The organism is Sneathiella chinensis (assembly GCF_012720115.1).
GTDB lineage: Bacteria > Pseudomonadota > Alphaproteobacteria > Sneathiellales > Sneathiellaceae > Sneathiella > Sneathiella chinensis.
In genome coordinates, this window is the sequence record NZ_VNWN01000004.1 from 1 (window position 1) to 57,671 (window position 57,671).

Here is a 57,671-nt window from a genome sequence, read left to right on the forward strand (position 1 = left end):
ACCCCCGCAACCAAGAATATCAACGGCTTAGCGTGCAACCGCTAAGCCGTTTTTGCGTTCAGGGCTACCAAAGGGCTACCTTGAGGGCTACAGGGGAACGGGGGAACGTAGGCCGGAATAGTGATGGATGTCGTCATCTTGGGCTTTGAGAGAGCTACAAAATGAGGATTGTCACTAATGGTAATTATACTTTTTTGCTTGATGCATTACTTCTAAGCGTTAGTAACGGTCTATAATCTGAAGCATTCATTGCGCAGTGGGGCGAAAATAATATCATCAAAACTTAGGCTTTTAGAACAAAGTCGTTGCAGAAGAACTGCAATTTCTTTTTCTGTCAGAAAAGATAAAACTTTGTTTGCAAATATCCCTCAATATACCAACATCCTTTTTCAGGTATTTCAACCTCCTGTATAATTGGAGACCAGTCTTTCGGAGTGTTCTTTATCTACTTGCTCTTAAATTCGGAGCCAAGTTGTTTTGCTGTCCACTTGGCAATTGCCAATTTCTCGCTAGGCATAGCTAGGTCGAATAATGTTTTTATCTGATTGACTAGCAATTCGCCTTTCATTGATGTATCGATATTGGCGATATCTTTTCTAATGTTTGTGAAGTCTTCTTCTAATGCATTGTAATCTAAAGTTTTCAAATGCCCTAATTGGTCGTTTATTTTATCATAAATATTTAACAACGTAGCACCAGTTTCACTTAGTTTGTCTGCTGATTCGTGATAGAATCCAGATAATAAGGTGTTTCTGAGTCTACTTTTAAAGTATAAATATGGAATTGATTCATATAAATTATCTATATTTTTGTATTTATTATATATATTGTTTATTTCGTCAAATGATTTTGAATCATTTAAGCTGGTTATTACTTGATTTGAAATTGATTTTAGTACGTAATTATAATTTTTTCTTTCAGAGTATATTTTTTTCAAATCCTCTGATTCAGAATACGCCGTATCATCCACATGCATTTTATCGGAAATTCTCTTTATGCTAGCTTGAAGTTCATTCCTAATTTTCTCAAAATCAGGTTCTTTCCCATCTAAGGGGACATCTCCAAGTTTTGTAATTCGACCATCATAATTCGCCTGCCAAAGGTCTATGAGCCCCCTAAGTCTTATGATTGATTGTCCTCCTAGCTCTTCATCTTTTGATGCAAAGTCATTATACGTCTTTCCTCCTATTTTTATTATTTTCAAAAGATAAGGGTCTTTGAATGCTTTTCGGTATTCCTCAGAACAAACAAATTCAACTAAGCTAATGCCAGTTGTTGACAAAATAAAATCATCAACTTCATTTACAATCTGAGAAAACTCCGTATTAGATTTGCCTGATGATTGGCAATAGCAATCAATAAACCCGTACGTAAAAAGAAGAACCTTAATACGGAGCTCTTTATTTAACGATATAATTGGAATTGGCTGAAAAAAAGTTCCTGCAGAAGGTGAAAAATATAAAATCTCCAACAAGCCACGGATCACTTCACTATCCGCCTTTGGTTTTGATTTTTTGAAGAATGAAAACATTTTGACACTCCCTCGAATAAGCAGTCTATGTTTACTGCTTAGAAGTGGTTCTGCTTTTTTGACTTGTTAGCAGGACCACCTCTTTGTGAAAGACACGGAGCACCTCTGCTAACCTGTCATCAATCGCCGACATTTTGTTTTTATCATATTATCAACGACGATTTCCGCTGCCAACCATCGACGGCTCATTAACCTTGTCTATCCTCGAACATAGAAATACTTCTTTTTGTTAGGCGAAGCAGGTAGCCATACTTCAGCGCGCAATTGCCCAATTTTTCCGCCCTCTACAAGGGGCTCGCCCCCACCACAAATACTTTCTGCGGCTTTCTGTTCATTCAGCGCTTCAATGTTGCGAGGAGCGGCTTTATCCCAGAGGCCACCTTCATAGCACTTTACTTTATAGCATGGCATTAGGCGTCCTCCACGTCCGAGCCTGAATCATATGATGAACTGGCCCCGTAAATCGCTGGCAATCCTGTCCAACCATTGGGGAATAGCTCAGTATATTTGCTGCGTTTCATGAGTGCCTCCGTAAAAAAGAACGAAAACACCAACTTCAAACCGGACCTAGATTCAGGGTGGTAGCAATCAATCAGGGTTTGACGAATTTTTTGGTAAGCGCTTACTCTTGTGACAAATCAAAAAAGCTATCGTACCGGAAGCGGCAATAGAAGTAGTTGTTATTATGCTACCAACTAATGGGTTCGTAATTTGTCCAGTAAAAATCATTACCCACTCAAGCGCCCATACAGAACCTCCAAAAACTGGCCCTAGAAAAACGGCAACGATACGTCTGGAAGTTTGTGTTCGATACCATATAGCTATTTGAGAAGGAACAAACAGTGCCAAAATTAGTGATTTGGCAATATAAGTTCTGTGGAACACTACTTGCGACAACGGAATCCCAACAAATCCCGAAACAATAAGTGCAATTACACGGTAATCCCCCCATTTTTATTGCGGTTGGCATTTATCAACCCTCGCAGCAGCTAAAAAACTGATCTTACCCGTTTACGGTAATTTAGGGTGACGGAATGCATATTCCAGTTTTACGCGCTATTTTGAATAATTAGTGGAAAAGAGTTTCCGCAATTTTTAAGAATCCGGAGGACAGGATGAAAGCGGTCATCATAGCGTGCCTTTGTAGCTTAATCTGTGTCACAGCTTCGGCTGCGACCATGACATTCACGGGAGGCTCTTTAAGTGCAGGAGGGGAAATCTATTCAGAGGATGGAATAACAGTAACATCAGTTAGTGGGTTGCCTTTTTTTGGCTTTGATAACGGTGATCTCGGTATTTATGCGAACGGAACGACAGCCTATGCAGGTGATGTAAGTTTCTCAATGGCAAAAAGGTTTAATGTTCTTGGGTTTGATATTGATCCGTTTGTACGGGCAAGCTGCCTCGGGGTGTGCGATGCGCTGATATATGAGACTGTTAGTATTACTGGCTATCGTGATGGCTCTATTGTTGCCTCAAGTGAGATTACGGGTTTTGGTGACTATGTAAGTTTTCACCCCGGTGTAGGTTTTATGAACTTGGATTTTCTAATAATAGGTTTGAATAGGGTGCCTATTTCTTGTCCGGTTCCTTGTGTGCAGGCGAATTTGGATAATGTGCGCTTATCTGTTATCCCTTTACCTGCTGCTGTCCCGTTGTTTGGTACAGGAATATTCCTGTTGGGCTGGTTTGTCCATTGGTGGGGAAGGAGAAGAGGTAGAGATGAAAAAGAGATCCTCTAGTGAAGTGACCTACCCAGATTTTGTTGTCGAGTTAGATAGCTGATGAATAATCGTAATGGATAAAAAGGGCCTACTGATGATCAGAGAGTGCTTGATAGAGCCTGCATCCGTGAAAGATATTTCAATTTTTCCATGGCGGTTATTCCAGTGGGGGGTGAATTATTTTTTGCAGGATACCCTTGAAGTAATCTGAACGGGGATTGATATTTACTCTGTTGAGTTTGAGGGAGAACGGAGTAGTCTGTCCGCCTCTGTGCTTAAGGTTTTCCATGATATGGGCTATGACTGGAAAGCCATGCCGGGGAGGGCCTTTTGGCAATTTGACGGAGAAACGCTGGATGAGAGGCGTCAATAGATGGACGCGGGTGAGTAGGAGCTGAACAGAGGGCGGCGTTTGGAAAAGATGGTAGTTCGTAAGGGAATTGAGTTGTGAGGGGCCGTTTCACCGTTTCGGGGCCTAGCCCCCGAAACGGTGAAACGGTGCGTATGGAAGGCCCGGCCCTGCTGAAACCTGCCTTTGAACCTTACCTTTCCATGTCGTACGTACATACGAACATCCGGTTTCTCGTACGTATGTAGGGGGCTTGTTATAGCAGCCCCTCGGCTTGCGCCTTTTGCTTCATACGAGTGATGGTGGGTTTCGATACGTTTAGCTCCTCGGCTATTTCCCCGTACGGTAGGTTCTCTTTCAAAAGCTCAATGCACCTTACGTAGGTGGGATCACCCGCCGCGTACGTCCAAACGAGGGAGCCCTCTTCGTTACGTAACGTAGCTTCCATATCTCTTGTGTCCTTGGCTTCCAGATGCCGTGCCTTCGTATACCTGACGAGCATCCGGGTGGCGTCCTCCCCGGCCAGATAGTCATCGGGCCGTTTTAGCTGGATCACAATGTCCATGACATCCTCTTTCTTGTGACTGCCCCGCTGCTTGCCTTCCTTGTTGGCATGATGAACAAACACAATGGCAATGCCACGTTTTCGAAGCTGGACAGCCCATTCCTGCACCGGGGCCCAGCTATCCCCCTCATTCTCGTTACCAGTCCGTACGAAGGTCGAGATGTTGTCGATAAACACCACCCGGGGATTGACCAGGGCAATCAGTTGGTCGATTGCCTGCCGTCCCGTATCGAGACCGATATCCGGCGTGCCGCTATCCTGATCCTGAATGTCCGGGGTATAGATATGGAGGGGAGCCTTCGTGTCATCTCCATTCGAAAGTGCCCTGAACCGCTCCTGCATGGCCGTGGCCTGCATCTCCCCATCCAGATAGAGGACAGGGGCCGGGGCAGGGGCCTCAAAGCTTAGGAAGGTGCCTCCATTGGCCACGGCAAGGGCCGCTGACAGGCAGAAGAAGGTTTTGCCAATCCCACGGTCGGCAAACACCATATTGATCGATCCCTCGGCCAGCCATGGCCCAAGCAGCAGTTTCCTCTCGGGGAGCTTGAGCTGCCTGAAGTCATTGGCGGCAATCAGCCGGTGTTTGTTCGGCGTGACAATGAATTTCCAGTGAGCCGGAACGGGCTCCCTGTTCTGCTCAATATAGCTGTTGAGATGGCTCCGGACTTGGTATCGATCTGGATGATCGGCTAGATCATCCAGTTCGTTCCAGTCGGCAAGCTCAGGCAGGGAATTGAGGTAATCGCAAATATCCGCTTTGTCCCGAAGCGGGAAGCGAAGCACATATAGTGCTACGGAGTCCACCAAAGGCCGGAGGGCTTCATAGACCTTCCGGGCATACTGATCCCCGGCCTCATCGGTATCGGGGAGAATGTATATCTCACTCATGCCGTTGAGGATCGACCAGTCAGCAAGCTGGACCTGATTGCTGCCCCCCAAGCTGGTCACGGCCTGATAGCCCAGCCCGTGCAAGGCCGCACTACATTTCTCCCCCTCAGGGATAAAGACCGGTGCAAACTGGTCTGACAGGGTTTCAACCCCGAATAACCGGTTGCATCCGGGAAGATCGCTGGGAATGCCCGGTTTTCCGTCCGGTCTAAAGTAAGGGATAATCTGCTTTTTAACCGGATCAATCTGTTTGCTTCCGGTTTCGTCCAGTCGAATAACATGGCCGATACTGGTTCCATCTGGTTTGCGATATATCCACCGCTTCACTTCCGTCATGGATAGACCTCCTGCAAATGCCGCAGGGCTTGCCTGAAAGAAAGCTGGCTGGCCTGCATATGAAAGGACAGGATATCGCCGCCTTGTGCCCCGCAAGCGAAGCACTTAAACGCCCCGCTTTCCCGGTTCACGACAAACGAGCCGGGTTTCCGGTCGGGGTGGAACGGGCAAAGCCCGTTCCAGTGATACCAGTTGTGGCCCGTATGGCGGCCAAAATGGCCTTTCAGGTGCCGGCTGTAATAATGGTCCGGTGATATCCGGTTTTTTATTTCTGTCGCTGTGACCGTCATCAGGAAGCCTCCCCGTTCAGGCGGGAGAGGATGAAGGCATGGACGTCCTGCTCCCTGTAGCGCACCAGCCGCCCGGATTTGACATAAGGCAGGTCATAGCGTTTCGTCGCCCGCCAGACGGCCAGCGTACCCGTGGTGACGCCAAGGATGTTGGAGACTTCGCCCGCAGTCAGAAGATTTATGCTCATTTATTGGTTCCAGAATAATCAAACACACCGAACACAACGCCCGGTGCTTCTGGATTATTAAAAAGCAATTTTCTTTAACGGTTTTTAGGTTGAAAAAAGTGGTGAAAAAATCACCCTTAAAAATTCACCTAAATTGAAGGAGGATATGCGGGGGAGCTGTTTGATACGTGTCTGCCGCAGTTTTTATGAGGGTTAGCAGGTCTTCCGGTATGTAAATAGTGATGCGGCCATAGTTAGTTTTCCCGTTACAGGCATTCAGGAATTCCCTTAAGCATTGTCCAAAATGGCCATCCCTGTATTTGGTGATCCGGATTTGCTTTCTTGCCAGTTCTCTAGCTAATTCCGTGGCAATCTCCTGCCGCGTATCAGTGAAAGTCTGTCTGTTGGATTTCTTTCTTGCGCTCAGCTTTTCTTTTGCAAATTCGCCGCCCTCAATCAGGAGATTGATATGTTCCAAAATATCCACAAGCTGCGGGCCGTCTTGGGGAAAGGCGGTTTGAAAAGCATCAATCATTGTATAGCCAGATGTTTCAACAATTAGCTTGTGCAGTTTCTCAGCATATTTTTGGACCCTTTCAATATCGCTCCGGATTTTTTTGTTGTCGGGTATGCTTTGCTCAACGAAATATTTTTTTCGGAGTATTCCGATAAGGTTGTTGATTGTATCTGCAGATTTTTCATCAAACTCCACCCCTGTGATCGTTTCAAATTTAGCAACGAGTTCCTGCAACTTATTTTCAGAAAGCTCCAGTGGCTTCCTTTGATCTCGCATATACATCTTGTGTCTTTCTTATTTTTTGAATTGCAGCATGGCTTCGGTGGCCTTGTCGATAGAGGCCCGAACCGGGTCATTGTGGAGCCTTGCATAGACACGGGTGGCCTGACTGGACTTGTGGCCTAGGGACTTGCCGATAATCGCCTCGCTGGCCCCGGTAATCGCCTGATAGCTGCCAAAGGTGCGGCGGATATCATGGATACGGATATCCATCAGTCCGGTCGGTAACCGAATATCCTTGTCCTTGGCGGCCTGTTCAATGGCCTTGAATACCTGTCCGATATCCTCATCGGGATCGCGCCCTTCCTGCACCTTGCTAATCAGGGGAAGCAGGATGTCATCCTGTTTCCAGAGGGCAAGGGTGGCTCGTTGGCGAATGCGTGTCCAAGCCTTCTTGGGATCATTCAGATGCCCCGCCTTGCTCTTGTCGCTGGGAAACACCCATGGGGAGCCCTGAGAAGCCTTCAGGCGGCTTTCCAAGAGCTGCTCGGCTGGAATGGAGAGCGGAACGATGACAGGGTCCCCGTTCTTGGTTTCCGGGATGCGCCATGTCCTGTTATGCCAGTCTATCTGCTCCCACCGCATTTGCAGCACATTGGTTTTTCTGGCCCCGGTATAGAGGGACACATAAAGATAGTCCCGCGCCACCTCGTTCAGTTCCTCATCCAAGGCGGCAAAGAGCAGGGGCAGTTCATTGGGCTGGGCATAGCGGTCCCGCGCTTCTTCCCGGAACTTCTTGATCCCGTTGGTCGGGTTGTCGCCGTTCCATCCCCATTCGATGGCCTTGTTATACATGGAGCGAATGCGCTCCAATATCCGGTTGGCCTGATAAAGCCCGTTCCTCTCCTTGGTCTTGAGATGCAGGGTCTTGATGTCATACTTGCTGATGCTGGAGATTTTACGGTTGAACCAGTGGGACAGGAACTTGTTGATTTCCCGCTCATCATAGCGCCAGCTTTTCTTCTCAACCTTGCTGTAGCGGTCCATATAGAGATCAAACAACTCCTTGAGGGTGATTTCCTTGCGAAGGCGGTTTTTCTCGACGTTGGGGTTAGTGCCGCTGGCAAGCTCGCCCTTGGCCTGTGTGGCGGCGTTACGGGCCTTCTCAATGGTCATGTCGGGGAACTTGCCCAAGGTTACCCGGATCGGCCGCCCCTGAAGCTTCTGATAGAGCTGGAAGCTTTTCAGGCCGCTCGGCATGACCCGGATAATCAGGCCGGGCACCCGGCTATCCTTGAAGGAATACCGCTTGCCTTCCGGTGGCAGGGGAAGGGCGGTGAGCGCCGCCTTGGTAAAATTGATTTTCTCGTTGGGGGCTACCATAGGGCTACCTATTTCCGTAAAATTGACCGCATTGAGTTTATCTCTATTAAACGAATGTGGCGGAAATATGTATAGAAAATAACAGGTTATATCTATTCAGTAACCCCGGTTAAACACTCCCCTGTTTGGCTCATAACCTGAAGGTCGCAGGTTCAAATCCTGCCCCCGCAACCAAAACAAAAAGCCTCGCTACAAAGCGGGGCTTTTTTTATGCCCAAAGAACATCCCAAAACATTACAGAAAACGTAAAGATTTACGCTGACAGTTAGAAAAGCACTGCTGCTTGCCATAATAATAACGAATATAGTTAAAATTTACGGGTTTTTACGATTTGAGGCCGGCGGTGCGAGCATGATCTGTCGAGGGAATGCTCAGGCTCGTTTCAGTTTTTGCAGGGTGTTCTTTCTCTGGTCATGTCAGGGCCACGCCGCAAATGTTTTGGGGGGGAGTTGCTCCTGCTTTTTGGTTCTGAATTGACCGGGGGAAAGGCCCATATGCTTTCGAAAGAAGCGGTGAACGACTCCGCGTCAGCGGCAAAACCGGAGCGCGTGCAGAAATCAAGCTTTTGCACGTGCATTCGGCTGTCATGCCTAGGCCTTCTCGGATGGCTCGAAGGTCAGAGCGAACTCGGGATCACCAATTAGGCTTACAAGATCATCCTCATCTTTGATATAGCTGAAACCCCATGGGCTCAGAGTCAATAAGCCTTCATTTTTCGTGTCGGCTTCTCTTTGGTCCCACAAGCCTCGCGCTTCGACGTCATTTAGCAGCTCGGCAAACTTGTTTTTAGAAAGATCAATTTCGGATGGCTCAAAGCCGTGTTCAAAAAAGTCTACATTCGGAATATCGTCGCATCCCTCAGCTCTGAACACAGCCATGACGTAACCACCAAGATATTCGTTGATCGCCTCCTGCGCCAAATACTCTGGTGATGTTACAGAGCCGGGCGAAGAGCCACTGATTGAAAACGCTCCTGTTTCGGAGTCATAGCTAACTGTCCAGGGCATCGGAAGGTTTGCGCTAAAGCGCCCGATGATCTCTCGCGGTGGATCGAAAGACTGAACCGCAAATGTGCGCAGTGCCTGAAGCGTTTGGAAGAACGCCAAACCGATGCCAACTAAATCAGACACTTCTGCATACTCAATGCGAGTCACATTCCCACCATTTCGACGGCGCAGTCGTAGTCCATCGTTCCAGAGGATGTAATCGGAGTGATACATCCCGTTGCGTACATCGTCACGGAACACATTCTCGAATGCTGACGACAGCCCTGTCATTCCGATCTTTTGGGCTTGGATCGCCAAGTCTCGGAATGTTGCATTCGCGTTTGGCCCAATAACACGATTGGGATTTTGCTTGACCCGTACCAAATCTCGGAACGGCCAAAGATTGTAGGGAGCATTCTCAACGATACCCATCATGTTCTTTAGGCTCTCATACACGCCTCCAGCCTCTGAAAGCTGGCAGTATAGAAGCAAGATTATTCGCATTTCGGCGAGAGTTTCCACAGGACTTGCTGCCATCCGCTCGTTTAGCTCTTCGAACACTTGTTGCGCAGTGATTGTGGTGGACCAACCTGCATCTTGCATGCCCCTGAATTCTCCACTCAACGATCCTGCGAAATCTAACTCGTTCATTTGGCGAGCAAATTTAAAGAGAAGTCCAAGTTGTCGGGCTGTTTCGTTGACAAAGGTCGTTGGTGAGTTCAAAGGACTAAACCGCATGTTATTTTTTATATCACTGGGTAACACCATATCACGTTACCCGCAACGTATACCTCTCTACGTCGCAGAGTTGGCACTGATCGAATGCCTCAAAAGTCAATATAGCTACCTATTAATTTTTCAAATTAATAGTCTTTGATCGAACGTTCGCTTCCGGGAATATACATGCTAGATCGCTACTAGTAGATGAAGGTCGGCTATGGGCCCGCTGGACGGCAAAATATTTTAACGTTAAGTTCCGCTACGCTTGGTAGCGTAGCGGAACAATGGATGGGATGATGCCACCAAGGAAACCCGCTCCGAACGACACTGCGATTTCATGAATAGCTTCGTGGACGGACTTAGACAGGTTGATGTAGGCATTAACGTTAGACTTTTTTTCCATAGAGGATCTCCTTTCATTGCTGGTGCCCTTACGTAGCCAATGTTTCGAGGCGATTATTAGAGCCAGAAAAATCAGAGCGAGTCCTGATAACACCAGGGGAGTCGAACCCCCCACCATCCCCAGAGACACAACGGTCTCCAACTGAATGACTGTTAAAATATGAGCTTGCGAGAGCAATTCGTCAAGTCAACCCGATGCACCAACGGACATTTTCGAGGTAAGTGGTTAGTCTAAACTTGGGCAGTACTGCATTGTGAACGACCGCTTTGGTGATGCTACATTGGGCGTCTTAGGATGTATTTAACGGCAGGAATGGGCCGTTCGTGACCAATGGTGAATCAAGTATTGTTAGACATTACGGGCACAGCGCAGATGTGACAGCAGTTTACCTAGCTGTTTTGGCAGGTATTTTTATAGACTGTCGTTGCTTGCGTGCCCCCGCAACCAAAACAAAAAGCCTCGCTACAAAGCGGGGCTTTTTTTATGCCCAAAGCACATCCTCAAACCTTACAGAAAACGTAAAGATTTACGCTGACAGTCAGAAAAGAACTGCCGATTGCCACAAGAATAACGAATAACGTTAAAAATTACGGGTTTTTACGATTTGAGGCAGGCGGTGCCGGGCGTGATCTGTCGCGGGAGTGCTCAGGCTCGTTTCAGTTTTTGCAGGGTGTTCTCGAGCACGTTGAGGAAATTGCTGCGATCTTTTTTGGAGAAGGATGCGTTGAAGCCGAAAATCTCTCCCATATCCCGCAAATGGGCGTTGAGGTCTCGCATAGCGAGTTTCATGCCAATGGAGTTGTGGGTGAAGAGAGAACCGGTTGGGCCCAAGACAACGCTCCCGGCCTTCAGGCATCGGTCCGCCAGGGGAATGTCCGCGGTGACCACCACATCCTTCGGGCCGCAGTTGTCCGCAATCCAGTCATCCGCAGCATCAAACCCGGCATCGACCACAACCTGTTCAATCAGCGGGCTTTGGGGCAGGCGGAGCCAGTTATTGCTTACCACATAGCTTAATAGCTTATGTCGTCCTGCGACCCGGTAAATCTCATCCTTTACCGGACAGGCATCTGCATCAATAAAAATACGTGTCATCTGGTCCCTGTATCTGTCTGCCGCGCTGTCACTGGTTCCCCCTATCCCGAGGGAATGGGGGCTGTCTATAGGCTGCCAGTATCGGGCATTATAAGTCTGTATTGATTGGTGAGGGTAGCATCATTGACGCTAGAGGGCACGGAAACCCTTTCTTGCGACACCGTATACCGGACTTTTCAGGGGCAGGGCTTAGCGGAGAAGGGCAGGGCCGAGCAGATCAGGGTAGGGCATCGCATTGTGGGGCACGGGGTGTGATGCTGGAGGTTTGCTGAAAGAGAAAGGTTTCACACGCCGCAAGACCGGGGTCCGACGGCGTGTGAGTGTTAAAGGCCAAGGGCCGGAGCCTTTCGCCGGGTTAGCTGAACAGGTAATTGGGCAACCAGAGCGCAATGGTTGGGAAAATCACGATGATCAGCAAGCCGGACAGTTCGACCAGTGTATAGGGGCCAACGGACCAGTAGATATCCTTCATGGTGACCTCGGGCGGGGCAACAGACCGCAAATAGAAGAGGTTGAAACCAAAGGGCGGGGTCATGTAGCCGATCTCCATCATGATGACAAAGAGAATGCCGAACCAGACGGGGTCAAAGCCGTGTGCAGCCACCAGTGGCAGGAACACAGGCAGGGTGATCAGCATGATGCCCACCGGGTCCAGAACCATGCCAAGCATCAGTAGAACCAGCATCATGAAGGCGAGCGCCCCCCATTTTCCGCCGGGGATTTGGGCGGTCAGATGGGTGATGAATTCCTCGGCCCCCATGGCGGTGTAGGCCATGGAATAGGCATGGGCGGCAAACACAATCCATGTGATGACAGTGGTCAGACGGAAGGTACGCAAGGAGGCTTCGGAGATCACTTTCCAGCTCAGTTTCCGGTTCACGGCACTGGCAACCAGAGCCCCGAAGACGCCAACCGCTGCCGCCTCGGTAACCGTGGCAAAACCGCCAAAGATAGCGCCGAGCACGATGAAGATAATGAAGACCGGCAGAAAGATCGCCTTGAGCGCATTGATCTTTTCCGCCCAGTCGGCCCGTTCTTCTTCGGGAAGGGACGGACCGAGATGGGGCTGGAACCAGCACCGAATGCCGATATAGAGCGAGACAAGGACAAAGAGCAGCAGACCGGGGAACACCCCGGCGGCAAACAGCTTGCCAACCGAAACCTCGGTAATCAGTGCATAGAGAACCATCAGGATGGACGGCGGGATCAGGATGCCCCATCCTCCGCCCGCATTGATGGCCCCAAGCGCCAGCCGCTTGTCATAGCCCCTTTTAAGCATCTGGGGGAGGGCGATGGTGCCCATGGTGACCACAGCCGCCCCGGAGACCCCTGACATGGCGGCAAAGATGGTGCAGATACCAACGGTGCCGATGGCCAACCCACCGCGCAGCCCGCCCCACCAGAGATGCATCATCCGGTAGAGGTCATGGGCCACCCCGCTTCTCTCCAGCAGGAGGGCCATGAAGACATAAAGGGGAATGGCGATGAGGGAGGAGGTCTCCATCAGGTCCCACATCTTGGAAGCGATCAGGTAGAAGGCGATGGGACCTTGCTCGAAATAGAGAAAGACAATCGACAGGCCGCCCAGAACAAATGCCAGCGGTACGCCCAGCATGATGAAGACAAAGAGGAGGCCAAAGAACAGGAGGGTGAGAACCTCGATACTCAGGAGATCATACATCAAACGGTCTCCTTCTCGTGGATATCGTCATCGTTTAACGGGCCGAAGGCGGTTTCATCCACCTCCATATCCAGCAGGATCATGATATCCGCAATCAGCTTGACGATCCCCTGCAGCAGCAACAGGGCTGCAGCCACAAAGATCAGGGTTTTCGAGGGCCAGATATAGGGGCGCCATGTGGTCTCATAGCTCACTTCCATACGGGAAATACTGTCGGTCGCCATGGAGAAACTTTCGGTCAGCAAAACCCCGAGGAACAGGAAGAACAGAAAGGATGTGGCGATATCGGTCAGGGCCTTTTTCTTGGGTGAGAAGCTGCCGTAAAAAAGGTCAACATTCACATGATCGCGCCGGGCCAGAAGATATCCGCCGCCGATGATGGCATAGACGCCAAAGATCATTTTTGAGGCCAGCGATGACCAGGATACAGGGCTTTGTGTGACATAGCGCATGATCACATCGCCCAGCAACAGGATGAAAAGTAAAAGAACGGCATAACTTGCCAGGCGCCCGATCCAGGCGTTCGTCGCCGTAACAGCACGGGCGAATGCGACCAGTCCCCTCATATTAGCCTCCCCATTATTATTGTGTTTGTGGTTGCAACAGTAGAGATTTCTTTGCGGTAGTCTGCACCGCCAGCCATCCCGCCTCCCGTTCAGGAAGAAAATCCTGACGAGAGGCGACGAGGCTGGCGGTTATTTGGCTGATGTCCGAAAGGCGGGGCCGTGCCTATACGTATCCCATGCCTTTGAGGAAGCTGACGAGCAGGTCGGCTGCCTTGGTTGCATTTCCGCCTTTCGCGCTTTCTTCGGCCAGAATGGCACTGGAGGCTTCCGAGAATTTCTCCAGCACATCGGGCGGGAACTGGGCAATGGTGATGTTCTGTTCTTTCAGGCCCTTGGTGAGAGCCAGCTTTTCCTTGTACTGGTATTCTGCTGTCCGTTTCCAGAAACGCATGTCCAGAAGGTTGAAGAATTCGGACCGCAGGTCTGCGGGCAAGTCATCAATGGCTTTCTGGTTCATAATCAGTGTGTCCACGGCCAGTCCCATGGTCGGTTTCATGTGGTATTTGGCAACTTCCCAAAGGCTCATGGACAGGGCGCCTTGAGCGGCACCCCAATGGGCACCGTCCACGACACCACTGGCCAGACTGGAGTAGAGTTCAGGCCCGGCGATATTCTGGGTTGAGGCCCCGGCGGCTTCGAGGAATTTCAGGTAACTGCCGGAAGAGCGGAGTTTCAACGAGGAAAAGTCCGCCAGTGAATTGATAGGCTTGGAGACAACCAGTTCCGTTGGATAGATTTTCTCGGCCCGGCTGACCACTCCATGTGCGGCAAGGTCTTCGTTGAACAGGTCTTCAAATCCCATATTCTTGAGGAAATGGGAGAATTCCCATGCTTCGCGGAAGGTGCCCGGCACGCCAAGCGCGATACCGGCTGTGGGGGCTTCGCCGAGAATATAGCCCGGTGAAATCGTGCCCATTTCCACGACACCGCGACGCACGATATTGAAAATCTCGCGGCCCTTGGCAAATTCACCCGCGCCGAAAAGCTGAAGTTCAAACTGACCGTCGGTGTTTTTCTTGAGTTCCTCGGCGATGATCATCAGGCTGTCGCCAAAGGATGAGGATGCCTTGGGCCAGTGTGATTGAACTTTCCAGGTGACTTTTGTCGCGGCGGCGGCCTTGCCGATCATGAAAGGCGCGGCGACGGCAGCGGCCCCCCCGGCAAGTGCGTGGCGACGGTTTATTCCCTGTGTTGTTTTTGTCATGCAGTTTCTCCCGAGTTGCGGTGCTACGTCTGTCCCAATCAGCCGTATTATTCATTGTTGGTTACCGCAGCAATTAGTCCCTTGTTAGAAAACATACTGGGATCCGGGCCGTGAAATTTGGGGTCTCTGGTTATTTCATTATGCCCAATTTCAGTATATTTCTAAAAAATGATAAAACATGAAAGCCGGATTTACAAGCCTTCACAATATGATACGGAAAATCATGCAGGTGGCTGCCCAGGCGGCGCTGTAGCCGGGCTTGCCGGGAAGGGGGCCTGCCGCGCTGGCGATATGGGGCGCAGATAGAGGGCGGCAGAAACGGGTGGGGGAGCGGTTGGGGACCAGCCCCGGGGGAAAGAGAGAGAACGGTTCGCCCCATGGACGCGGGGCGAACCAGAAGGGGGGAAGGGGTTATTTCGGCAGGCTGCCGATCACGCCTTCAACATAGTAGTTCATGCCAGCCAGTTCCGCATCCGGAATGGTCTTGCCTTCTTCAACAGCAATGGAGCCGTCCTGCTTGCGCAGCGGGCCGGTGAAAGGATTGATTTCACCCTTGGCAATGGCGGCTTCTGTTTTGCGAGCCATTTCGGCAATTTCTTCAGGCATGTTGGTATAGTCGGACATCTTGACCATGCCTGTGCTGAGGCCATCCCAGACTTCGCCGGTTTTCCATGTGCCGTCCAGAACTTCCTGGGTGCGCTTCACATAGTAGGGAACCCAGTTGTCCTCGATGCCGGTCAGTTGGGCATTGGGGGCAAAGGCGATCATGTTGGATGCCTGACCGAAGGCGAAGATGCCTCTTTCCTCGGCGACCTGCAGGGGGGCCGGGGAATCGGTGTGCTGGGTCAGGATGTCAACGCCCTGATCGATGAGGGCCTTGGCTGCGTCGCCTTCCTTGCCCGGATCATACCAGGTGTTTACCCAGACCGGTGTGATGGTGGCTTCGGGATTGACGGAACGGGCGCCGATGATAAAGGCATTGATCCCGCGAACAACCTCGGGAATGGGGAAGGACGCAACATAGCCGATCTTGTTGGTCTTGGTCAGCTTGCCGGCAATCTGGCCCATGATGTAACGGCCTTCGTAGTAGCGACCGGCATAGATGCTGAGATTGTCAGCGGTTTTGTACCCGGTTGCATGTTCGAATTTCACGTTGGGGAATTTCTTGGCAACCTTGAGGGTGGCGTTCATGAAACCGAAAGAGGTGGAGAAGATCAGGTTGTGACCGGAGGAGGCCAACTGACGGATCACCCGTTCTGCATCCGCGCCTTCCTTGACGTTTTCAACATAGGTGGTTTCGATCTTGTCGCCGAGGGCTTTTTCAAGGCCAAGACGGCCCTGATCGTGCTGGTAGGACCAGCCATAGTCGCTGATCGGACCGACATAGACAAAGCCGACTTTCAGCTTGTCTTCCGCGCTTGCCTGGGCGGCAGTGAGGGCGAGGGCCGCCGCAGAGAGCGTACCGAGCAGGGATTTGAGGAAAAATCTGCGTTTCATTGGTTTCCCTTTCCTATTGGGAGCTGTGGTCAGTAGTGGAAGAGGGGCGGGGGCTCCCTCTTCCTGCAGGTAATCAACCCGCGTAAGCGGTCAGCTTTTCGTGCAGTTTGTCTTTTTCTGCCTGAGGGAGCCAGGAGCCGTCAAACGCGTTGCGGGTGAGTTGGATAACCTCGTTTTTTGAGAGGTTGGCTTCCTGTTGGGTCTTCACGATGTTCTCGGTCATATAGCCGACAAAATAGGCGGGGTCGTCCGAATTCACAGTGACCCGCATCCCTTTATCCAGCATCTTCTTGATTTCCGGCGTCTTCATGCTGTCGGTTACATACCCGTTGGAGATCGGGCAGACGGTCAGGGCCAGTTTCCGCTTGATGATTTCCGCGCAAAGCGCTTCATCTTCCAGCGAGTTGACACCGTGGTCAATGCGATCAACACCGATGTCGTTCAGAGTCTGCCAGATATGCTGGACAGAGTTGTTCTGGTCCACATCACAGTGCATGGTCAGCAGATAGCCTTCCTCGCGGGCCTTCTTGAAGACCTCGGCAAACTTGAGGGGTGGGTTGCCGGCTTCGTCCGAATCCAGACCAACGCCGATGATCCAGTCCTTGTAGGGCAGGGACAGTTCAAGCGTCTTCATGGCGGATTCAGCGGACATGTCCCGCAGGAAGCACATGATCAGGCGGGTATCCACATTCAGGTTCTTGCGGGCATCCAGCTGCGCCCGGCGAATGCCCTTGATGACCGTGTCATAGGAAACGCCGCGGACGGTGTGGGCCTGTGGATCGAAGAAAATCTCGGCATAGAGAACATTCTGCGCATGGGCCTTTTCCAGATAGGCGTAGGTCAGGTCGTAAAAGTCCTGTTCGGTGATCAGGACGGACATGCCTTCGTAGTAGATTTTCAGGAAGGACGGCAGGTCGTCAAAATCGTAGGCGCCGCGCATTTCCTCTACGGTTGCGTAGGGCAGGCTGATGCTGTTGCGCTTGGCAAGTTCGAATTTCAGTTCCGGCTCAAGCGTTCCCTCGATATGAACGTGAAGTTCCGCCTTGGGCATGCCTTCGATAAATGTTTCAATGCTTTCCATCTTGTTTCCTTTCACGTGTTATTCCGCCGGTCCCTGCACCGGATCGACGATTTCAAGGGCCACACAGTCAACAACGCCAAGGTCTGTCATGGCGTAATCCGGGATGGCCGTAATGGACAGGACGAACATGTACATGAACGGCCACGGGACATCGCAACCAAGGGTGCGGGCAGCATCGTCCAGCTTTTCTTCAAGCACGGCCATTTCAAACGGTTCGATGTCGGACACAATGCCGCCGATCGGCAGGGTCAGAAACTCGACCACTTCACCGTTATCCACCACAACCTGACCACCGCCAGCGGCGATGATATGGTTGACGGCGATGCTCATGTCCTCGCTGTTGGTGCCGATACAGACGATATTGTTGTCATCGGGCGAGGTCGAGGTGGCCAGCGCCCCCCGTTTCAGGTTGAACCCGGAGGCAATGCCGGTGGGCCGGTTGTTGGTCTTGCCGTAACGCTCCACCACGGAGATATAGATCAGGTCGTTGTCAATATCGGGCAGGACCTCGCCGTTCCGAACATTCATGACAACCTCTTTGCCCTTACGGACAAAGATCTGGTTGGTGGCTTCGATGGCCAGTACCTTGACCTTTTCCGCATCCAGTGAGGTGCGAACCTTGAAATCATCCGGGGATGTCGGTTTGACCTTGAAGGTATCCGTCAGGGACGCCGGCCGGGCCGGGGCCTTCAGTTCCGTGATCATCTTGCCGCCTTTGGCGACCAGCTTGCCCTTGGCAACCACCTGCTGGACATTGAACGTGGCAGGATCGTCCACAATGACAATATCGGCCAGACGGCCCGGCGCGATGATGCCCACCTTGTGGTCAATGCGATAGGCAACCGCGCTGTTGATTGTTGCCATCTGGATGGCGCTGATCGGGTCAACACCCTCGCGGATGGCCATGCGGACCATGTTGTCCAGATGGCCGCGCTTCAGCACATCCGAAGCCACAACATCATCGGTGCAGAAGCTGACGCGGTGCTGGGCTTTCGGTGCCAGCTTGGTCGCCAGTTGGATGTTTTCCTCAAGGAAGTGGGAGATAGAGGATTCCCGGACAACCACGAACATGCCGTTGCGCAGCTTTTCAAGGGATTCTTCAACCGTGTAGCTTTCATGGTCGAGGCGGACCCCGGCGTTGGCATAGCTGGCCAGCTTGTGGCCGCGGCACATGGGGGCGCAGCCAAAGACCGGCAGGTTGTTCTTCTCGGCGATTTCGAGGGCTTCCAGAACCTGCTCATCCTCTTCCTGAATGAATTCGCGAACTGTTTCCCAGATGCCGATACATTCGGGCCATTCGTGGGTTTCCCGGTGATCATCCGGGCCGAAATAATGGCCGACGGTGGAGGTGGGCATGGTGTAAGGGGTCTTGCACGGTGCGCCCCAGAAAATGCCCATGGGGCTTCCATTGGCTTCATCAAGGAAGTGACGCACCCCTTCCAGTCCGGCAACGACCAGAATCTGGTCCAGCCCGGAGACAATGCTGGTGGTGCCAAGGGGAACAACCAGTTTGGCAAAGCTGGTGACGGACAGCTTGCTGCATTCAACATGCAGGTGGCCGTCGATCATGCCGGGGCTGAGATAGCCGCCCTCGGCGTCGATAATCCGGGTGTCGGGACCCTTGCAGTGGTCCACGTCGCCGATGGCCACAATATACTGGTCCTTGATGGCGACTTCCGCCGGATAGATTTCGGAAGATGCAACGTTGATCAGGTTGCCGTTGGTGATCACGTAGTCGGCTTTAATCTCGCCCGCGCCGGCACGAATGCGGTCTCTCAGTTCCATCCTGTCCTCACTGGTTACTGACGTTAGAAGCATGAAAGCGGACCTTGGGCCCGCCTGTTTTTTATCTGTGAACGGGGCCGAAACAGCAATATCCGAGCTTGGACTATTTCTTACTGAAATGAACCTCTTGTGGTATGGTCAGGAAAGTTGACGGTTAAAGCCTATAAATTTCAAGCATGGTTAGGGATTTGTTTTTTAGGCTTTTGTGGAGTTGTCTTGTTGAAATGAATGTTCTGTCCTCCATCCCATCCTTTGTTTTTGGCGAGACCCTGTACCGCGGCGGCGGCCGGTTCGGGCCGATTACCAATCCGCATCTGGAGCTTCTGGTCGTGCATTCCGGCGGGGTGGTCTTTGCCGTGGACGGAGAGGACCATGTCCTGACCGAAGGGTATGCGGCGCTGGTGCCGGTTCGGTCGCATCTTGTCTATGACTATCGGGACGGGATGGATACGCGGGTTTCATGGTGTGAGGCGATCCTGCCCGAGGCGCGAGAGGAGATTTTCCAGTTTCTAGCCACGGTGCCGTTTACATTGCCCGTATCGCACCGGATGCTGGATCTGCACCGCATGGGGGCGGGACTTGAACTGGGAGGCGGGCCAGAGGAAATGGCCCTTGCCTATTCCCTTGGGCGGACCCTGTTTCATGAATATATCTATCAGGCCCAGGTGGTGCAGCGGGAAAAACCGGTGCACAAGCTGGTCCTGCGGGCCAAGCATTTTATCGAGCAAAGTGTGGATCGGCCATGTAGCTTGAGTGATATTGCCGCTTTTGCCAATGCCACGCCGCAATATCTGACGCGGATATTCAAGCGGGACATGGGGCAGACACCGGTTGCCTATCTGTGGACCGTCCGGTCGCAAAAAGCGGTCAGGATGCTGCGGAACAGTGGCCTGTCCGTTGCCGAAATCGCTTATTCCTGCGGGTACGAGAATGCCAATCATTTTTCCCGTCATATCCGGGAAAAGTTCGGCGTGCCGCCAACAGAAATTCGCCGCCGGAAGTGGGGGCCGGAGTAAGGCTGTTCCCGGACGACGGGACAGGCGCGTCCTAGAGGCCCGTGCCGAAAAAGGCGCTGCGGATCGCCAGCGTATAGTCTGATTGCAGAACCATCATCCCCACAAACATCAAAAGCAGGGCGGGCGGTAGAAGAATGACCAGAACAAGGGCCAGCCGTTCCCATGCCATATGCATGAAGACCGCCACAATCAAGCTGGCCTTGCCCAGCATGAGCAGGATAATCAAGCTCCACCGGAGGGCGCCTTCCACATGGAAATAGTCCACCAGATAGGAAAACAGGCTCAAGACAAACAGCAAGGCCCATATCATCAGGTAAATACGAATGGGGTGAAGTTGCGCCTGTGCGTGTGATGTCATGATGCGTCCTTACCAAAGATAGAAGAAGGCGAATATGAAGACCCAGACCAGATCAACGAAATGCCAGTACAGGCCCATGGTCTCGATCTGTTCATAGGAGCCTTTTCGGCTGGTGAAAAAGCCCCGCCTTTCAAGGTCGAAGTCGCCCCGCAGAACCTTGCGGGTGATGATCAGCAGAAACAGCACCCCGACCGAGACATGAAAGCCGTGAAATCCGGTGATCATGAAAAAACTGGACCCGAACTGGGGGGCGCCGAACGGGTTGGCCCATGGGCGGACCCCTTCAGCAATCAGTTTTGACCATTCAAAGGCCTGCATTCCGACAAAGGTGGCCCCCAACAGGGCGGTTGCCAAAAGTAGCAGGGCCGTGTTCCGGCGATCCCGGGCATAGGCGAAGCGGACAGCGAGGGCCATGGTGCCGCTGCTGCTGATCAGAACGAAGGTCATGATGGCGATCAGGAACAGGGGCAGGGTCTGACCCGCCACCTCAAGGGCGAACACCTCGCTGGGGTTGGGCCAGGGAACGGGGGTCGAGGATCGCACCGTCATATAGGCCAGCAGGAAGATGCCAAAGATAAAGGTATCGCTTAGCAGAAAGACCCACATCATCACCTTGCCCCACGGCACCTGCCGGAAGGTTTGCCGGTCTGACGCCCAGTCCCGAAGAATGCCTGTCATTCCGCCGGGGGAAGGTTGGGGCGATGATTCGCCGGTTTGGGAATAGGGCGTTTGGGCCATGATGGCTTTCCTTTCCGTAGGTCAGGTCAACAGAAGCAGCAGGAAAATGGCGACCCAGACAACCAGAAGATAATGCCAGTATTGGCCGCAAAGTCGGATGTTGACGGCAAGGGAATGGGGGGATGCGCCCTGAAACAGGCGCACTGTCAGGATGGCCCAGAAAACCAGCCCGCCGATCAGGTGCAGGCCGTGAATGCCCGTCAGCATGTAAAAGAAGCCGTAGGACGGATTGGCGCGGGCAAAGAAACCGGCTGCGTTCAGTTGCTGCCATACAAGCAACTGCCCGATCAGGAAGCTGATGCTCAGGATGCCAACAAGGATCATGGCGTTCTTGAGCTGGCGGGTGTTCTTTTTCGCGGCCGCGTGATCCGCCCCAAGATAGACCAGACTGCAAAAGACCAGAAAGGCTGTATTGAACCACAGCAGCCCCGGTTCCTGCAGGGGGCGCCAGTCGCTGCTGGCGCGGGAAAAGGCGTTGATCGAACAGAAAAAGGCGGACGGGGACAGGGTGGATGCGTTCATGCGGGTGGCGTAGGCCACATACAGCAAGCTGAAAAGAACGGTTGCGACAACAAGAAATATCCGAAGGGCAATCGCCTGCGCTGGAACCCCGAACCGCCGCCCCGAGGCCATATCATCCCGCCGGACCTGATCGGCCATCCACGGGCGGGCGCCAAGGGTGCGGAAGGGGGTCATGATGGGGGTGCTCCTGTCGGTGCGGCTTCCTCATCAGGGGCCGGGGGCTGGTTTTGGGGAATGAAATCGTCTTTGGCGCCGGGAACGCTGTAATCATAGGCCCAGCGATAGACGCGCGGCAGTTGAGGCCCGAAATTACCGTGCCGGGGCGGCATGGTCTCGGTTTGCCATTCCAGCGTGGTGGCCTTCCACGGATTGCGTTCTGCTTTTCGGCCCCAAAAGATGCTGTAGATCAGGTTGAAGATAAACACAATCTGCGCCGCGCCGACAACCAGTGCCGCAAGGGTGATGAATTTGTTCAGGTCGGCGACGCTGTCTGGAATGAAGGCGGTTTCGCCCAGACTGTAATAGCGGCGGGGGACGCCCATAAAGCCAAGATAATGCATGGGGAAATAGATGGCATAGGCCCCGACAAAGGTGATCCAGAAATGCAGATGCCCCAATGTCTGGTTGAGCCAGCGACCGGTGATCAGGGGGAACCAGTGATAAATCGCCCCGAACACCACAAGGATGGGGGCCACACCCATGACCATGTGAAAATGCGCCACAACGAACATGGTATCGGATAGCGGGACATCGACAATGACATTGCCAAGGAACAGGCCGGTAATGCCGCCATTGATAAAGGTGATGATAAAGCCAATGGCGAACAGCATGGGCAGGCTGAGATGGATGTTGCCCCGCCATAAGGTCAGAACCCAGTTATACACCTTGATGGCGGTCGGCACCGCAATGATCAGGGTGGAGGTCGCAAAGAAGAACCCGAAATAGGGGTTCATGCCGCTGACATACATATGGTGGGCCCAGACCACGAAACTGAGCAGACCGATGATCAGGATGGCCCAGACCATCATCCGGTATCCGAAGATATTCTTGCGGGCATGGGTGGCAATCAGGTCAGAGACAATGCCAAAGGCCGGAACCGCGACGATATAAACCTCCGGGTGACCAAAGAACCAGAACAGGTGCTGGAACAGGATCGGGCTGCCCCCGCCATATTGCAGCTTTTCACCAAATTCGATGATATGGGGCATGAAAAAGCTGGTATTCAGCAGGCGGTCGAACAGCAGCATGATGACGCTGACAAACAGCGAAGGGAAGGCGAGCAGGGCAAGGATGGTGGCCACGAAAATCCCCCAGATGGTCAGGGGCATCCGCATCAGGGTCATGCCGCGGGCGCGGGCCTGAAGAACGGTGATGACATAATTCAGCCCGCCCATGGTGAAACCGACGATGAACAGGGCGAGAGAGGCCAGCATCAGCACGATGCCCCATTCCCGCCCCGGCGTGCCAGACAGGATGGCCTGCGGCGGGTACAGGGTCCAGCCAGCGCCGGTTGGGCCTCCCGGCACAAAGAAGGTGGCCGCCAGCAGCAGGACCGCCGCCAGATAAATCCAGTAGCTCAGCATGTTCATGTAGGGGAAAACCATGTCCCTTGCCCCGATCATCAGCGGGATCAGGTAGTTGCCGAACCCGCCAAGGAACAGTGCGGTCAGCAGGTATATCACCATGATCATGCCGTGCATGGTGATATACTGGTAATAGTCTGTGGGGGCGATGAAATCGAAACTGTCGGGAAATCCCAATTGCAGTCGCATCAGCCAAGATAGAACCAGGGCGACCAGTCCGATCAGGGTTGCTGTTGTGGCATATTGCAGGGCGATGACCTTGGCGTCCTGGCTGAAAACCCATTTGGTCAGGAAACTTTTCGGGTGATACAGGTCCATCTCCGGCAGGTCAGCGGTTTCCAGATCGTCAATATCGGTGGGGGTTGCTTTGGCCATATGTCATTCCTTCCCCGCCGGGGCGTCGGTGGCAATTTTGACGGGTCTGTTCTGGTGCAGGCGGGCGTCTTGCTGGATCTGCCGGAATGTCTGCTGCTCGGCAAGCCATGTTTGGAAGGTGTCTTCCTCCTCGATCAGGATGCCGCCCCGCATCTGGTGGTGCCCCAACCCGCAGAGTTCCGCACACAGGATTTCAAATTCGCCGGTTCGGGTGGGGGTGATCCAGAAATAGGTGACCATGCCCGGAACAAGGTCCATTTTTGCCCGGAATTGGGGAATGAAGAAATTGTGCAGCACATCGTGGGAGCGCAGCAGGAACTTGACAGGCCGGCCAAGGGGAAGGTGCAGGGCGTCCCCCTCGATCAGGATGTCATCCTGCCCGGCCGGGTCCGTGGGGTTGATGCCAAAGGGATTGTCGAAACTGACAAGGTTGGCATCGGTGGTGCCAAGGATGCCATCCTGTCCGGGGTAGCGAAAGCTCCACTGCCATTGCTGGCCCACGATCTCGACCTCATCCGCGTTTGGCGGGGGCGAGACATATTGCTGCCAGACCCACAGGCCGGGGGCCAGCATGCCAATAACCCCAAGGGAGGTGAGAATGGTCAGCCAGAGTTCCAGCTTCTTGTTTTCCGGTTTGTATTCGGCCCGGCGGTTCTTGGAATATCTGAATTTCACAACGCAATAGGCAACGAACAATGTCAGGGCGACAAACACAATGCCCGTGATCCAGAAGGTGATCACCACGGTCAGGTCAATCTGGTTCCAGTTGGACGCAATTTCTGTCCACCACCACGGGCTGTAGATGTGAAAGGCGACAGAACCGACTGCCACCAGTATCAGGACAATTGCGATAGCCATGGATCGCTTTCCTATGGGCCTTCCGCAGGGGCGCTGAACGCCGGGGGCTGCAGATGAGCGGTTTGGTCAGGGGCGGGACCTAGTGGATGATGTGGTAAACGGTCGACCGTCCCTCCCTGACTTCGTAGGGTGTGCTGGTCAGGTCATGCACGTGAATATCTTCGGCATTGTTGGCGCGCAGGGTCTTCAGGGCCTGCTTTTCATGGGCGGCGTCTTTCAGGTGTATCCAGACGGGAATGCCGCCATGGCGGACCTGTTCATCATAATAGGCGTCTTTCCGTCTCTTCAGCCAGTAGGCCGCACCGCCCCCAAGAACAGCCCCGAGAAGACCGCAGAGTGCCGCAACCGACACTATGATGGATGTGGAGGCCCCAAGGGCAGCCGATATGCCCGTCCCTGCAAGCGTGAAGACATAGAGCGGGATGGCGACCAGTGCCCCTTCGGCGTCGCCGATGGATTCCGGGTCCACAAAGGCCCCTCTTTTGGCGGAGGGGTTGTCCTCGGCTGCCTGTGTGTTGATCCCTTGCCGCAAAACGGCAACCTTTTTCAGGTGAGGATGATCCAGCATGGTGATGTCAGACCGGTCAAAACCGTTCATCTGCAATTCATCAATGCAGTTATACAAGGACTTTACATCCGTGAAGATGCCAACCGCCTCGCGGATCTGCGTGTCATCATTTATGATTTTTCTGGCCATGGCCGAAACCCTTTCGTCAGCGACAGTCCCAGTTTGTCTGACTGTCGATAGGATGATGGGTTAATATATTAGTGTATTATAAATTTATTAATTTTCAAGTTTTGTCGGGATCAGGTCTTACGGAATGATGATTACCTGATATACATGGTTTCAGGTTGGAGCCGGGAGACGGTATTTCCCGGAAAAGGCAGACAAGGTATATGGACGTAGAAGTCGTGCAACAGGATCCGGTATTCAGGGCGCTGGATACGATGTCGGATGCCATGACGGTTTTTAATCGGAATGGCGCCCTGATTTATTTCAATAACAGTTTACTGAAGCTATATGGCTTTACCGGGGATCAGGTCCGTCTGGGCATGTTGTTTGCGGACCTGTTGGAACTGGTCGAGGCGCAGGAAGCGCCGCAGGCAACCGGCGCCGCTGAGGGGGGCGGGACGTCCCAAATGCCGTATCCGGATTTTTCCGACCGAAAGGACTGGGAATTCGAGATCCCGTTGGCAGACGGGCGCTGGGTGCGCTGTGCGGGCAGTTGGACGGAAGAAGAATTGCTGATCTGCTTTCAGAAGGACATAACCGCGCAGGTCCTTGAGGATCGCGAGCGGAACCGGCTTCATGCCTTGTACCGGGCCGCGTTTGATGCCAACAACCATCTTGGCTCGATCACGGTTCTGGAAACCGGTAAATTTATTGATGTGAATGATGGCTGGTGCCAGAAATCCGGCTATCGCCGTGAAGAGGCGATTGGCAAAACGGCGCTGGAACTGAATATCTGGGCGTCCCCGGCGGAACGGGAAAGGCTGGTGGCTGCGCTGCAAGCAACCAGCAAACTTGACCATTTTCCCATGGTGATGCGGACGCGGCAGGGGGAGCTTCGGAATATCGTCCTGAATACAGAGGTCATTTCGGTGGGCGGGGTTCGGTGCCTGTTCCTGTCAGCGATCGACGTAACGGACAGCCTTGAAATGCGGCGGGCGTTTGAGATTACGGAAAACCGGGTCCGCGCCATTTTCGACAACGCGCCGATCGGGATGGCGCTTTACAATCAGGCGCTTTCCCGCGTGGTTGTGGCGAATGACGAATATTATCGGGTGCTGGGGCGCAGTCCGGCGGAATTGGAGCATTTGGGTTGGCGCGGGATTACCCACCCGGACGATCTGGTTCGGGATGGAACATATTATGACCGCCTGATCCGCGCGGAAATTCCGGGATACGAGACGGAAAAGCGTTTTGTTCACCCGGACGGGGCCGTTGTCTGGGTCAATGTATCGGTTGTCGGGATCGAGCCGGGCAAGGATGGCATGTTCACGCACCATCTGGTCATGGTGACGGATATTACCGAAAAGAAGAAAACCGCTGTGGCGCTTGAAGCCGTGCAGGACCGGCTGCGTGATTTCACCAGTGTCAGCGCCGACTGGTACTGGGAAATCGATCACGAAGGACGGCTTGCCTATCTTTCCATTCAGGATAGCGAAGGGGGGGAAACCCAACCGGAGCAATATGCCGGGCAGGATGTTTTTGAGATATTGCAAAGGCAGTCCGATGATCAGGAAAGCTTGCAGCTTTATTCAGAGAAGGTCGCGAACCGGGAGGCCTTTCGGGACCTGTCCCATTTTCGGATTGATCCGCAAACAGGGCAGAAGCAGTGGATCCGAACCAGCGGAAAACCGTTCTATGACAGTCAGGGCGGCTATCTCGGGTTTCGGGGGTCTGCAACCGATGTGACCGAGCAGGTGGAGTTGGAAGAAAAACTCATTCAGGCCCAGAAGATGGAAGCCGTGGGGCAACTGACCGGGGGGATTGCCCATGATTTCAACAATCTGTTGGCGGTGATCCAGGGCAATGCGGAGATCGTCCGGGAAAATTTGGAGCAGGGGGGAGAGGTCTCGCTTGCGCAGGTGGATACCATCATTCGGGCCGTCATGCGCGGTGCGGAATTGACGCAAAGCATGCTGGCCTTTTCCCGCAAGCAAAATCTGAGGCCGCGTGCGTTTGATGTCAGGCCCTGCATCGAAGGGATGGCTGTTATCCTGCGGCGGGTTCTGGGCGAAGCGGTGGAGGTGAAAACGGCCTTTGATGACGGTCTGTGGGATTGCCTCGCCGATCAGGGGAAGGTGGAAAATGCCCTCCTGAACCTGTCGATCAATGCCCGGGATGCCATGCCGGAGGGGGGTGTACTGACCCTTGAGGCCCGGAATGCGGTTCTGGACAACGGCGATGCGGCCCGGCTCAGGGACCTGAAACCGGGGGACTATGTCGTTCTGACAGTCCGGGATACCGGCGTTGGCATGACACCGGAGCAGTTGGAGCATGTGTTCGAGCCGTTCTATACCACCAAGGAAATCGGCAAGGGAACCGGCCTTGGTCTCAGCATGGTGTATGGGTTCGCCCGTCAATCCGGGGGGCATGTGGCCATAGATTCCGTGCCCGGGCGCGGGACTGTGGTGCGGCTTTACCTGCCGGTTGCCACCCCGTCTGCCTGAAAACGGGGCGGCAGCCGCTTTCATTTATCTTTCATTTGATCTGACTATGGTGCGGATGTCCGTGTGAAAACCGGGCGACGGGCGTTTGCAGGCCCTTAAAAATGTCCGTTTCTGCAAGCCGCGAGTGGATTTTCATTTGACATTCGTTAGTGGTTCGTATTACCTGCAAATGCTTTCGTGATATTTCAATTTTTGATCCGGTGAAAGCGACAAGAGGAAGACTCAATGTCGGCAGATTACGATCTTTTCATTATCGGCGGTGGTATCAATGGCTGTGGTATCGCCCGGGATGCGGTCGGGCGGGGCTATTCCGTCGCCTTGTGTGAAATGAATGATCTCGCCAGCGGGACTTCTTCCGGATCAACGAAGCTGGTGCATGGCGGTCTCCGCTATCTCGAGCACTACGAATTTCGTCTGGTGAGGGAAGCGCTGGGCGAGCGAGAAGTGCTGTGGCACATGGCGCCCCATATCATATGGCCGTTGCGCTTTGTGCTGCCGCACCATTCCGGGCTGCGCCCGGCGTGGTTGCTGCGACTCGGGTTGTTCCTTTACGATCATATTGGGGGACGAAAGGAACTTCCCGGCACCAGGTCCGTTGACTTGCGATCAGACGAGGTGGGAACTCCCCTCAAGGACGATTTCAAGCGCGGGTTTGAATATTCCGACTGCTGGGTGAATGACGCCCGTCTTGTGGCCCTGAACGCCATGGATGCCGCCGCACGCGGGGCCCGGATTGAAACCCGGACAAAATGTGTGCGCGCCGTTCGAAAAGACGGTCTGTGGCATATCACAACCCGGAACCAGTTGACCGGGGCTGAAGCGGAAACAACGGCCCGGATGCTGATCAATGCCTCTGGCCCTTGGGTGGATGCGGTCCTTGGCGATACGGTTGGGGAAACCGATCCTCATAACGTCCGGCTTGTTCAGGGCAGCCATATTGTGGTGCCGAAAATTTTCGATCATGACCGCTGCTACATTTTCCAGAATGCGGACGACCGCATTATTTTCGCTATCCCTTACGAGCAGGATTACACCCTGATCGGCACCACGGATCGGGATTACAAGGGCGATGTGAATGACATCCGTATTTCCGGCGAGGAAACCACCTATCTTGTGAAGGCGGCCAGCGAGTATTTCAACACGCCGCTGCGCGAGGAAGACGTTGTCTGGACCTATTCCGGGGTGCGCCCGCTGTATGATGACGGCGCCACCAAGGCGCAGGAAGCGACCCGGGATTATGTGCTCCGGCAGGATGGTGAACCCGGCGAGCCGCCCCTGATCAATGTGTTCGGCGGCAAGATCACGACCTATCGCCGTCTTGCAGAATCCATGCTGGAAAAAGTTGAGGCGGCCTTGGGGAAAAAGCAGGCTCCGTGGACAGAAAAATCTGTTCTTCCCGGGGGGGATTTCGGAACGCAGGAATTTGATGCGGTCGTGTCAGCCTTGCAGAAGGATTATGCTTTCCTGCCGGAAGGGCTGGCATGGCGGCTGATCCGCTCCTACGGGACACTGGCCCGCGACATTCTGGGGGACGCCCGGTCTCTTGCCGATTTGGGGCAGAATTTCGGTGTGGGCCTCTATGAGCGCGAGGTCCGCTACCAGATGGATCAGGAATGGGCCGTATCCGCAGCAGACGTGGTCTGGCGGCGCAGCAAGCTGGGGATCCGCATGAGCGAAGACCAGATTGCGGCCCTTGAGGACTGGATGCAGGGGCAGCGCGCCGCAGCCTGATTGCCCGGCCATGTTGTCTTCCGGGGAAAATGCTGCTAGAGAGCGGTCTTTCCGGTATTTTGAACGTCAGGGCCTTGGAATATGTCAGCTCCCGAAAAATCAATTGAAGAAACCATTCAGGATTTCAAGGATGCCTTCCTGTTTCTGGAGGAATGGACCGACCGCTACGGGTACCTGATTGATCTGGGACGCAAGCTGCCTGACTTTCCGGAAGCCGCCAAGGTGGATGAGAACCTGATGGAAGGCTGTCAGTCACAGGTCTGGTTGCTGTCTCATATGGAAGGCGATCGCCTGCGTTTTCAGGCGGCCAGTGACGCCCTGATCGTCAGCGGCCTGATCGGCCTGTTGCTGGCGGTGTATGACAATCGAACGCCAGCGGAAATTCTGGATACCGATCCGGCCTTCCTGCAGGAACTGGGGCTAAACCAGCATCTCTCCCCCTCTCGCAGCAACGGCCTTTATTCCTTTGTGAAGCACATTAATGCCGCGGCCAGCCGCGCATCCTGACGTGTAAAACAAAACTCCGTCTTTCAATCATATAAACGCCGGTATAGCATATCTCCAAAACAACAAGGAGCGGTCCAACCGCAGTAGGAGGAGTATGTCTATTCGGTGCCTTGCCATCGCCAATCGCGGCGAGATTTCCCTGCGAATTATCCGGTCAGCCCGCCTGTTGGGGATCGAGGCCGTTGCCTTGCATTCCGAAGATGATGCCGGGGCCCTGTTCGTGCGCCGTGCCGATCGGGCGGTGGTCTTGCCGGGCACCGGTCCCGCCGCCTATCTGGATATTCCCGCCGTTGTTGAGGCGATAAAACAGGCTGGCGCCGATGCGGTCCATCCCGGTTATGGCTTTCTGAGTGAGAACCCACAGTTTGCAGAGGCGTGCCGGGAAGCGGGCATTACTTTCGTTGGCCCGACACCCGAAACCCTGCAACAGTTGGCTGATAAAAGTGCGGCCCGGCGGTTGGCAATGGATATGGGCGTTCCCTGTCTTGGGGGGACCAATGACCCCACCAGTCTAGAGCGGGTAGAGGCCTTCATGGCGGACCTGCCCGCTGGCGAGGCCCTGTTCATCAAGGCGGTTTCGGGCGGGGGCGGGCGCGGAATGCGACTGGTCCATAAAGGGGATGATCTGGCCGCGGCCTTTAAAAGTGCCGAAGCGGAGGCCATGGCCGCTTTCGGGGATGGGCGCTTGTATGTGGAGCGGTTCATGCCGTCCGCCCGGCATGTGGAGGTGCAGGTGATCGGCGATGGACAGCAGGTCTGCCATTTGTTCGATCGGGATTGCAGCCTGCAAAGGCGGCACCAGAAAATCGTTGAAATTGCACCTGCAGGGGATGTTGCGCCAGAAGTGCGCGAGCAATTATTCGATGCTGCCCTTCGAATGGCGGCAGCCTTGTCCTATCGCGGTGTGGGAACGTTCGAGTTTCTGGTTTCGAATGTGGATGGGACATTCGCCTTCATGGAGGCAAATCCCCGTTTGCAGGTTGAGCATACAGTGACCGAGGAAATATTGGGGTTGGATCTTGTCAGCCTGCAACTGGAGATCGCAGGCGGCAAAAGCCTTGTGGACCTTGGGGTGGTCCAATCCGCACTGCAGCCTGACGGCGTGGCCATTCAGGCCCGGATCAATGCGGAGGTGATCTCGGAAACCGGGGAGGTGCGCCCGGCAGGCGGGGCCTTGACCGGGCACGAGGTGCCAACGGGCAAGGGCATCCGTGTCGATGGCTGTGCCCATGGTGGCTGGCAACCGAACCCCCGATATGACTCGCTGGTCTCCAAGGTGATCGTCCATACGGCCTATGGCGGGCAACAGGCGGCACTGCATCTGCTGGACAGGGCGCTGGGTGAATATGTCATCGCCGGGACCGAAACCAGTATCCCGTTCGTCCGCGCTGTTCTGCAACATGAGGATGTCTTGCAGGGAAAGCTTTATACCCGCTTTGTGGATGACCATGTGGCGGCCCTGTTTGCAGCATCACAACAGGTGCGAAAGACGCAGGAGGGGTTGGCGCCAACCGGGCAGCAAGGCCAGACGCAGTCGCATCTGCAGGCACCGCCCGGAACCCGGCCCATTGAAAGCCATCTGATGGGGACGGTGGTTGAGCTGTCCTTGCAGCAGACGGATACGGTCGGATCAGGTCAGGTGGTTGCCATTCTGGAAGCCATGAAAATGGAGCATCAGATTATCGCGTCTTTCTCCGGGCAGGTTGCCGGGGTGGCAGTCTCTGTGGGAGAGACGGTCGCCGAAGGCCAGCCCCTGTTCTTTGTGGAGCCAGCGGATATCGACAGGGCGCATGACACCATAGAGGAAACCGTGGACCTTGATGCGGTGCGCCCCGATCTTGCGGCCCTTCTTGAAAAGCAGGGCGCCGTTCTGGATGCCGCCCGCCCCGAGGCCGTGGCAAAGCGTCATGCCAAGGGCAAGCGGACGATCCGGGAGAATATTGCCCGGCTTGTGGATGACGGCAGTTTTTCAGAATATGGCAGCCTGAATATCGCGGCCCAGCGGTCCCGCCATTCGGTGGAAACCCTTGAGAAGATAAGCCCCGCCGATGGCATGGTGGCCGGAACCGCCAGCCTGAACGGCCAGCATTTCGATGAAAGCCGGGCGGCTTGTGTTGTGCTCGGCTATGACTATACCGTATTTGCCGGCACGCAAGGGGTGATGAACCACAAGAAGACCGACCGCATGCTGCATCTGGCAGAGGCGCGCCAGCTTCCCGTGATTTTTTATGGGGAAGGCGGCGGCGGGCGGCCCGGTGATGTGGACTTGAACGCGGCTTCCACGCTGGACGTGCCAACCTTCCAGACCTATGCCCGGCTTTCCGGTCTGGTGCCGCGTATCGCCATCGCCAGCGGGCGGTGCTTTGCGGGTAATGCGGCCCTGATGGGGGTGAGCGATATCCTGATTGCAACGGAGGATACGACCATTGGCATGGGCGGTCCGGCCATGATCGAGGGGGGCGGCCTTGGTGTGTTTACCCCGGACGAGGTGGGGCCTGTTTCCGTTCAGGGGCCAAACGGGGTTGTCGATCTGGTGGTGCCGGACGAGGAGGCGGCGACCGATGCTGCCCGCACCGTTCTCTCGTATTTCCAGGGGGAGGTAAAGGATTGGACGCAGGAGGATCAGCGGAAACTGCGTTTTGCCATTCCTGAGAACCGTCTGCGTGTCTATGACATTCGTGCGGTTATCGACCTGATTGCAGACACCGGATCGGTGACGGAACTTCGCCCTGACTTTGCGCCCGGAATGTTGACCTGCTTTATCCGGATTGAGGGGCGCCCCCTTGGGCTGATTGCCAATAACCCGCAACATCTTGGCGGGGCGATTGATGCGGATGGGTCTGAAAAGGCGGCCCGGCATATCCAGCTTTGCGATGCCTTTGATATTCCGATCCTGTCGCTTTGTGATACCCCCGGTTTCATGGTGGGGCCGGAAGCCGAGAAAACGGCGCTGGTCCGAAAGACCGCCCGGCTTTTTGCGGCGGCGGGCAGTGTGACCGTTCCTTTTATGACGGTTATCTTGCGAAAAGCCTATGGTCTTGGGGCGCAGGCCATGGCGGGGGGCTCCACCCATGCGCCGTTCCTGACAATTTCATGGCCCACCGGTGAAATGGGTCCGATGGGGCTGGAGGGGGCCGTGCGGCTTGGCTTCCGAAAAGAGCTGGAGGCCATCGCGGATGAAGGCGAGCGGCAGGCGGCTTTTGATCAGATGGTGGCTGCGGCCTATGTGCGGGGGAAGGCCGTCAATGCGGCGGCCTTCATGGAAATTGATGATGTCATTGATCCGCTGGAAACCCGCACACGGCTGGTCATGGCGTTGAAGGCGGCCGGCAATGGCGCGCGCATTCGCGGCAAGAAACGGACCTTTGTCGATAGCTGGTAAGGGGCAGGATCAACTCAGGGTGAAGGGCTGAAGGCTCTCCCGGAAATACTTGATAAACTCCTGAAGAAGCAGGGATCGGGGGTGGTATTTCGGGTAGAGAAGATCCAGCCGAAAAGGCAGGGACGGTTCAAAGGGGCGCGTGATCAGTCCGCGCCCGGCATATTCCGCCGCATCAATGGAACTGACAATGGCGGCCCCGACCCCTTTTTTGGCCAGAATACAGGCGGTTGCAAACTGGCGGACCTCAACGCGGGGCACCAGAATGGCCCCGGCATCGTCAAAGGCCTGTTTGACCAGATGATAAAACCGGTTGCCGCGATCCTGTATAATCATGGGCATCCCGCTCAGGTCTTCCGGGCGGATCACTTTTTGCGCGGCCAGCGGGTGCTGGGGCGACAGGGCGCAGACGGTGCGGATATTCACGGACTCGTGGATCACCGCCCGGTGCCCCTCAAATTCATCGGCAACGCCGATGTCATATTGCTGTGCCGCGATCCATTCCCGAACCCGGGCGGAGGAGCGGGTCTGGATCGACATGGTGACCTTTTCCCGGTCAGCCAGAAAGCCGGCAACAACCTCGGGCATCAGGGAGGTGGCGAAGCCGGGCAGGCAGGCAATGCGCAGATGGCCAGCTTTCTGGTTTCGAATATCTTCGGTTAGCTGGGCGATATGTTCAAGGCTGGCAATGGCCCGGTCAATCTCGCCGATCAGGAATTCCGCTTCATGGGTGGGGTGCAGGCGGCCTTGCCGCCGCTCGAAAAGGGGGATGCCCATGGTCTGCTCAAGGCTGGAAATCAGTTTGCTGACTGCCGGTTGCGAGATATGCAGCATATGGGCCGCCTGGGTGACGCCGCCGGTCAGCATAACGGCACGGAATGCCTCCAGTTGCCTGAGTCGAATCATGTGAGTTCTCCCGTTCCTACAGAGACATCCATAACATAAAGTTATGGAGTTATTATACGATTTTATTGCTGGCGAAGAAAAAGGAAGGTTTCCGGCCAACTTCTGCTGTTTGTCATCAAACAGTCATTGATACTGGAAAAAATCCCGATACTGTTACGGAGGGAGAAAGGTTGTCTCCGTGCAATAACTAATCATTATGGCCTGATCACGGGCCCTGATAGCAACAACCTATAGGGAAGAGCAATGTCAATTACAAAGAAACTTGTCATGCCGGCCGCGCTGGCCGCTTTGGTCGGGAGCACCAGCTTTGCTTCTGCCGCAACAGAAATCAACTGGTGGCACGGTATGGGCGGCACCAATGGCGACCGCATCAACAAGATGGCCGAGGATTTCAACGCCTCCCAGTCAGACTACAAGGTCGTTCCCACATACAAGGGGAACTACTCCGAAGTAATGACAGGCGCCATTGCCGCCTTCCGGGCAAAGCAGCAGCCGCATATCGTACAGGTTTTCGAAGTCGGCACCGCAACCATGATGGCCGCCAAGGGCGCGATCTATCCGGTTGAGAAAATGATGAACGATGCGGGTGTTCCGTTCGACAAATCAGACTATCTCCCGGCTGTGGTCAGTTACTATCAGACCCCTGAAGGGGAACTGTTGTCCATGCCGTTCAACAGCTCCACACCGGTTATGTGGTACAACAAGGACGCCTTCAAGAAAGCCGGTGTTGCCAAGGTTCCGGAAACTTGGAACGAAGTTAAAGATGCCTCCGACAAGCTGCGCGCTGCCGGTTACAAATGTGGTTTCTCCTTCGGTTGGCAGTCCTGGGTCATGATCGAGACTTTCGGCGCGTGGCACAACTCCCCGATGAGCACCCGCGAGAACGGCTTTGCCGGTCTGGATGTTGAATTCACCTTCAACAATGACCTGATGAAGAAGCATTTCAACAATCTGGCATCATGGAGCAAGGACGGCACCTTTGCCTATGGTGGTCGCCGCGGTGACAGCCTGCCCATGTTCGTGAACCAGGAATGTGGCATCTGGATGAATACTTCTGCCTATTATGGTGCCCTGAAAACACAGGCCAAGTTCGACTTCGGTCAGGCCATGCTGCCTTACTATGATGATGTGGTTGAAAAACCGCAGAACTCAATCATTGGCGGTGCGACCCTTTGGGTTCTGCAGGGTCATGACAAGGAAGAATACAAGGGCGTTGCCGAGTTCATGAAGTATCTGTCATCCCCGGATGTACAGGCATGGTGGCATCAGGAAACCGGTTATGTTCCGATTACCAATGCGGCATATGAGCTTTCCAAGAAGCAGGGCTTTTATGAGAAGAACCCGGGCACAGACATTGCCATTCAGCAGCTCAGCCTGAACGAGCCGACATCAAATTCCCGCGGTGTTCGTTTCGGTAACTTTGTTCAGATCCGCGACGTGATCAACGAAGAAATGGAAGCCATCTGGTCCGGTGACAAAACAGCGGAACAGGGCCTTGACGATGCAGTGAAGCGGGGCAACGACCTTCTTCGCAAGTTCGAAAAAGCCAACAAGTAATTTTCCCTTCTGGTAGTTTTCGCCGCGTGTGCTGGTGCCGCGCGGCGAAAGCGTTTTCTTCAGGTTTGTCCTAAAATGCTGAAACGTGTGCATTTCAAGCCGTCCGTCTTGCCGTATCTGCTGGTCGCGCCGCAGATCATCGTGACGCTGGTGTTTTTCATCTGGCCGGCAAGTCAGGCTTTGTACCAGTCCTTTCTGCTGGAAGATGCTTTCGGGCTGAGTACCCAGTTTGTCTGGTTCGACAATTTCATTGAACTGTTTGAAGACCCGCTCTACTGGGGGACATTCAGTAAAACCATTTTCTTCTCCTTTTCCGTTGCCTTCCTGTCCATGGCGATCGCCCTGTGTCTGGCAGTGATGGCGGATCGGGTTGTCAAGGGCTCCGGCGTCTACAGAACCCTGCTCATATGGCCTTATGCCGTTGCTCCTGTAGTCGCGGGCGCCCTGTTCTTCTTCATTTTCAATCCAACCTTGGGCATCCTGCCCTATCTGCTGAAGTTTCTCGGATATAACTGGAACCACAAGCTGAACGGAAACGAGGCCATGGCGCTGGTGATCTTTGCCGCCGCCTGGAAACAGATTGCCTATAATTTCCTGTTCTTCCTTGCCGGCCTGCAGTCCATTCCGAAATCCCTGATTGAGGCGGCGGCCATTGACGGGGCCGGTCCGGGGCGGCGCTTCTGGACAATTATTTTCCCGCTGTTGTCACCGACCACTTTCTTCCTGTTGGTGATCAATGTCGTGTATGCGTTCTTCGAAACCTTTGGCGTCATCGATGCCCTGACACAGGGCGGTCCGGCCAACTCAACCCAGATTCTGGTGTATAAGGTTTACAGCGACGGTTTTGTCGGGCTGGACCTTGGTGGATCAGCGGCCCAGTCCGTGATCCTGATGGCCATCGTGATTGGTCTGACCTTTGTACAGTTCCGGTTCGTAGAGAAGAAGGTTGAATACTGATGATTGAAAACAGACCTTTTCTCAAAGTCCTGTCCCATGTGATCCTGATCTTCGGGGTGTTGTTGGTGGCCTTCCCGATCTGGGTCGCTTTTGTTGCGGCCACCCATGATGCGGGCCGGATGAATATCCTGCCGCTGCCCATGTGGCCGGGGGGGCATTTCCTTGAAAATCTGGACGTGGCGTTGAACCAGGGTGTCTGGGGCGGCGACGGTCAGGGGGTTGCCTTCATGCTGTTCAACAGCATGATCATGGCGCTGGTCATTGCGTTCGGCAAGATCGTCATTTCCCTGTTGTCGGCCTTTGCCATCGTGTATTTCCGCTTCCCGTTCCGGATGTTCTTTTTCTGGATGATTTTTGTCACCCTGATGCTGCCGGTCGAGGTGCGTATCCTGCCCACATTCGAGGTGGTGGCTAATCTGGGGATGCTGAACAGTTACTGGGGGCTGACCGTGCCGCTGATTGCGTCGGCCACGGCAACCTTCATGTTCCGGCAGGTGTTCCTGACCATCCCGGATGAGTTGCTGGAAGCCTCGCGTATTGATGGGGCGGGTCCGCTCCGCTTTTTCAAGGATATCCTGATCCCCATGTCGCAGACCAACATCGCGGCGCTGTTTGTGATCCTGTTTATCTATGGCTGGAACCAGTATCTGTGGCCGCTTCTGATCACGACGGATCAGGACATGTATACCATCGTGATCCAGATCAAGCGCATGCTTGAGGCGGGCGAGGAAGCGCCGCAATGGCATATTGTGATGATGACAACGCTTCTGGCGATGTTGCCGCCCGTAGTGGTGGTTGTGTTTATGCAGAAACTCTTCGTCAAGGGTCTGACGGAAACTGAGAAATAGGAATTGAAGGTAAAAGATGGCAAGTGTAACTCTTGATAATATCCGCAAGACCTATCCTAACGGCTATCAGGCGATCCACGGTGTGGATGTGGATATCCGGGAAGGCGAGTTTCTGGTTCTGGTCGGACCGTCCGGCTGCGGAAAATCAACCCTGCTGCGCATGATTGCCGGGCTGGAAGGTGTCACCGAAGGCACAATCCGGATTGGTGAGCGCGAGGTCAACAAGCTGGAACCGTCCCAACGGGACATTGCAATGGTGTTCCAGAATTATGCCCTGTATCCGCATATGAGTGTGTATGCCAACATGGCGTATGGCCTGAAAATCCAGGGGCTTCCCAAGGATGAAATTGACCAGCGTGTCAACGCGGCTGCCGAAATTCTGGAACTGACCGAGGAACAGCTGACCCGCAAGCCCCGACAACTGAGCGGCGGACAGCGTCAGCGTGTGGCCATGGGCCGGGCGATCGTTCGCGAACCCAGCGTGTTCCTGTTCGACGAGCCGCTGTCCAATCTGGATGCCAAGCTGCGGGTTCAGATGCGCCTTGAAATCAAGCGCCTGCAGGAACGGCTGGGGATCACCAGCATCTATGTGACCCACGATCAGGTCGAAGCCATGACCCTTGGGCACCGGCTGATGGTCCTGAACGGCGGGGTGGTTGAGCAACTGGGCACACCGATTGAGCTGTACGAGCGGCCGGCATCCCTTTTCGTGGCTGAGTTCATTGGCTCGCCGTCCATGAACCTTATTCCAACCAAACTGGGCGCCGACGGCAAAACCATCCGGATTGCGGACGGCATCGAATTGTCTCTCGCCAATGGTGGCTTGGCCGATCAGGCCGGCGAAGAGGTGGTCTTCGGAGTTCGTCCGGAGCATCTGGAGCTTGCAAGTGGGGACGAGGCATCCTTGCCTCTGACGGCCACACTGGTGGAGCATCTGGGGGCAGATACGCTTATTCATGGGCATTTTGGTGATGATCGTGCGGACCTTACGGTGCGTCTGTCCGGAACACATCTGGTTGCCGCGGGAGATGTCCTGCCAATCCGTATAACCGCAGATCACATGCATCTGTTCAATCCGAATACCGAAAAAAGGCTGGCCCTCTAGGCCCGCCTGACCCGGATGAGGGGAGATGGCTACCGCGGGAGCCACCTCCCCTTATAGGGGCGGGACAGGGCGCGTTCGACCAGTTCAAGCCTGTCCTGACCATAGAACATGTCATCACCCACGAAATAGGTGGGGGAGCCGAAAACACCCCGACGGATGGCTTCGCGGGTATTCTCGTCATATTCCGCCTGTATTGCGCTGGCCCCTGCAAGGTCGAACAGGGCGGCGGCGTCCACCCCCGCATTTGTGCAGATGGCTTCAAGGTCAGCCCGGCTGGCAAGATCGGCATCTTCCGCCCAATGGGCACGGAACATGTCCTCGGATAATTTTCCAACATTCAGGCCGGATTTTGCCGCCGCAATCAACAAACAGTTCGATGTGCGGATTTCATTGCCGTGATGGGTGGGCATCCCGTCCATGATGGGCAGGTCCCGGTGCTCCGCCCAGCGGGCAATCTCGCGCCGGAAGAAATACTCGATATGGTTCTTGCTGCGCTCTCCAAAGGGCTGGGAGCCGGAGGCGGACACGACCGCCCGCAGGTCCATGGGGCGATGAAGGATTGTCGCCCCGGTCCTGTCTGCAATGCGGGCAAGCTCGACCGATCCCAGATAGGCAAAGGCGGAATAGGACGCGTAAAAATACTCAATCTGCATGGGGTCTATCCTGTCAGCTTTGGCTTAAAGTGCGCCTGACCGCATCCTGCCAGCGGGCATAGGCGCTATCCCGTGCTGCGGCGGACAGGGTCGGGGTGAAGCGGTTTTCCCGCATCCAGAGTTTTGCGAACGCCTCGGGATCGGGATAGAAGTCCATTTCCAGCCCGGCCAGATAGGCCGCCCCAAGGGCCGTTGTTTCCAGAATGGTTGGGCGATCCACCGGTACACCCAGAAGATCCGCCAATCGCTGCATGGTCCAGTCTGATGCCACCATGCCGCCATCAACGCGCAGGACGGTGTCCAGTTCCGATCCCATGTCGGCGGTCATGGCCGTCAGCAGGTCACGGGTCTGGTAACAGACGCTTTCAAGGGCGGCGCGGGCAAATTCGCGGGGGCCGGAGGCGCGGGTCAGGCCAAAAATGGCTCCCCGGCATTCAGAATCCCAATAGGGGGCGCCAAGGCCGACAAAGGCCGGGACAAGAATGACATTCTGTCCGGGGTCCGCGTCATTGGCAAGTTCGCCGGAATGGGCGGCATGCTCAATCAGGCCAAGCCCGTCGCGGAGCCACTGCACCGCTGATCCCGCCACAAAGATGGAACCTTCAAGGGCGTAGGTCGGTTTGCCGTTCAGTTGATAGGCAAGGGTGGTCAGCAACTTGTTGCTGGAACGAACCGGTGTGTCGCCCGTGTTGAGAAGGGCAAAGCAACCGGTCCCGTATGTGGATTTCATCATTCCCGGCTGGAAACAGGCCTGCCCGACGGTTGCGGCCTGCTGATCCCCGGCAACGCCGCCAATGCGGGTTGTGCCGCCAAACACGGCCGGGTCAATCATCCCATAATCGGCGGAACTGTCTTTAACGTCCGGCAACAGGGATGCCGGGATGCGAAGGATTTCCAGAAGGTCATCGGACCAGCCACCGGTATGGATGTCATAGATCAGGGTGCGGCTGGCATTGGTGGCATCGGTTGCATGAACCCGGCCACCGGTCAGATGCCACAGAAGGAACGTGTCAATGGTACCGAAGGCGAGCTTTCCCTGATTGGCGGCTGTGCGAGCCCCGTCGACATTGTCCAGCAGCCACGCGATCTTGGTGCCGGAGAAATAGGGGTCAAGCAGCAGTCCGGTTTTCTCGGTGAAAAGGGGCTCCAGCCCGTCTTCTTTCAGTTTGGCGCAAAGCGGTGCCGTGCGGCGGTCCTGCCAGACAAGGGCATTGTGGATGGGCTTGCCCGTCTCCCGGTCCCAGATGACTGTTGTTTCGCGCTGGTTGGTGATGCCGATCGAGACCACCTGATCGATTGTGGCGTCTGCTTTTGCCAGTGCCTCGCGGCAGGTGGCAAGGGTGCTGTTCCAGATGTCCGCCGGGTCATGCTCCACCCAGCCGGATTGCGGGAAATGTTGCGGGAATTCCTGCTGTCCCACCGAGACGATCCTGAAATCCTTGTCAAAAAGGATTGCGCGTGACGATGTTGTTCCTTGATCAATCGCCAGAATATACCGAGACATGCAGCGTGTTTCCTCCCGCCAGATGAGCTTTCTGTTTCCTTCACTTTATCAGTAAAGGACGCCAATATGAAAGTAAATGAAGGCGCCGCTGCGGGAAACTGTCACGCGTCGCTGTGCAACTTGTCGTCCGTGACCCGAACATCCACCTCATGCTCCGTGCACATTTCCTGCAATCGCTTGGGCAGGGGCTTGTCCGTGACCACATAATCCATCTGTGTCATGTGACCGATCCGAACCGGGGCGGAGCGTTCCAGTTTCATGCTGTCGGCAACCAGAATGGTGTGGCGGGCATTTTCAATAATGGCCTGCGCCACCTTCACCTCGCGGTAGTCGTAATCCAGCAGCGAGCCGTCCTCGTCAATGGCGGACACCCCAATGATGGCATAGTCCACCTTGAACTGCTTGATGAAGTCCACCGTTGCCTCGCCGACGACGCCGCCATCTGTGGGGCGCACCACACCGCCTGCCACGATCACCTCGAAATTGGGGGTCCCGGACAGGATATTCACCACATTGATATTGTTGGTAATGGCCAGCATGCCTTCCCGGCCTCGAAGGGCAATGGCCACCTGTTCGGTGGTGGTCCCGATATTGATCAGCAAGGTGCAGTTGTCCGGCACAAGGGACGCCGCCAGAACACCGATGCGGCGCTTTTCTTCGACGGCCAGCAGACGGCGGGCTTCATATTCGAAATTCTTGACGCCGGAAGACAGGACCGCCCCGCCATGCACCCGGTGCAACAGGTGCTGATCCCCCAGTTCGTTCAGATCCTTTCGGATGGTCTGCGGGGAGACATTGAAAAAAGCGGCCAGTTCATCGACACCAACCCGCCCGTCCTGACGAAGCATGTTCATGATGTCGGCTTGCCGGGGGCTGATCAGTTCCATTCTTGCGTATCCATTTTTGTCTTGCGGATCGATCCCTGAGTTTCTTTCTTTTACGCGAAACAACCGACGGGTTCAATAACTGCGGGCCGGTTTTCCGCCGCTGCCGCCGGAAGGGGATGACGGGCATGCGGGCGGCGGTTGTACAAAAGGCGGCCTGCCTTTTGAAAACCTGATTGAATTTTCCAGCCTTTCCTTCAACAATGTTCCTCTAAACCATTGTTGCTTCACGAGGAAAGAGTGTCCTATGCGTACCAGAAAAATTGCCGGATTTGATGTTTCTGTTATCGGTTTGGGTTGTATGAACCTGTCCTATGGGTATGGCCCGGGGCCGGATGAGGCATATGGTGTGCGCCTGCTGAACGAGGCGCTGGATGCCGGATATACCTTCATGGATACGGCCGCCCTGTACGGGTTCGGGGCCAACGAGAAGCTGGTTGGCAAGGCCATCGGGCACCGGCGGGATGACTATGTTCTGGCCAGCAAATGTGGCCTGCGCCGCAACAATGAAGGAGTTCGGGAAATCAACGGCCGCCCTGACGTGATCCGCGAGACCTGCGAACAATCCCTGTCCCGTCTCGGGGTGGATGTGATCGATCTGTACTATCTGCACCGGATGGACCCGAATGTGCCCATTGAAGACAGCGTCGGGGCGCTCAGCGATCTGGTGCGGGAAGGAAAAATCCGCGAGGTCGGCTTGTCGGAAGTATCTGCAGATACCATTCGCCGGGCCCACAAGGTACATCCCATTGCGGCGGTTCAAAGTGAATATTCCCTGTGGACGCGAAACCCGGAAATTGCTGTTCTGGACGCCTGCGAGGACATTGGCGCGGCCTTTGTCGCCTTCAGCCCGGTTGCGCGAAAATTCCTGACCGGCACATTGCAGGATGTCAGCGGCCTGCATGACGATGATATCCGCAAGACCATCCCGCGGTTTGACCCGGAAAATTACGAAAAAAACCTGGAGCTGCTGGAAGAATACGCCAATCTTGCCGAGGAAACCGGTTGTTCAATGGCGCAGCTTGCGCTGGCTTGGTTGCTGGCCAAGGGCGATACCATCATTCCCATTCCGGGCACCACTTCCATCGAGCATATGCTGGAAAATGCCGCCGCAGCGGATGTGTCGGTCAGCTTTGACGTGATGACCTGCCTTGAAAGCCTGATCAACCAGAATACGGTCATCGGGGCCCGGTATGATGCCAAGGCCCAGAAGTCCGTCGGGACGGAAGAGTTTCCGTCCTAGGTTAGCTGGAAGGCATCCGCCAGAAGTTTGTAGGAGTGGAGCCGGGCCGCATGATCGTGGGTGATTGTCACGACCACGGCCTCGTCCACTCCATACCGGTTCAGGGTTTCCAGCAATCCCGCTTTCACCGTTTCCGGGTTGCCGACAATATTGCGGCGGCGGTGATACTGACGGCGCATTTCCTCTTCGGGGGAGTAGTCATAGGCAAGCGCCTCCTCCACCGACGGGACCGGGCCGATCTGCCCCCGGTCAAGGCGAACCCGCCATAAATCCCGGCTGGCCGCCAGTCTGTCCGCTTCCTCGTCCGTATCGGCGCAAATGACGAAAATGCCGATATTCCCTTCCGGCTCCGGGATCAGGCCGGAGGGCTGAAAGGTTTTGCGATACATGTTCATGATTTCCGGCCCCTGTTCATCTGTGATGAAATGGGCGAAGGAAAAGGGCGTTCCGAAATGAGCGGCCATCTGGGCGGACTGGTCCGAACTTCCCAACATCCAGACAGGTGCTGGATTGTCCGGTACCGGTGTCGCATGAACCGCAGCAAGCGGGTGGTCGGCGGGCATCTGGTCATGCAGAAAGCCGATCAGGTCGCGCACCTGTGTGGGGTATTCGCGGGGGCCACGGGGCGGGGTGCCATAGGCCAGTGCATGGGCTGTGATCTGGTCACTGCCGGGGGCGCGGCCAATCCCCAGATCAATCCGCCCCGGATACAGGGCTTCCAGCAGGTTGAAGGTTTCCGCAACCTTGAACGGGGAATAATGGGACAGCATCACCCCCGCCGATCCCAGCCTGATCCGCTGTGTGGCGGCGGCAAGGCGGGCGATCATGATTTCCGGGGCCGAGCCGGTCAATCCGGTGGAGTTGTGATGCTCTGCCACCCAATAGCGGTAAAAGCCCAGTCGATCCGCGAGCTTTGCCAGTTCGATGGTTTCAAAAAGGGCGTCTCCGGCTGTTGCGCCCGCGCGCACAGGGGACTGGTCCAGAACGGAAAGGCGGATTTTTCTCATTATCTTTATCCCGGTTGCTGTTTTCCCTAGGGTCGGCCGGGCGTCGCTCCTTGTCAACCGTTGTGCGCGGCAAAAAGCGGGATGCGGGACGAAAAAGGGCGGTGAGAAACCCACCGCCCTTCAAGGTCCTAAAACGGGAGATTATCAGCTTCCGATGATCCCGCCGCCTTTCTTTGTCACAACAACCACAGACGGCCGGGGCGGCAGTTTCGGGTCGAAGTCGGGCCAGCGGGTTGCCGGATCCTCAAAGGTGGAGTTCCGCTCGAAGCCCGGGAAGGCCTTTGCCCCGTCAGAAGCCGGATGCTGAACCGCGAGGAACAGAGCGGTGTCATCCGGGGTGAAGCACGGGCCGCACATTTCCGCGCCGACCGGCACGCGATAGAACATCTTGCCAGTGCCGCGCAGGGCGCCTTCGGTTTCAAGGGCCCAGATGCCGTCGGCGGTGCCGGTTTTTGGCCATGCGCTGCCCTGATCGGTGGAAATCCAGAGACGACCCTTGCCGTCAACCGCCGCATTGTCGGGAGAGCCGAACCAGCCGTTTTCGCTGGTGGCCGGGTTAAAGACGGCCTTGTGTTCCGGGTTGGCCGGGTTGCCGCCCTGTACCAGAATTTCCCATGTCCCTTTCAGGTCGGCATGGTCGTCTGCGGCTGGGGTGATTTCAATGATATGGCCAAACGGGTTCTTTTCACGCGGGTTGGCGGCATCAACAGGATGCTTGCTGCCCCGGTGCTTGTTGTTGGTCAGGCAGACATAAACCTTGTTGGTTTCCGGGTTCGGCTGAACATCTTCCGGGCGGTCCATCTTGGTCGCGCCAAGCGCGTCCCCTGCCTTGCGGGAGAAGACCAGAACCTCGGCCTGGTTGTTGAAGCCGTTTTCCGGGGTCAGCGGGCCTTCACCGGCAATGAGCGGCAACCAGTCCAGTGTGCCGTCTGCATTGAAGCGGGCAACATACAATGTGCCTTCATCGAGCAGGTCCATGTTTGCGGCCCGGTTGTTCTTGTCAAACTTGCCTTTGGTGACAAACTTGTACAGATAGTCGCCCCGTTCATCATCGCCGGAATAGACCACAACCCGGCCATCCTTGTTGACGATGGTTTCCGCCCCTTCATGCTTGAAGCGGCCAAGCGCGGTCCGTTTTTTCGGAGTTGAGGTCGGGTCCATCGGGTCCACCTCGACGATCCAGCCGAACCGGTGCAGTTCGTTGGGATCCTTGGCAATATCGAACCGGTCGTAATAGGCTCCCCAGCTGTACCATTCACCCGGTGCGCCATATCGCTTCAGCATGTCGGCATGGGGATGAGCCGCTGCGGCATCCTTGTTCCAGAAATAGCCGTTGAAGTTTTCCTCGGCCATCAGGTAGGTGCCCCACGGGGTGATTCCGCCCGCACAGTTGTTAAGGGTGCCAAGAACCTTGCGGCCGGACGGATCGGCGTTTGTTTGCACGAGGGCATCGCCTGCGGCCGGGCCGGTCATTTCCATCGGGGTCGTGCCGGTCAGGCGGCGGTTGTATTTCGAGCCGACGATGGCCTTCCATTTTCCGTTCTCTCTGGCGATTTCCACAACCGTTCCGCCGTGGGCGGCAATTTCCACATCGGCAATCGCACGGGTCATGCCGGCATAGGCGGAATTGTCCTGACGCCCAAGGCCCGGGAACATCAGTTCCTCGTTGGTATATTCGTGGTTTACGCACAGCAGGCCGCGATCGGCGGCACCGGCCAGAGGGATAAAACCGACATAGTCGTTGTTGTATCCGAACTGGCGTTCCTGCGAGGAGCGGCTTTGCCGGGCCGGATCAAAGGCTGGCGAATCCGTGAACAGCGGGTCGCCCCAACGCAGCAGGATATCGGCATCATAGCCTTCTGCAACATGGTGGTTTTCGTCCACGCCGTGGCTGATTTCCTTGAACTTGAACGCGGCCTTGGCGCCGGAGGCGTCCGCCGTTCCCGCAAGCAGGGCAGAGCCAAACAGGTGAGTGGCGCCGCCAATGGCGGTAACGGCCAGCATCCCTCTGAGGGCGTCCCGGCGACCCAGACGGGCATTGATGATATCGCCCATGGTGTCGTTGGTGTTCGGGTTGCTGGATTGGTCTTCGGAAATTTCCATGCGGTAGGCACGGGTGGTCGAGAAATTCTTTTGCTCAGACATGAAAGGGTTCCCCTCGGTTTGATCGTCCAAGTATCGAGACTTGATGGCCGCGAGGCTAGGATCCGAGTGTTGCAGGAGGATGACGAACAGGGGACGGTCCTGTCATCCAATCTTAATGAAGTTGCCAAGAAACTGACGCTGGCGCCACCTAGCTTTCCCGAAGCGCACATGAACGGATTTGGATGTTCAGGAGAGACTTTAATGAGCAACGCGTCGACCTCGGGTCTTATTATCCGCCTGGCGGAAAACAGGCAGGAAATTATCAAAGCCCAGAAGCTGAGATACAAGGTGTTTTATGACGGAATGGGGGCGACGCCATCCGCTGAAATCCGGGCCGAGGAACGGGATTTTGACGCATTCGACGATTATTGTGATCATCTGGTTGTGATTGATACGGGGCGATCGACTGTCGGCAATCCCTGTGTGGTCGGAACCTATCGGTTGCTTCGCCGATCAGTCGCGGAACAGAATAGCGGCTATTATTCAGCCAGTGAATTTGATCTGTCGAGATTGGCCGGATATGCAGGGGAGCATGTGGAACTGGGACGGTCCTGTGTGGACCCGGAATATCGCGGCAAGGCTATCATGCAGCTTTTGTGGCGGGGGATTGCCGATTATATCGCGGATTACGATATCTCCCTGATGTTTGGCTGTGCCAGTTTTCCGGGAACGGATCTGACACAGATGGCCGCCGCCCTGACATATCTTCACCAGAACCATGAGGCACCGGGCCGCTGGCGTCCGCAGGCCCAGCCGGACCGCTTTGTGTCCATGAATGTGCTGGCGGATACCCAGATTGACATGCGCTCTGCCATGCGCGAGATGCCGGCCCTGATCAAGGGGTATTTGCGGGTTGGCGGTGTCATCGGGGAAGGCGCAGTCATCGACTACGAATTCAACACCACCGATGTGTGCCTGCTGGTCGAGACAAGCAACATCACGGATCGGTACCAGAAACATTTTCTGGATCAGCACGTCACCGAGGCAAACCGTCTGTCCGCCTGAGCGGATAGCACGGGGGGAAGGCAGGTGCCGGGGATCACGCCCCTGCCATTTCCTTGCGGGTAAAGCCCCGACTGGCTTCGATCAGCCCCTGTGTATAGGGCGTTTCCGCCGTTCCTGATTGCAACTGTTTGTCCTGCAGGACTTCGGTGATCTTACCCTGATGCATGACCAGTATCCGGTCGCACATATGGGAAATGACAGCCAGATCATGAGAGACAAACAGGAAGGTCAGTCCCCGGTCTTTTCGAAGATCGGATAGCAGGTTGAGGATTTCCGCCTGCACCGACACATCCAGTGCCGATGTGGGTTCATCCAGCAACAAAAGGCGGGCGTTCTGGACAAGGGCGCGGGCAATCGCGACCCGTTGTCGCTGGCCCCCCGACAACTGATGGGGATAGCGAAACCGGAATTTCGCCCCCAGTCCTACCTCTTCCAGAACCTGTCTGACCCGATTGTCGATATCCGTGGCCCCCTGAAGGCGGAGCGGCTCGCTCAGGCAACGGTCAACCGTGTGCCGGGGGTGCAGCGACGCATAGGGGTCCTGAAAGACCATCTGAACGGTGGAATAAAAGGATTTGTCGCGGGGTCCTGTCAGGGGAGTTCCGTCCAGATGGATATGCCCGGATATATCTGTCGCCAGATGGGTGATAGCCTTCAGGATGGTGGATTTCCCGGAACCGGATTCCCCGACCAACCCAAGGCTTTCCCCGGCAGCAAGGGTGAAACTGACCGTATCGACGGCCTGAAACCGGTTGTGGGTATCCCCGAACCAGACGGACAGGTCCTGCACGGAAAGCATCGGGGCGGGGGTATCAGATAATGGCATTGACACTTTCCTCCTGTTTCCAGCTTTCATCCCGTGTCAGAACGGAAAGCCGTTCACGGGGATGCCGGATGTCCGGCAGCGACTGAAGAAGGCCGCGGGTATAGGGGTGGGTTGCCTGATCCAGTTGATCGGCGCGGCAGGTTTCCACAATCCGGCCCCCATACATGATCAGAATGCGGTCGCAGAAGGAGGAAACAAGGGGCAGGTCGTGACTGATAAAAATCAGCCCCATGCCGCGCTTTTCCACCAACTGGTCCAGCAGTTGCAGAATTTTAAGTTGAACCGTCACATCAAGGGCGGATGTTGGCTCGTCTGCAATCAGGACCTTGGGGTCGGGAATGAGCATCATGGCAATCATGACCCGTTGCCCCATCCCGCCGGACAGTTCACTGGGATAGGCTTTATACACCCGCTCCGGGTCGCGGATTTGCACCTCTTCCAGCATCTCCAGTGCTTTGGCCCGTGCGATTTTCTGGGAGACGCGATTGTGCAGGCGATAGGCTTCGGTAATCTGTTCGCCAACGGTCAGGACCGGGTTTAGGGAATATTTCGGGTCTTGCATGACCATGGAAATTTCCTTGCCCCGGATATGGCGCATTTTCTTCTCCGGCAAGCGGTGAAGGTCCTGCCCCAGAAAGTCAATGCGGGTTGCACTGACGTCGCCGGGGGGACGGACTAGGCCCAGCAGGGCGCGGCCGGTCATGGATTTCCCCGATCCGGATTCCCCGACAATGCCCAGCCGCTCCCGCCCCAGTGAAAAGCTGACACCGCGCACCGCCTCGACCATGTCATAGCGGGTTTTGAAACGGACCCACAGATCCTCAACCGTCAGAAACCGTTTCATGATTGCGCCTTTTTGGGGTCAAGGACATCCCGCAGGCCATCCCCGAGCAGGTTAAAACCGAGACTGACGATAAAAATGGCCAGCCCCGGCATGGTGGCAACCCACCAGTAATCCAGAATATATTTCCGGCCACTGGAAATCATGGCCCCCCATTCCGCCATGGGCGGCTGCGCCCCCAGCCCCAGAAACCCAAGCCCCGCAGCGGTCAGGATGATCCCCGCCATATCCAGTGTCACCCGCACAATCAGCGAGGACACACAAAGCGGCCAGATATGCCCGACAATAATGCGGATCGGTCCGGCCCCTTGCAGGCGTATGGCAGCAATATAGTCCATGTTACGGACGGTCAGCGTTTCGGCCCGCGCCAATCGGGCGTAGGGCGGCCACGATGTCAGGGCAATGGCAAGGACCGCATTCTCGATCCCGGCGCCAAGGGCGGCCACAAAGGCCAGCGCAAGGATCAGCTTTGGAAAGGCAAGAAAGATGTCAGTGATGCGCATCAGGGCCGCATCGGTCCAGCCGCCAAGATAACCGGAGACAGTCCCCACAATCAGTCCCGCCACCGGGGCCGTCAGGGTGACCAGCAGAACAATATAGAGGGTTGTTCCGGCCCCGTGAATGATCCGGCTGAGGATATCCCGCCCCAACTCGTCCGAGCCAAGAAGAAAGCCGTCCTGCCCCGGGGCAAGAAGACGCCGGGACAAATCCTGGGCGTAGGGGTCCTGCGGCGCAAGGAAGGGGGCGAACAGGGCGGTGACCACCAGCCCCAGAATAATGATCAGGCCGATCATGGCCAGCTTGTTGGACCGAAGATCCTGCCAGCCGTTATAGACCTGAATGCACCGCGCCTGCAGCCGCGAGGCAGGCTCGTCTGTACGCAGCCAGCGGGTCAGGGAACGGGTCGAAGACTGTGTCACGATTGCCTCGCTCTCGGATCGACGATCTTGTATAGAAAATCGGACAGAAGATTGAGCCCGACAAACAATATGCCCACCACAACCGTTCCCCCCAGCACCGCGTTCATGTCCGCCGACAGCAGCGATGTGGTGATATATTGGCCAAGTCCGGGCCACGCGAAGATGGTTTCTGTCAGGACAGATCCTTCCAGAAGGGTGGCATAGGACAGCGCAATGACGGTGATCAGCGGAATGAGCACGTTGCGAAAGGCATGGCGCCATAGAACCGCCTGCTCCGACATGCCCTTGACCCGGGCCGTGATGACATATTCCGACGCCAGTTCTTCCAGCATGAAGCTGCGGGTCATGCGGCTGATATAGGCCAGCGAATAATATCCCAGAATAAGGGAGGGCAGGATGATGTGACTGACCGCATTCCAAAAAATGGTCATGTCCCCGGCGATCAGGCTATCAATCAGGATCATGCCCGTGATGGTGGGGATCATGTCCTCATAAAAGATGTCCAGACGTCCGGGGCCGCCAACCCATCCCAGCATCCCATAGAAAATCAGCAGCCCGATCAGGCCGATCCAGAAAACCGGCATTGAATAGCCGAACAGGCCAAAGACCCTGACAAACTGATCGAACCAGCTTCCCTGTGAGGCGGCGGCATAAACCCCCATGGGAACGCCGACCAGCACGCCGATCAGCGTGGCAACCGTCGCCAGTTCCAGTGTGGCGGGGAAGACGCGGGCGATATCGTCGATGACGGGGTTTGACGTCAGAAGGGATTTGCCGAAATCCCCCTGAAAAACCTGTGTGATATAGACAAAGAACTGGTGATAGAGGGGCTTGTCGAGACCCATGCTGAGCCGGGCCGCCTCATAGACTTCGTTGGAGGCACGCTTGCCTACCACCGCCAGTACCGGGTCAATGGGCATGACCCGCCCGATCAGGAACGTGACCAGAAGCAGACCCAACAGGGTCAGGGAAACGGTAAAGAACAGGCTGGCGATTTTCTTCAGATACAGGGACAGCCGACCGGTGGATACGGCCGGCTGCCCTGATGTGACATCGGTACTTTCTGTCATCAGATTACTTTGTGACGGTCCAGTAATGAACGTCGCTGACGGCAGAACCGGTAATGAAGTCGTTGACGTTGGTGCGCCGCCCGGTCTGTTCGATCTTTTGGAACATGATCACGAACGGGGACGTAGCCTGATGGTCCTTCTGAATCTGGACATACATGCCCGCCCGCTTTGCCGTATCCAGTTCAACCACGGCGGCGTCGGTCATCTTTGTCATTTCCGGAATGTCCCAGCCGTTTCTCCAGGTCAGTTTCCCGGTCAGTTTTGCCTCATCCCGGTTGTCCGGATTGTGAGAGAACGTATCGGCATTGGTTTGAGGATCGGGATAGTCGGGGCCCCAGGCGCCGAGATAAATATCGAAGTCCCGGTCACGATACCGGCCGAGGATCTGTTTTCCCGTCCCAACGGACAGGGTCAGCTTGATGCCAGCCTGTGCAAAGGTGTTCTGCAGCGACTGGGCAATGTCCAGACGTTCCTGCGCGTTGCGCACGATCATTTCAACTTCGAACCCGTCGGCATGTCCGGCTTCCGCCAGCAACGCCTTGGCTTTTTCCACATTCAGGCTGAAGGGTTGGTCTTTCAACTCACCCAGATAGGTGAGGGGAAGAAACGCCTGATGGACGGTATACTGCCCTTTGAGGAAACTGTCGGCCATGCCCTTGTAATCGGCCAGATACTTGAAGGCCTGACGGACTTTTGGCTTGGCAAGAACGGGGTTTTTCTGGTTGAGCGAGAAATACATGATCCGGCCGCGCAGGTCGTTGTCGATGGCAACTCCGCTGGCACTTTCAACAGATTTCACATCTTCGGCGCTCAGGTTTCGGGCGACATCAATGTCCCCTTTTTCCAGCATCAGGCGTTGGGTGGCGGATTCCGCCACATGCCGCACCACAACCCGTTTCATCTTGGCGTCCCCGCGCCAGTAGCCGGGCACCGCTTCCAGAATATAGGAATCGCCGGGCTTCCACTTGACCAGCTTGTAGGCGCCGGAGCCGGCGGAATTGGTCCGCAGCCATTCATGGCCAAGATCACCATCCTTTTCATTCTCCATCACCAGCTTCTTGTCGACAATGGCGGCAATACCCGCTGTCAGGCAGTTCAGCACAAAGGACGGCGCGTATTTCTTGTCTGTCTTGATCACCAGTGTCTTGTCATCAACGGCCTTGATGGTTTCATTGATATTGTCCGCCGTAAAACCGAACTGGGTCAGGATAAACGACGGGGTCTTGGCAAGGAGGACAGCACGGCGGAGGGAAAATTCCGCGTCATATGCTGTGACCGGGTTGCCTGAATGAAAGGAAATGCCGGACTTCATGGTGAAGGTATAGGTCATGCCATCGTCCCCCAGTGTCCAGCTTTCCGCCAGACCGGGAACAACCCCTTTTGACAGGTCGTGCGGATCGAAGGAGACCAACCGGTCATAGACATTCTGGGACAGGTCCATTCCGGCAAACTCGAAAATTTCAGCCGGGTCCAACTGGACCATGTCATCAATACGATTGGCAATCACCAGCATGTCGTCTGGCGTTGCCGCGACGGATTGCGTGGTTGGTGTCACCGCAACGGCCAGCGAGGCGGCCAAAAATCCTGCCCCTGCTATCAGCTTTCTGATTTTCATGTAAATGTCTCCCCCATTTATTGAATTTTGATACGCCCGGTCTGTGCGGATGTATATTCGATAAACATTGACCATTTGGTCAGGAATTTGCAAGAGCCTTTCTGCGGCCCTACAAATCGCCGATGCCGGGGGAGAGGTTGCGGCTGCCCGGCTTGCCGGATACCAGGCGGGACGGCGGCGGTGCTGCCCGGTGGGTGCAGTTTTCCCGGTCACACAGGCCACAGGAAATCCCGACCGGCATGACCGTTCGCGGGGCGGTGAGGGTGATCCCGTCGGCGTATACCATTCGGTGGGCATGGGCAATGTCACATCCCAGACTGAGCGCATAGTGGCGTTTTGGATGGGCAAAGCCGAGGCTGGGTTTGGTCACCGTCCGGGCAATGGCAAAGAAGCGGTGCCCATCGGGCATTTCTGAAATTTGCGTCTGGATCTGGCCCGGTGTCAGCAGCGCCGCATGCACCACCCAGCGGGGGCAGGCATTGCCGTATCGGGGAATGCGCAGACCCGATGCGCTGAACCGTTTCGAGATGTTGCCGGCCACATCCGTGCGGATCAGGTGAAAGGGAATGGCGCTGTTGCCCGGCTTTTGAAGGGTGGTCAGCCGGTGACAGATCTGTTCGTAGCTGGCGCCGAACTGTTGCTGCAGAACCTCGATATCGTAGCGGAGTTCCTCTGCGGCTTTCAGGAACAGGTCATAGGGGAGCAGGCAGGCACCCGCGAAATAGTTGGCCAGCGCCGCCGCGCCTTTTTCCCGGGCCGGGCCGCTGGCAAGGTCGGAATTATCAAGGATCGTATTGAACAGGTCGCCATGGGCCAACTGCCCGATCAGCAGGGCAAGATGAAATCTGACGCTGGAAGGGGGCAGGGCCCGGGGCAGGATCAGGTGACGGCTGCGATCATCGAACAGGGAAATTTCCGTGGCGTGTCGGTCGCGGGTGGCATAGTCGATGGTGACATTGAACACGGTTTCCAGATGCCGGGTCAGGTCTGGAATTTCCGGCGGGGCGTTGGGTTGAAGGGTGCGCAGCAGGTCTGTTGCCGCGTCCTCCAGTTCCCCGAAATAGTTGTTGCTGGACTGAATGAAGTCGGTGGCTGCCTCCGCGGGGGAGGGGGTGAAACCCTGTTCCTGAACAAGATCACCGCCAAACACACCCAGCATCTCATTGACCGTATCGGTCAGGGAACGACTGTCTGCAAGGACGATATCCAGAAATTCCTGTCGTTGTTCAGGCTTCAGGTCTTCATTGTCGTGCATGATCTCGGTCAGCGAGAGGATGGAGGTGACAAGGGTGCGCAGCCGAAACGAGGAATCCGCCAGCAGACTGTCCTGCGTCAGCCGCTCGGTCATGAATTGCAGGTCCTTCACGGCCCCCTTGTAGGCTTTGTAAAGTGTGACCAGATGGCGCCCGGCGTCGGGAAAGTCGCTGGCAAGGGTGGTGATGGCGTCTTCTTCTATCGGATTGTGGGTGAAGAGAGGGTCTTGTAGCGCTTCGCGGATTTCTGCGATTAACTGGTTGTCTTTTTGCGGGGCGAACAGGTGAGGGTCGACCTTCAGGATATTGCTGAGCCGGAGCAGCAGCGGCACCGTCAGTGAGCGCCGCCCGTGCTCGATCAGGTTCAGGTAGCTGGAGGAAATGCCCAGTTGATCGGCAAGCTCGGTCTGGCTGATCCCTTTTTCCTTGCGAAGAAGCCGGATCTTGCCACCCGCAAGTGATGTTTTAGACATGTCTTGTTTTTACATCAATTTACAAATTTACAAAACTTAATTTTCAAAATTATCATAAAAATACGCCTGAAAACTGCGTATATGTTGGTTTTGTCATGGATGTGTGAAATTTTTACACCTCCCGAAAAGGTTGTGCATGGTGCCGTCGCCATCGGGCAGGCAGGCATGGGCTCCGGGGAATGATGGGAGGAAAACACATGACGAAAGACGGTAAGTTTGATTTTTCACGGCGCAGCCTCTTGCGGGCCGGCGCGGCCACGGGGCTGGTTGCGGCAACACCAACCTTTTTCATGCGCAATGCCTTTGGGGCCGAGTTCCGGAACAATCCAGGCAATGCGTCCGAGGTAAAGCTGGGCTTTAACGTGCCGCAGACAGGCCCCTATTCGGAAGAAGGCAAGGACGAATTGCGCGCCTTCAAGCTGGCGGTCAAGCATCTGAACGGTGAAGGCGACGGGGGGATGCTGAATACCTTTACGCCGTCCTCCCTCAAGGGCAATGGTATTCTGGGGAAAAAGGTGAGTTACGCCACCGGTGATACCCAGACCAAGTCTGACGCGGCCCGGGCCTCTGCCAAGCGGATGATCGAAAAGGAACAGGTTCTGATGATCTCCGGCGGGTCCTCCTCCGGTGTTGCGATCGCGGTTCAGTCCCTCTGTCAGGAAGAAGGGGTCATCTTCATGGCCGGCCTGACCCATTCCAACGATACAACCGGTAAGGACAAGCGCCGTTACGGGTTCCGGCATTTCTTCAATGCCTATATGTCCGGCCGTGCCCTTGGCCCCGTGCTGGAAAAGGAATATGGCAAGGAACGCCGGGCCTATCACCTGACAGCCGACTATACGTGGGGCTGGACACAGGAAGAGTCCATGAAGGATACCACCGAACAGTTGGGTTGGCAGACCGTTGCAACGGTCAAAACACCGGTCGGTGCCGGCGACTTTTCGCAATATATCACCCCGGTTCTCAACTCCGGCGCCGATGTGCTGATCCTGAACCACTACGGCAAGGACATGATCAATTCGCTGACACAGGCGGTTCAGTTCGGCCTTCGTGACCGACAGGCAAATGGCAAGAATTTCGAGATTGTCGTGCCGCTCTTCTCGCGTCTCATGGCGCAGGGTGCAGGCGATGCGATCAAGGGAATTCTGGGATCGACCAACTGGAACTGGTCCCTGCAGGATGAAGGATCGCAAGCCTTCGTGAAATCGTTCGGTGCCGAATATGGTGCGCCGCCGTCCATGGCTGCCCACACCTGTTATGTCCAGACCTTGCTCTATGCCAATGCCTGTGAAATGGCGGGCACCTTCTATCCGCCGGAAGTGATCAAGGCGCTGGAAGGGTTCAAGTTCGACGGCATGGGCAATGGCCCGACCGAATATCGCGCCGAGGATCACCAGTGCTTCAAGGATGTACTGGTCGTGCGCGGGAACCAGAATCCCACCAGCCAGTTTGACCTTCTGCAGGTGGTCGAGCAAACCCCTCGCTCCCAGGTGGAGTATGACTGGAAGATCTTCGGGGGCGAACTCGGCCCGTACAAGGTCTGACAGTGACTTGAAGGCGGGCCGTCGAATTGTAGGGGATTCCGGCCCGCCCTTTTTCAGGACAATTCCTGCCCTGACAGGGCGTTGACCCACCAAGGGCCCCCATAAAGGTAAGTGTTGATGGACGCCATTTTTCTACAAATACTGAACGGTCTCGACAAGGGAGCCGCCTATGCGCTGATTGCGCTGGGCCTGACTCTTGTTTTTGGAACGCTTGGCATTGTGAACTTTGCTCACGGGGCCCTGTTCATGCTGGGGGCGTTTTGCGCCGTTTCCCTGAACAAGCTGATGACCCTCTCCACCAAGGTTGAGGATACCAGCGTTACCCTGTTCAAGGCCTACAAGGAACAGCCCTATCTTGAAATCTGGTTTCCCGACATGGGGCACACCCTGATCGAGTATTCTGTTCCCCTGTCCATTCTATTGGCCATACCGGTGATGATCCTTGTGGGGATCGCCATGGAACGGGGGCTGATCAAGCATTTCTACAAGCGCGCCCATGCAGACCAGATTCTGGTTACGTTCGGCCTTGCCATTGTTATTCAGGAAGTGATCAAGGCCTATTTCGGGGCCAACCCGATCCCGCAGACCGCCCCGGAAATTCTGTCCGGCAGTGCGGATATCGGAAGCTGGCTCGGGCTGGGGCAGAACGTTGTCTATCCGTGGTGGCGCATTGTCTATCTGCTGTTTTCCGGGGTGGTTATCTTTGGCGTGTTCGCCTTCCTGCAATTCACCACCTACGGGATGGTGGTGCGGGCCGGCATGCGGGACCGGGAAACCGTTGGCCTTCTCGGCATCAATATCGAGCGGCGCTTTACGCTGGTCTTTGCGCTGGCAACCATTGTCGCAGGGCTGGCCGGTGTCATGTACACGCCTGTCCTGCCGCCGGACTATCACATGGGGATGGATTTTCTGGTGTTGTCCTTTGTGGTCGTGGTTGTGGGCGGCATGGGCTCCCTCGGGGGCGCTGTTCTTGCCGGGTTCCTGCTCGGTATCATTCAATCCTTTGCCTCAATGACCGAGGTAAAGGCGGTTCTGCCGGGTATCGACCAGATCGTCATTTATCTGGTTGCGGTTGTTATTCTGCTGGTTCTGCCCCGCGGACTTATGGGGCGCGCTGGCGTGATGGATGATTAAGATGAAAAACGGTACGATGAACGATCTCACCCGGTTTGCAATTTTCGCAGGCGTGGTTCTGGCCATGCCCCTGTGGCTTGAGCCGCTGGGCGCCAACTATCCCGACCTGCTTCAGAAATTCGCCATTTACGGCATCTTTGCCATCGGCTTCAACATCCTGTTTGGTCTGACCGGTTATCTGTCCTTCGGGCATGCGGCCTTTCTGGGGATCGGCTCCTATGCGGCGGTCTGGTCTTTCAAGCTGTTCACCATGAACGCGATCCCGGCGGTTATTTTCGGGGTGCTGTTCGCGGGGCTGCTGGCCTATGTTATCGGGTTCCTCAGCCTCCGGCGGACGGGGATTTACTTTTCCATCCTGACGCTGGCCTTCGCGCAGATGTCCTATAATCTGGCCTATTCAGTTTTGACGCCGATCACCAACGGGGAAACGGGCCTGCAACTGTCGCAGCAGGACCCCCGCATTATCGACAGCCTGTTTGTCGAGGCCGGGGCGGGCCTGCCGTCCACCAACCTGTTCGGCATGAAAATGAGCGGATATCCGGGCTTCTACTTTTGCGCCGTCATGCTGATTATCTGCTTCTTCATTTCCATGCGCATTTTCCGCTCGCCGTTTGGCTTGATGCTGAAGGGGATCAAGTCCAACCAGAACCGCATGAACTATACGGGGCTGAATACCCGTCCCTATGCCCTGACGGCCTTTGTGATTTCGGGGATGTATGCGGGGCTCGCCGGATCGCTGCTGGCGGTAACAGACCCACTGGCCGGGGCAGAACGGATGCAGTGGACCGCATCGGGTGAAGTGGTGCTGATGACCATTCTTGGCGGTGTAGGCACCCTTGTCGGACCCATGATCGGGGCCGGACTGATCAAGTATTTCGAGAATATCTTCTCGGCGTTCAACAACAATGTGCTGGCCGACATCTTTTCATTCCTGCCAGACAGCGTCAGCG

Annotated in this window: 47 protein-coding genes (1 of these 47 running past the window's edge); 15 read left to right on the forward strand and 32 right to left on the reverse strand. The window is 55.4% G+C overall.

All coding sequences use genetic code 11. The annotated features are described in order from the left end of the window. Positions 1-445: 445 nt before the first annotated feature. The gene (locus FQB27_RS06665; RefSeq protein ID WP_169560136.1) at positions 446-1,531 is read right to left on the reverse strand and encodes a hypothetical protein; all 1,086 of its coding nucleotides are present in this window, start codon (positions 1,529-1,531) and stop codon (positions 446-448) included. Between the two features lie 1,115 nt (positions 1,532-2,646). Between FQB27_RS06665 and FQB27_RS06670 the strand changes: the two genes are divergently transcribed. After that, positions 2,647-3,273 carry a hypothetical protein gene (locus tag FQB27_RS06670; protein WP_169560137.1) on the forward strand — a complete coding sequence of 209 codons (627 nt, stop codon included), beginning with the start codon at positions 2,647-2,649 and terminating at the stop codon, positions 3,271-3,273. 587 nt (positions 3,274-3,860) lie between these two features. On the opposite strand, the gene FQB27_RS06675 is transcribed toward FQB27_RS06670, so the two are convergent. From FQB27_RS06675 to FQB27_RS06735, 13 genes are all read right to left on the reverse strand, one after another. Beyond that, complete coding sequence (locus FQB27_RS06675) at positions 3,861-5,393, reverse strand: AAA family ATPase (RefSeq protein ID WP_169560138.1); 1,533 nt, start codon at positions 5,391-5,393, stop codon at positions 3,861-3,863. Next, on the reverse strand, positions 5,390-5,683 hold the full coding sequence (locus FQB27_RS06680; RefSeq protein ID WP_169560139.1) for a CHC2 zinc finger domain-containing protein: 294 nt from the start codon (positions 5,681-5,683) through the stop codon (positions 5,390-5,392). The genes FQB27_RS06675 and FQB27_RS06680 overlap by 4 nt, the downstream gene beginning before the upstream one ends. After that, complete coding sequence (locus tag FQB27_RS06685) at positions 5,683-5,871, reverse strand: helix-turn-helix domain-containing protein (protein WP_169560140.1); 189 nt, start codon at positions 5,869-5,871, stop codon at positions 5,683-5,685. The genes FQB27_RS06680 and FQB27_RS06685 overlap by 1 nt, the downstream gene beginning before the upstream one ends. 124 nt (positions 5,872-5,995) lie before the next feature. Continuing rightward, positions 5,996-6,649, reverse strand: a complete 654-nt coding sequence (locus tag FQB27_RS06690; RefSeq protein ID WP_169560141.1) for a hypothetical protein — start codon at positions 6,647-6,649, stop codon at positions 5,996-5,998. Between the two features lie 12 nt (positions 6,650-6,661). Then, entirely contained in the window at positions 6,662-7,969 is a 1,308-nt protein-coding gene (locus FQB27_RS06695) for a tyrosine-type recombinase/integrase (RefSeq protein WP_169560142.1), read from the reverse strand. Positions 7,970-8,559: 590 nt separating this feature from the next. After that, the gene (locus FQB27_RS06700) at positions 8,560-9,723 is read right to left on the reverse strand and encodes a hypothetical protein (protein WP_169560143.1); all 1,164 of its coding nucleotides are present in this window, start codon (positions 9,721-9,723) and stop codon (positions 8,560-8,562) included. Between the two features lie 1,000 nt (positions 9,724-10,723). Then, a complete protein-coding gene (locus FQB27_RS06705) occupies positions 10,724-11,173 on the reverse strand; it encodes a YaiI/YqxD family protein (protein WP_169560144.1) in 450 nt (149 codons plus the stop codon). A gap of 355 nt (positions 11,174-11,528) precedes the next feature. Next, the gene (locus FQB27_RS06710; protein ID WP_169560888.1) at positions 11,529-12,842 is read right to left on the reverse strand and encodes a TRAP transporter large permease subunit; all 1,314 of its coding nucleotides are present in this window, start codon (positions 12,840-12,842) and stop codon (positions 11,529-11,531) included. Between the two features lie 11 nt (positions 12,843-12,853). After that, positions 12,854-13,420: a TRAP transporter small permease subunit gene (locus FQB27_RS06715; protein WP_169560145.1), complete on the reverse strand. Its 567-nt coding sequence runs from the start codon at positions 13,418-13,420 to the stop codon at positions 12,854-12,856. A 163-nt stretch (positions 13,421-13,583) separates the two neighbouring features. After that, the gene (gene dctP / locus FQB27_RS06720; protein ID WP_169560146.1) at positions 13,584-14,624 is read right to left on the reverse strand and encodes a TRAP transporter substrate-binding protein DctP; all 1,041 of its coding nucleotides are present in this window, start codon (positions 14,622-14,624) and stop codon (positions 13,584-13,586) included. Positions 14,625-15,035: 411 nt separating this feature from the next. Beyond that, complete coding sequence (locus FQB27_RS06725; RefSeq protein ID WP_169560147.1) at positions 15,036-16,121, reverse strand: BMP family ABC transporter substrate-binding protein; 1,086 nt, start codon at positions 16,119-16,121, stop codon at positions 15,036-15,038. Positions 16,122-16,194: 73 nt separating this feature from the next. Next, a complete protein-coding gene (locus FQB27_RS06730; protein WP_169560148.1) occupies positions 16,195-17,202 on the reverse strand; it encodes an adenosine deaminase in 1,008 nt (335 codons plus the stop codon). Between the two features lie 18 nt (positions 17,203-17,220). Then, positions 17,221-19,020, reverse strand: coding sequence for an adenine deaminase (locus FQB27_RS06735; protein ID WP_206374416.1), 1,800 nt, complete (start codon positions 19,018-19,020; stop codon positions 17,221-17,223). 191 nt (positions 19,021-19,211) lie between these two features. On the opposite strand from FQB27_RS06735, the gene FQB27_RS06740 reads away from it, so the two are divergent. Next, positions 19,212-20,003 carry a helix-turn-helix domain-containing protein gene (locus FQB27_RS06740; protein ID WP_169560149.1) on the forward strand — a complete coding sequence of 264 codons (792 nt, stop codon included), beginning with the start codon at positions 19,212-19,214 and terminating at the stop codon, positions 20,001-20,003. A gap of 31 nt (positions 20,004-20,034) precedes the next feature. On the opposite strand, the gene FQB27_RS06745 is transcribed toward FQB27_RS06740, so the two are convergent. From FQB27_RS06745 to FQB27_RS06770, 6 genes are all read right to left on the reverse strand, one after another. Then, the gene (locus FQB27_RS06745) at positions 20,035-20,361 is read right to left on the reverse strand and encodes a cytochrome C oxidase subunit IV family protein (RefSeq protein WP_169560150.1); all 327 of its coding nucleotides are present in this window, start codon (positions 20,359-20,361) and stop codon (positions 20,035-20,037) included. A gap of 9 nt (positions 20,362-20,370) precedes the next feature. Next, complete coding sequence (locus tag FQB27_RS06750) at positions 20,371-21,099, reverse strand: cytochrome c oxidase subunit 3 (protein WP_169560151.1); 729 nt, start codon at positions 21,097-21,099, stop codon at positions 20,371-20,373. 21 nt (positions 21,100-21,120) lie between these two features. After that, positions 21,121-21,795 (reverse strand): cytochrome c oxidase subunit 3, encoded by a 675-nt coding sequence (locus tag FQB27_RS06755; protein ID WP_169560152.1) that lies wholly within the window; start codon positions 21,793-21,795, stop codon positions 21,121-21,123. Continuing rightward, positions 21,792-23,579, reverse strand: a complete 1,788-nt coding sequence (locus FQB27_RS06760) for a cytochrome c oxidase subunit I (RefSeq protein ID WP_169560153.1) — start codon at positions 23,577-23,579, stop codon at positions 21,792-21,794. The genes FQB27_RS06755 and FQB27_RS06760 overlap by 4 nt, the downstream gene beginning before the upstream one ends. A gap of 3 nt (positions 23,580-23,582) precedes the next feature. Next, positions 23,583-24,437 (reverse strand): cytochrome c oxidase subunit II, encoded by an 855-nt coding sequence (locus FQB27_RS06765; protein WP_169560154.1) that lies wholly within the window; start codon positions 24,435-24,437, stop codon positions 23,583-23,585. Positions 24,438-24,516: 79 nt separating this feature from the next. After that, on the reverse strand, positions 24,517-25,134 hold the full coding sequence (locus FQB27_RS06770) for a hypothetical protein (protein ID WP_169560155.1): 618 nt from the start codon (positions 25,132-25,134) through the stop codon (positions 24,517-24,519). A 200-nt stretch (positions 25,135-25,334) separates the two neighbouring features. Here FQB27_RS06770 and FQB27_RS06775 point away from each other — a divergent pair, with 200 nt between their 5' ends. From FQB27_RS06775 to FQB27_RS06790, 4 genes are all read left to right on the forward strand, one after another. Then, positions 25,335-27,614, forward strand: coding sequence for a hybrid sensor histidine kinase/response regulator (locus FQB27_RS06775; protein WP_169560156.1), 2,280 nt, complete (start codon positions 25,335-25,337; stop codon positions 27,612-27,614). Positions 27,615-27,839: 225 nt separating this feature from the next. Then, positions 27,840-29,345, forward strand: a complete 1,506-nt coding sequence (glpD, locus tag FQB27_RS06780) for a glycerol-3-phosphate dehydrogenase (protein ID WP_169560157.1) — start codon at positions 27,840-27,842, stop codon at positions 29,343-29,345. Between the two features lie 81 nt (positions 29,346-29,426). Further along, positions 29,427-29,852, forward strand: a complete 426-nt coding sequence (locus FQB27_RS06785; protein WP_169560158.1) for a SufE family protein — start codon at positions 29,427-29,429, stop codon at positions 29,850-29,852. 94 nt (positions 29,853-29,946) lie between these two features. Further along, positions 29,947-33,234 carry a carboxyl transferase domain-containing protein gene (locus tag FQB27_RS06790; RefSeq protein WP_169560159.1) on the forward strand — a complete coding sequence of 1,096 codons (3,288 nt, stop codon included), beginning with the start codon at positions 29,947-29,949 and terminating at the stop codon, positions 33,232-33,234. 9 nt (positions 33,235-33,243) lie between these two features. On the opposite strand, the gene FQB27_RS06795 is transcribed toward FQB27_RS06790, so the two are convergent. Beyond that, on the reverse strand, positions 33,244-34,137 hold the full coding sequence (locus FQB27_RS06795; RefSeq protein WP_169560160.1) for a LysR substrate-binding domain-containing protein: 894 nt from the start codon (positions 34,135-34,137) through the stop codon (positions 33,244-33,246). A gap of 243 nt (positions 34,138-34,380) precedes the next feature. Between FQB27_RS06795 and ugpB the strand changes: the two genes are divergently transcribed. The 4 genes from ugpB (at position 34,381) to FQB27_RS06815 (ending at position 38,604) form a co-directional block, all read left to right on the forward strand. Then, a complete protein-coding gene (ugpB, locus tag FQB27_RS06800) occupies positions 34,381-35,694 on the forward strand; it encodes a sn-glycerol-3-phosphate ABC transporter substrate-binding protein UgpB (RefSeq protein WP_169560161.1) in 1,314 nt (437 codons plus the stop codon). A gap of 75 nt (positions 35,695-35,769) precedes the next feature. Beyond that, the gene (gene ugpA, locus FQB27_RS06805) at positions 35,770-36,651 is read left to right on the forward strand and encodes a sn-glycerol-3-phosphate ABC transporter permease UgpA (RefSeq protein WP_169560162.1); all 882 of its coding nucleotides are present in this window, start codon (positions 35,770-35,772) and stop codon (positions 36,649-36,651) included. After that, entirely contained in the window at positions 36,651-37,499 is an 849-nt protein-coding gene (ugpE, locus tag FQB27_RS06810) for a sn-glycerol-3-phosphate ABC transporter permease UgpE (RefSeq protein ID WP_169560163.1), read from the forward strand. Before ugpA ends, ugpE begins: the two co-directional genes overlap by 1 nt. A gap of 16 nt (positions 37,500-37,515) precedes the next feature. Further along, positions 37,516-38,604, forward strand: a complete 1,089-nt coding sequence (locus tag FQB27_RS06815; RefSeq protein WP_169560164.1) for a sn-glycerol-3-phosphate import ATP-binding protein UgpC — start codon at positions 37,516-37,518, stop codon at positions 38,602-38,604. 29 nt (positions 38,605-38,633) lie between these two features. Here FQB27_RS06815 and FQB27_RS06820 read toward each other — a convergent pair whose 3' ends face one another. The 3 genes from FQB27_RS06820 to FQB27_RS06830 form a co-directional block, all read right to left on the reverse strand. Then, positions 38,634-39,257, reverse strand: coding sequence for a 2-hydroxychromene-2-carboxylate isomerase (locus FQB27_RS06820; protein ID WP_169560165.1), 624 nt, complete (start codon positions 39,255-39,257; stop codon positions 38,634-38,636). A 13-nt stretch (positions 39,258-39,270) separates the two neighbouring features. Continuing rightward, positions 39,271-40,761, reverse strand: coding sequence for a glycerol kinase GlpK (gene glpK, locus FQB27_RS06825; RefSeq protein ID WP_169560166.1), 1,491 nt, complete (start codon positions 40,759-40,761; stop codon positions 39,271-39,273). 101 nt (positions 40,762-40,862) lie between these two features. After that, positions 40,863-41,648: a DeoR/GlpR family DNA-binding transcription regulator gene (locus FQB27_RS06830; protein ID WP_169560167.1), complete on the reverse strand. Its 786-nt coding sequence runs from the start codon at positions 41,646-41,648 to the stop codon at positions 40,863-40,865. Between the two features lie 244 nt (positions 41,649-41,892). Between FQB27_RS06830 and FQB27_RS06835 the strand changes: the two genes are divergently transcribed. Then, a complete protein-coding gene (locus tag FQB27_RS06835) occupies positions 41,893-42,888 on the forward strand; it encodes an aldo/keto reductase (protein ID WP_169560168.1) in 996 nt (331 codons plus the stop codon). Here FQB27_RS06835 and FQB27_RS06840 read toward each other — a convergent pair. Then, complete coding sequence (locus FQB27_RS06840) at positions 42,885-43,895, reverse strand: LLM class flavin-dependent oxidoreductase (protein ID WP_169560169.1); 1,011 nt, start codon at positions 43,893-43,895, stop codon at positions 42,885-42,887. The genes FQB27_RS06835 and FQB27_RS06840 overlap by 4 nt on opposite strands. A 144-nt stretch (positions 43,896-44,039) precedes the next feature. Beyond that, positions 44,040-46,040, reverse strand: a complete 2,001-nt coding sequence (locus FQB27_RS06845) for a PhoX family protein (RefSeq protein WP_169560170.1) — start codon at positions 46,038-46,040, stop codon at positions 44,040-44,042. A gap of 201 nt (positions 46,041-46,241) precedes the next feature. On the opposite strand from FQB27_RS06845, the gene FQB27_RS06850 reads away from it, so the two are divergent. Next, positions 46,242-47,045 carry a GNAT family N-acetyltransferase gene (locus FQB27_RS06850; RefSeq protein ID WP_169560171.1) on the forward strand — a complete coding sequence of 268 codons (804 nt, stop codon included), beginning with the start codon at positions 46,242-46,244 and terminating at the stop codon, positions 47,043-47,045. A gap of 34 nt (positions 47,046-47,079) precedes the next feature. Here FQB27_RS06850 and FQB27_RS06855 read toward each other — a convergent pair whose 3' ends face one another. The 6 genes from FQB27_RS06855 to FQB27_RS06880 all read right to left on the reverse strand — a co-directional run bounded on the left by FQB27_RS06855 (position 47,080) and on the right by FQB27_RS06880 (position 54,043). After that, on the reverse strand, positions 47,080-47,871 hold the full coding sequence (locus tag FQB27_RS06855) for an ABC transporter ATP-binding protein (protein WP_206374418.1): 792 nt from the start codon (positions 47,869-47,871) through the stop codon (positions 47,080-47,082). Beyond that, entirely contained in the window at positions 47,858-48,715 is an 858-nt protein-coding gene (locus tag FQB27_RS06860) for an ABC transporter ATP-binding protein (RefSeq protein WP_169560172.1), read from the reverse strand. Before FQB27_RS06860 ends, FQB27_RS06855 begins: the two co-directional genes overlap by 14 nt. After that, entirely contained in the window at positions 48,712-49,632 is a 921-nt protein-coding gene (locus FQB27_RS06865; protein WP_206374420.1) for an ABC transporter permease, read from the reverse strand. Before FQB27_RS06865 ends, FQB27_RS06860 begins: the two co-directional genes overlap by 4 nt. Next, positions 49,629-50,702 carry an ABC transporter permease gene (locus tag FQB27_RS06870; protein ID WP_169560173.1) on the reverse strand — a complete coding sequence of 358 codons (1,074 nt, stop codon included), beginning with the start codon at positions 50,700-50,702 and terminating at the stop codon, positions 49,629-49,631. Before FQB27_RS06870 ends, FQB27_RS06865 begins: the two co-directional genes overlap by 4 nt. A 4-nt stretch (positions 50,703-50,706) precedes the next feature. Then, positions 50,707-52,317, reverse strand: a complete 1,611-nt coding sequence (locus tag FQB27_RS06875; protein ID WP_169560174.1) for an ABC transporter substrate-binding protein — start codon at positions 52,315-52,317, stop codon at positions 50,707-50,709. A gap of 109 nt (positions 52,318-52,426) precedes the next feature. Continuing rightward, positions 52,427-54,043: a helix-turn-helix domain-containing protein gene (locus FQB27_RS06880; protein ID WP_169560175.1), complete on the reverse strand. Its 1,617-nt coding sequence runs from the start codon at positions 54,041-54,043 to the stop codon at positions 52,427-52,429. 197 nt (positions 54,044-54,240) lie between these two features. Here FQB27_RS06880 and FQB27_RS06885 point away from each other — a divergent pair, with 197 nt between their 5' ends. The 3 genes from FQB27_RS06885 to FQB27_RS06895 all read left to right on the forward strand — a co-directional run. Then, complete coding sequence (locus tag FQB27_RS06885; RefSeq protein WP_240953426.1) at positions 54,241-55,587, forward strand: substrate-binding protein; 1,347 nt, start codon at positions 54,241-54,243, stop codon at positions 55,585-55,587. Between the two features lie 117 nt (positions 55,588-55,704). Then, positions 55,705-56,721, forward strand: coding sequence for a branched-chain amino acid ABC transporter permease (locus FQB27_RS06890; protein ID WP_169560176.1), 1,017 nt, complete (start codon positions 55,705-55,707; stop codon positions 56,719-56,721). A gap of 1 nt (position 56,722) precedes the next feature. Beyond that, positions 56,723-57,671, forward strand: partial view of a branched-chain amino acid ABC transporter permease gene (locus FQB27_RS06895; RefSeq protein ID WP_169560177.1) — the 5' portion only. It continues 200 nt past the right edge of the window; the window shows 949 of its 1,149 coding nt (coding positions 1-949); it begins with the start codon at positions 56,723-56,725; the stop codon falls past the right edge of the window.

Excerpts from the sequence above, each read along its gene's own strand:
- FQB27_RS06665 (WP_169560136.1), bottom strand. The coding sequence starts at position 1,531 with ATGTTTTCATTCTTCAAAAAATCAAAACCAAAGGCGGATAGTGAAGTG.
- FQB27_RS06670 (WP_169560137.1), top strand. The coding sequence starts at position 2,647 with ATGAAAGCGGTCATCATAGCGTGCCTTTGTAGCTTAATCTGTGTCACA.
- FQB27_RS06675 (WP_169560138.1), bottom strand. The coding sequence starts at position 5,393 with ATGACGGAAGTGAAGCGGTGGATATATCGCAAACCAGATGGAACCAGT.
- FQB27_RS06680 (WP_169560139.1), bottom strand. The coding sequence starts at position 5,683 with ATGACGGTCACAGCGACAGAAATAAAAAACCGGATATCACCGGACCAT.
- FQB27_RS06685 (WP_169560140.1), bottom strand. The coding sequence starts at position 5,871 with ATGAGCATAAATCTTCTGACTGCGGGCGAAGTCTCCAACATCCTTGGC.
- FQB27_RS06690 (WP_169560141.1), bottom strand. The coding sequence starts at position 6,649 with ATGTATATGCGAGATCAAAGGAAGCCACTGGAGCTTTCTGAAAATAAG.
- FQB27_RS06695 (WP_169560142.1), bottom strand. The coding sequence starts at position 7,969 with ATGGTAGCCCCCAACGAGAAAATCAATTTTACCAAGGCGGCGCTCACC.
- FQB27_RS06700 (WP_169560143.1), bottom strand. The coding sequence starts at position 9,723 with ATGGTGTTACCCAGTGATATAAAAAATAACATGCGGTTTAGTCCTTTG.
- FQB27_RS06705 (WP_169560144.1), bottom strand. The coding sequence starts at position 11,173 with ATGACACGTATTTTTATTGATGCAGATGCCTGTCCGGTAAAGGATGAG.
- FQB27_RS06715 (WP_169560145.1), bottom strand. The coding sequence starts at position 13,420 with ATGAGGGGACTGGTCGCATTCGCCCGTGCTGTTACGGCGACGAACGCC.
- dctP (WP_169560146.1), bottom strand. The coding sequence starts at position 14,624 with ATGACAAAAACAACACAGGGAATAAACCGTCGCCACGCACTTGCCGGG.
- FQB27_RS06725 (WP_169560147.1), bottom strand. The coding sequence starts at position 16,121 with ATGAAACGCAGATTTTTCCTCAAATCCCTGCTCGGTACGCTCTCTGCG.
- FQB27_RS06730 (WP_169560148.1), bottom strand. The coding sequence starts at position 17,202 with ATGGAAAGCATTGAAACATTTATCGAAGGCATGCCCAAGGCGGAACTT.
- FQB27_RS06735 (WP_206374416.1), bottom strand. The coding sequence starts at position 19,020 with ATGCTTCTAACGTCAGTAACCAGTGAGGACAGGATGGAACTGAGAGAC.
- FQB27_RS06740 (WP_169560149.1), top strand. The coding sequence starts at position 19,212 with ATGAATGTTCTGTCCTCCATCCCATCCTTTGTTTTTGGCGAGACCCTG.
- FQB27_RS06745 (WP_169560150.1), bottom strand. The coding sequence starts at position 20,361 with ATGACATCACACGCACAGGCGCAACTTCACCCCATTCGTATTTACCTG.
- FQB27_RS06750 (WP_169560151.1), bottom strand. The coding sequence starts at position 21,099 with ATGGCCCAAACGCCCTATTCCCAAACCGGCGAATCATCGCCCCAACCT.
- FQB27_RS06755 (WP_169560152.1), bottom strand. The coding sequence starts at position 21,795 with ATGACCCCCTTCCGCACCCTTGGCGCCCGCCCGTGGATGGCCGATCAG.
- FQB27_RS06760 (WP_169560153.1), bottom strand. The coding sequence starts at position 23,579 with ATGGCCAAAGCAACCCCCACCGATATTGACGATCTGGAAACCGCTGAC.
- FQB27_RS06765 (WP_169560154.1), bottom strand. The coding sequence starts at position 24,437 with ATGGCTATCGCAATTGTCCTGATACTGGTGGCAGTCGGTTCTGTCGCC.
- FQB27_RS06770 (WP_169560155.1), bottom strand. The coding sequence starts at position 25,134 with ATGGCCAGAAAAATCATAAATGATGACACGCAGATCCGCGAGGCGGTT.
- FQB27_RS06775 (WP_169560156.1), top strand. The coding sequence starts at position 25,335 with ATGGACGTAGAAGTCGTGCAACAGGATCCGGTATTCAGGGCGCTGGAT.
- glpD (WP_169560157.1), top strand. The coding sequence starts at position 27,840 with ATGTCGGCAGATTACGATCTTTTCATTATCGGCGGTGGTATCAATGGC.
- FQB27_RS06785 (WP_169560158.1), top strand. The coding sequence starts at position 29,427 with ATGTCAGCTCCCGAAAAATCAATTGAAGAAACCATTCAGGATTTCAAG.
- FQB27_RS06790 (WP_169560159.1), top strand. The coding sequence starts at position 29,947 with ATGTCTATTCGGTGCCTTGCCATCGCCAATCGCGGCGAGATTTCCCTG.
- FQB27_RS06795 (WP_169560160.1), bottom strand. The coding sequence starts at position 34,137 with ATGATTCGACTCAGGCAACTGGAGGCATTCCGTGCCGTTATGCTGACC.
- ugpB (WP_169560161.1), top strand. The coding sequence starts at position 34,381 with ATGTCAATTACAAAGAAACTTGTCATGCCGGCCGCGCTGGCCGCTTTG.
- ugpA (WP_169560162.1), top strand. The coding sequence starts at position 35,770 with ATGCTGAAACGTGTGCATTTCAAGCCGTCCGTCTTGCCGTATCTGCTG.
- ugpE (WP_169560163.1), top strand. The coding sequence starts at position 36,651 with ATGATTGAAAACAGACCTTTTCTCAAAGTCCTGTCCCATGTGATCCTG.
- FQB27_RS06815 (WP_169560164.1), top strand. The coding sequence starts at position 37,516 with ATGGCAAGTGTAACTCTTGATAATATCCGCAAGACCTATCCTAACGGC.
- FQB27_RS06820 (WP_169560165.1), bottom strand. The coding sequence starts at position 39,257 with ATGCAGATTGAGTATTTTTACGCGTCCTATTCCGCCTTTGCCTATCTG.
- glpK (WP_169560166.1), bottom strand. The coding sequence starts at position 40,761 with ATGTCTCGGTATATTCTGGCGATTGATCAAGGAACAACATCGTCACGC.
- FQB27_RS06830 (WP_169560167.1), bottom strand. The coding sequence starts at position 41,648 with ATGGAACTGATCAGCCCCCGGCAAGCCGACATCATGAACATGCTTCGT.
- FQB27_RS06835 (WP_169560168.1), top strand. The coding sequence starts at position 41,893 with ATGCGTACCAGAAAAATTGCCGGATTTGATGTTTCTGTTATCGGTTTG.
- FQB27_RS06840 (WP_169560169.1), bottom strand. The coding sequence starts at position 43,895 with ATGAGAAAAATCCGCCTTTCCGTTCTGGACCAGTCCCCTGTGCGCGCG.
- FQB27_RS06845 (WP_169560170.1), bottom strand. The coding sequence starts at position 46,040 with ATGTCTGAGCAAAAGAATTTCTCGACCACCCGTGCCTACCGCATGGAA.
- FQB27_RS06850 (WP_169560171.1), top strand. The coding sequence starts at position 46,242 with ATGAGCAACGCGTCGACCTCGGGTCTTATTATCCGCCTGGCGGAAAAC.
- FQB27_RS06855 (WP_206374418.1), bottom strand. The coding sequence starts at position 47,871 with ATGCCATTATCTGATACCCCCGCCCCGATGCTTTCCGTGCAGGACCTG.
- FQB27_RS06860 (WP_169560172.1), bottom strand. The coding sequence starts at position 48,715 with ATGAAACGGTTTCTGACGGTTGAGGATCTGTGGGTCCGTTTCAAAACC.
- FQB27_RS06870 (WP_169560173.1), bottom strand. The coding sequence starts at position 50,702 with ATGACAGAAAGTACCGATGTCACATCAGGGCAGCCGGCCGTATCCACC.
- FQB27_RS06875 (WP_169560174.1), bottom strand. The coding sequence starts at position 52,317 with ATGAAAATCAGAAAGCTGATAGCAGGGGCAGGATTTTTGGCCGCCTCG.
- FQB27_RS06880 (WP_169560175.1), bottom strand. The coding sequence starts at position 54,043 with ATGTCTAAAACATCACTTGCGGGTGGCAAGATCCGGCTTCTTCGCAAG.
- FQB27_RS06885 (WP_240953426.1), top strand. The coding sequence starts at position 54,241 with ATGACGAAAGACGGTAAGTTTGATTTTTCACGGCGCAGCCTCTTGCGG.
- FQB27_RS06890 (WP_169560176.1), top strand. The coding sequence starts at position 55,705 with ATGGACGCCATTTTTCTACAAATACTGAACGGTCTCGACAAGGGAGCC.